At 72.9% G+C, this 46,837-nt stretch carries 42 protein-coding genes (1 of these 42 running past the window's edge); 16 read left to right on the forward strand and 26 right to left on the reverse strand.

Annotated elements, in window-relative coordinates:
* The 3 genes in view from G3A44_RS08950 to G3A44_RS08960 are tightly spaced (each overlapping or abutting the next) and all read left to right on the forward strand, a layout consistent with a single transcriptional unit that may run on beyond the window.
* Positions 1-626: the end of a cobyrinic acid a,c-diamide synthase CobB gene (locus G3A44_RS08950; protein WP_239061768.1), read on the forward strand. 808 nt of this gene lie to the left of the window's left edge; only the last 626 of its 1,434 coding nucleotides appear in the window; its start codon lies off the left edge, out of view; the stop codon is at positions 624-626.
* Positions 623-1,237 (forward strand): bifunctional adenosylcobinamide kinase/adenosylcobinamide-phosphate guanylyltransferase, encoded by a 615-nt coding sequence (gene cobU / locus G3A44_RS08955; protein ID WP_163457168.1) that lies wholly within the window; start codon positions 623-625, stop codon positions 1,235-1,237. Before G3A44_RS08950 ends, cobU begins: the two co-directional genes overlap by 4 nt.
* Positions 1,231-2,142, forward strand: a complete 912-nt coding sequence (locus G3A44_RS08960) for a cobalamin-binding protein (RefSeq protein WP_310734348.1) — start codon at positions 1,231-1,233, stop codon at positions 2,140-2,142. The genes cobU and G3A44_RS08960 overlap by 7 nt, the downstream gene beginning before the upstream one ends.
* A gap of 127 nt (positions 2,143-2,269) precedes the next feature.
* Here G3A44_RS08960 and G3A44_RS08965 read toward each other — a convergent pair whose 3' ends face one another.
* The gene (locus tag G3A44_RS08965; protein ID WP_163457169.1) at positions 2,270-3,781 is read right to left on the reverse strand and encodes a Do family serine endopeptidase; all 1,512 of its coding nucleotides are present in this window, start codon (positions 3,779-3,781) and stop codon (positions 2,270-2,272) included.
* A gap of 506 nt (positions 3,782-4,287) precedes the next feature.
* On the opposite strand from G3A44_RS08965, the gene G3A44_RS08970 reads away from it, so the two are divergent.
* The 3 genes from G3A44_RS08970 (at position 4,288) to G3A44_RS08980 (ending at position 6,847) form a co-directional block, all read left to right on the forward strand.
* The gene (locus G3A44_RS08970) at positions 4,288-4,881 is read left to right on the forward strand and encodes a hypothetical protein (protein ID WP_163457170.1); all 594 of its coding nucleotides are present in this window, start codon (positions 4,288-4,290) and stop codon (positions 4,879-4,881) included.
* Positions 4,878-5,621 (forward strand): DUF6515 family protein, encoded by a 744-nt coding sequence (locus G3A44_RS08975; RefSeq protein WP_163457171.1) that lies wholly within the window; start codon positions 4,878-4,880, stop codon positions 5,619-5,621. The genes G3A44_RS08970 and G3A44_RS08975 overlap by 4 nt, the downstream gene beginning before the upstream one ends.
* 206 nt (positions 5,622-5,827) lie before the next feature.
* Positions 5,828-6,847 carry a hypothetical protein gene (locus tag G3A44_RS08980; protein ID WP_163457172.1) on the forward strand — a complete coding sequence of 340 codons (1,020 nt, stop codon included), beginning with the start codon at positions 5,828-5,830 and terminating at the stop codon, positions 6,845-6,847.
* A gap of 178 nt (positions 6,848-7,025) precedes the next feature.
* Here G3A44_RS08980 and G3A44_RS08985 read toward each other — a convergent pair whose 3' ends face one another.
* Genes G3A44_RS08985 through hutC form a run of 5 tightly spaced genes read right to left on the reverse strand, consistent with a single transcriptional unit; the run spans position 7,026 to position 12,163 of the window.
* Positions 7,026-8,558: a formimidoylglutamate deiminase gene (locus tag G3A44_RS08985; RefSeq protein ID WP_163457173.1), complete on the reverse strand. Its 1,533-nt coding sequence runs from the start codon at positions 8,556-8,558 to the stop codon at positions 7,026-7,028.
* A 24-nt stretch (positions 8,559-8,582) separates the two neighbouring features.
* Positions 8,583-9,401, reverse strand: a complete 819-nt coding sequence (gene hutG / locus G3A44_RS08990) for an N-formylglutamate deformylase (protein ID WP_163457174.1) — start codon at positions 9,399-9,401, stop codon at positions 8,583-8,585.
* A 44-nt stretch (positions 9,402-9,445) separates the two neighbouring features.
* Positions 9,446-10,705 (reverse strand): imidazolonepropionase, encoded by a 1,260-nt coding sequence (gene hutI, locus G3A44_RS08995; RefSeq protein WP_163457175.1) that lies wholly within the window; start codon positions 10,703-10,705, stop codon positions 9,446-9,448.
* A gap of 49 nt (positions 10,706-10,754) precedes the next feature.
* The gene (locus G3A44_RS09000; protein ID WP_163457176.1) at positions 10,755-11,414 is read right to left on the reverse strand and encodes a HutD/Ves family protein; all 660 of its coding nucleotides are present in this window, start codon (positions 11,412-11,414) and stop codon (positions 10,755-10,757) included.
* On the reverse strand, positions 11,411-12,163 hold the full coding sequence (gene hutC, locus G3A44_RS09005) for a histidine utilization transcriptional repressor HutC (RefSeq protein WP_163457177.1): 753 nt from the start codon (positions 12,161-12,163) through the stop codon (positions 11,411-11,413). The genes G3A44_RS09000 and hutC overlap by 4 nt, the downstream gene beginning before the upstream one ends.
* A 113-nt stretch (positions 12,164-12,276) precedes the next feature.
* Here hutC and hutU point away from each other — a divergent pair, with 113 nt between their 5' ends.
* A complete protein-coding gene (gene hutU / locus G3A44_RS09010; protein ID WP_163457178.1) occupies positions 12,277-13,971 on the forward strand; it encodes a urocanate hydratase in 1,695 nt (564 codons plus the stop codon).
* A gap of 38 nt (positions 13,972-14,009) precedes the next feature.
* The gene (gene hutH / locus G3A44_RS09015; protein ID WP_163457179.1) at positions 14,010-15,566 is read left to right on the forward strand and encodes a histidine ammonia-lyase; all 1,557 of its coding nucleotides are present in this window, start codon (positions 14,010-14,012) and stop codon (positions 15,564-15,566) included.
* Positions 15,567-15,641: 75 nt separating this feature from the next.
* Here the strand turns inward: hutH and G3A44_RS09020 are convergent, their stop codons facing one another.
* From G3A44_RS09020 to G3A44_RS09030, 3 genes are all read right to left on the reverse strand, one after another.
* Positions 15,642-16,019: a VOC family protein gene (locus G3A44_RS09020; protein ID WP_163457180.1), complete on the reverse strand. Its 378-nt coding sequence runs from the start codon at positions 16,017-16,019 to the stop codon at positions 15,642-15,644.
* 106 nt (positions 16,020-16,125) lie between these two features.
* Positions 16,126-17,520 (reverse strand): ATP-binding protein, encoded by a 1,395-nt coding sequence (locus G3A44_RS09025; RefSeq protein WP_239061769.1) that lies wholly within the window; start codon positions 17,518-17,520, stop codon positions 16,126-16,128.
* Positions 17,517-18,227 carry a response regulator gene (locus G3A44_RS09030; protein ID WP_163457181.1) on the reverse strand — a complete coding sequence of 237 codons (711 nt, stop codon included), beginning with the start codon at positions 18,225-18,227 and terminating at the stop codon, positions 17,517-17,519. Before G3A44_RS09030 ends, G3A44_RS09025 begins: the two co-directional genes overlap by 4 nt.
* Positions 18,228-18,318: 91 nt before the next feature.
* Here G3A44_RS09030 and G3A44_RS09035 point away from each other — a divergent pair, with 91 nt between their 5' ends.
* Positions 18,319-18,627 (forward strand): hypothetical protein, encoded by a 309-nt coding sequence (locus tag G3A44_RS09035; protein WP_163457182.1) that lies wholly within the window; start codon positions 18,319-18,321, stop codon positions 18,625-18,627.
* 40 nt (positions 18,628-18,667) lie between these two features.
* Here the strand turns inward: G3A44_RS09035 and G3A44_RS09040 are convergent, their stop codons facing one another.
* Complete coding sequence (locus G3A44_RS09040; protein ID WP_163457183.1) at positions 18,668-19,099, reverse strand: Hsp20/alpha crystallin family protein; 432 nt, start codon at positions 19,097-19,099, stop codon at positions 18,668-18,670.
* A gap of 283 nt (positions 19,100-19,382) precedes the next feature.
* Between G3A44_RS09040 and G3A44_RS09045 the strand changes: the two genes are divergently transcribed.
* From G3A44_RS09045 to G3A44_RS09055, 3 genes are all read left to right on the forward strand, one after another.
* A complete protein-coding gene (locus tag G3A44_RS09045) occupies positions 19,383-20,921 on the forward strand; it encodes a cobyric acid synthase (protein ID WP_163457214.1) in 1,539 nt (512 codons plus the stop codon).
* A gap of 42 nt (positions 20,922-20,963) precedes the next feature.
* A complete protein-coding gene (gene arsC / locus G3A44_RS09050) occupies positions 20,964-21,332 on the forward strand; it encodes an arsenate reductase (glutaredoxin) (RefSeq protein WP_163457184.1) in 369 nt (122 codons plus the stop codon).
* Between the two features lie 86 nt (positions 21,333-21,418).
* Complete coding sequence (locus tag G3A44_RS09055) at positions 21,419-22,831, forward strand: leucine-rich repeat domain-containing protein (RefSeq protein ID WP_163457185.1); 1,413 nt, start codon at positions 21,419-21,421, stop codon at positions 22,829-22,831.
* 30 nt (positions 22,832-22,861) lie between these two features.
* Here G3A44_RS09055 and G3A44_RS09060 read toward each other — a convergent pair whose 3' ends face one another.
* The 5 genes from G3A44_RS09060 to G3A44_RS23930 all read right to left on the reverse strand — a co-directional run bounded on the left by G3A44_RS09060 (position 22,862) and on the right by G3A44_RS23930 (position 26,033).
* Positions 22,862-23,368 carry a tellurite resistance TerB family protein gene (locus tag G3A44_RS09060; protein WP_163457186.1) on the reverse strand — a complete coding sequence of 169 codons (507 nt, stop codon included), beginning with the start codon at positions 23,366-23,368 and terminating at the stop codon, positions 22,862-22,864.
* A gap of 144 nt (positions 23,369-23,512) precedes the next feature.
* Positions 23,513-23,968, reverse strand: coding sequence for a hypothetical protein (locus G3A44_RS09065; protein ID WP_163457187.1), 456 nt, complete (start codon positions 23,966-23,968; stop codon positions 23,513-23,515).
* A gap of 26 nt (positions 23,969-23,994) precedes the next feature.
* Positions 23,995-24,348 (reverse strand): antibiotic biosynthesis monooxygenase family protein, encoded by a 354-nt coding sequence (locus G3A44_RS09070; RefSeq protein WP_163457188.1) that lies wholly within the window; start codon positions 24,346-24,348, stop codon positions 23,995-23,997.
* Between the two features lie 29 nt (positions 24,349-24,377).
* Positions 24,378-25,136: a sulfite exporter TauE/SafE family protein gene (locus G3A44_RS09075; protein WP_310734349.1), complete on the reverse strand. Its 759-nt coding sequence runs from the start codon at positions 25,134-25,136 to the stop codon at positions 24,378-24,380.
* Between the two features lie 186 nt (positions 25,137-25,322).
* Positions 25,323-26,033, reverse strand: coding sequence for a FadR/GntR family transcriptional regulator (locus G3A44_RS23930; protein ID WP_163457189.1), 711 nt, complete (start codon positions 26,031-26,033; stop codon positions 25,323-25,325).
* 135 nt (positions 26,034-26,168) lie between these two features.
* Between G3A44_RS23930 and G3A44_RS09085 the strand changes: the two genes are divergently transcribed.
* The 4 genes from G3A44_RS09085 (at position 26,169) to G3A44_RS09100 (ending at position 31,602) form a co-directional block, all read left to right on the forward strand.
* A complete protein-coding gene (locus G3A44_RS09085; RefSeq protein ID WP_163457190.1) occupies positions 26,169-28,271 on the forward strand; it encodes a TonB-dependent receptor plug domain-containing protein in 2,103 nt (700 codons plus the stop codon).
* Positions 28,272-28,408: 137 nt separating this feature from the next.
* Complete coding sequence (locus G3A44_RS09090) at positions 28,409-29,221, forward strand: (Fe-S)-binding protein (RefSeq protein WP_163457191.1); 813 nt, start codon at positions 28,409-28,411, stop codon at positions 29,219-29,221.
* Positions 29,222-29,260: 39 nt separating this feature from the next.
* Positions 29,261-30,070, forward strand: coding sequence for a LutC/YkgG family protein (locus G3A44_RS09095; protein ID WP_163457192.1), 810 nt, complete (start codon positions 29,261-29,263; stop codon positions 30,068-30,070).
* Positions 30,067-31,602, forward strand: a complete 1,536-nt coding sequence (locus G3A44_RS09100) for a lactate utilization protein B (protein ID WP_163457193.1) — start codon at positions 30,067-30,069, stop codon at positions 31,600-31,602. Before G3A44_RS09095 ends, G3A44_RS09100 begins: the two co-directional genes overlap by 4 nt.
* Before the next feature lie 73 nt (positions 31,603-31,675).
* Here G3A44_RS09100 and G3A44_RS09105 read toward each other — a convergent pair whose 3' ends face one another.
* The 11 genes from G3A44_RS09105 to G3A44_RS09155 form a co-directional block, all read right to left on the reverse strand.
* Positions 31,676-32,575, reverse strand: coding sequence for a class I SAM-dependent methyltransferase (locus G3A44_RS09105; RefSeq protein ID WP_163457194.1), 900 nt, complete (start codon positions 32,573-32,575; stop codon positions 31,676-31,678).
* A gap of 80 nt (positions 32,576-32,655) precedes the next feature.
* On the reverse strand, positions 32,656-33,852 hold the full coding sequence (locus tag G3A44_RS09110; RefSeq protein ID WP_163457195.1) for a hypothetical protein: 1,197 nt from the start codon (positions 33,850-33,852) through the stop codon (positions 32,656-32,658).
* A gap of 50 nt (positions 33,853-33,902) precedes the next feature.
* Positions 33,903-35,117, reverse strand: coding sequence for a type VI secretion system protein TssA (tssA, locus tag G3A44_RS09115; protein ID WP_163457196.1), 1,215 nt, complete (start codon positions 35,115-35,117; stop codon positions 33,903-33,905).
* A gap of 7 nt (positions 35,118-35,124) precedes the next feature.
* Positions 35,125-39,330 (reverse strand): type VI secretion system protein, encoded by a 4,206-nt coding sequence (locus G3A44_RS09120; protein WP_163457197.1) that lies wholly within the window; start codon positions 39,328-39,330, stop codon positions 35,125-35,127.
* 16 nt (positions 39,331-39,346) lie between these two features.
* Positions 39,347-40,219 carry a DotU family type IV/VI secretion system protein gene (locus tag G3A44_RS09125; RefSeq protein WP_163457198.1) on the reverse strand — a complete coding sequence of 291 codons (873 nt, stop codon included), beginning with the start codon at positions 40,217-40,219 and terminating at the stop codon, positions 39,347-39,349.
* 13 nt (positions 40,220-40,232) lie between these two features.
* Positions 40,233-41,585 carry a type VI secretion system baseplate subunit TssK gene (gene tssK, locus G3A44_RS09130; protein WP_163457199.1) on the reverse strand — a complete coding sequence of 451 codons (1,353 nt, stop codon included), beginning with the start codon at positions 41,583-41,585 and terminating at the stop codon, positions 40,233-40,235.
* A complete protein-coding gene (locus G3A44_RS09135; protein WP_163457200.1) occupies positions 41,585-42,175 on the reverse strand; it encodes a hypothetical protein in 591 nt (196 codons plus the stop codon). The genes tssK and G3A44_RS09135 overlap by 1 nt, the downstream gene beginning before the upstream one ends.
* Positions 42,172-43,710 (reverse strand): cation:dicarboxylate symporter family transporter, encoded by a 1,539-nt coding sequence (locus G3A44_RS09140; RefSeq protein WP_163457201.1) that lies wholly within the window; start codon positions 43,708-43,710, stop codon positions 42,172-42,174. The genes G3A44_RS09135 and G3A44_RS09140 overlap by 4 nt, the downstream gene beginning before the upstream one ends.
* An 18-nt stretch (positions 43,711-43,728) precedes the next feature.
* Positions 43,729-44,463 carry a cysteate racemase gene (cuyB, locus tag G3A44_RS09145; protein WP_163457202.1) on the reverse strand — a complete coding sequence of 245 codons (735 nt, stop codon included), beginning with the start codon at positions 44,461-44,463 and terminating at the stop codon, positions 43,729-43,731.
* Between the two features lie 17 nt (positions 44,464-44,480).
* Positions 44,481-45,836, reverse strand: coding sequence for a dicarboxylate/amino acid:cation symporter (locus G3A44_RS09150; RefSeq protein WP_163457203.1), 1,356 nt, complete (start codon positions 45,834-45,836; stop codon positions 44,481-44,483).
* Positions 45,837-45,900: 64 nt separating this feature from the next.
* On the reverse strand, positions 45,901-46,837 hold a 937-nt coding region (locus G3A44_RS09155), incomplete at its 5' end, for an ABC transporter substrate-binding protein (RefSeq protein WP_239061770.1).

Raw genomic sequence — 46,837 nt, forward strand, 5'->3', positions numbered from 1 at the left:
CGGCCCTGCTGGCCGGCCGCACCGTGGCCGTGGCGCGGGATGCAGCCTTCCGCTTCCTCTACCCCGCCAACCTGGAGGCCCTGCAGGCCCTGGGCGCGCAACTGGCCTTCTTCTCACCGCTGGCCGATGAGGCCATCCCGGAGGGCGCCGATGCCCTGTGGCTGCCCGGCGGCTACCCCGAGTTGTACGCCGCCGAGCTGGCGGCGGCCGCGCGCTGGACCGCCTCAGTGCAGGCCTTCGCCCAGGCTGGATACCCCATCTGGGCCGAATGCGGCGGCATGATGGCCTTGGCCGACACCCTGGTGCCCACCGAGGGCCCGCCGCATGCCATGGCCGGCCTGCTGCCCGGCCGGGCCACCCTGCAGAACCGTGTGGCCGGTCTGGGCGTGCAAACGCTGAGCCTGCCCGGCCTGCCCGCCGACACGCCCGCGCTGCGCGGCCACACCTTCCACTACGCCACGCTGGCCAGCCCCCTGGCGCCCGAGGTGCATGCCCAGCGCCTGCGCGGCGGCGAGGGCGAAGCGGTGTGGCGGCGCGCTGGCCTGCGCTGCAGCTTCTTCCACGCCTATTTCCCCTCGTCCCCGGTCGCCACGGCGGCCCTCTTCAGCCCGGAGGTCGGCGCATGAAACAGCTCATCCTGGGCGGTGCCCGCTCCGGCAAGAGCCGCTTGGCCGAGGAACAGGCCGCGCACTGGGCTGCCCAGGCACCCGGCCGTGAGGTGGTGGTGGTGGTGACCGCCCGCAGCGGCCCTGGCGACCCCAATGCCCCCCGCGACCCGGAAATGGCCGAGCGCATCGCCCAGCACCGGGCCCGCCGCCCAGCCGACTGGCAGACCGTGGAGGCCCCGGTGGCGCTGGCCACCGCACTGCGCGCCGCCGACGGCCCGCAGCGCCTGCTGCTGGTGGACTGCCTGACCCTGTGGCTCACCAACCTGCTGCTGGCCGACCTGGCCCCCGAGGTGGACCTGGACACCGTGCGCCACCTGCCGTTGGGCGACACCTTCACCCGCGAGCGCACCGCCCTGCTGGACACCCTGCCGACGCTGCAGGCCCCCGTGCTGCTGATCGGCAACGAGGTGGGTCACGGCATCGTGCCGCTGGGCGCGCTCAACCGCCAATTCGTGGATGAATCCGGCCGCCTGCACCAGGCCCTGGCCGCGCAGTGCGAGCGGGTGGATTTCGTCATGGCCGGTTGCGTGCTGGCGCTGAAGACCGCCGCGACGGGGGCCCCGTGCTGAGCCGCCGCGCACCGCGGTGGCTGGGCTTCTGCTCAGCCCTGGCCCTGTGGGGTGCGGCCATCCTGCAGCCGGCGGCAGCCGCACCGGTCACCGCGGTGGACGACGAGGGCCGCACCGTCAGCCTGGCCCAGCCCGCCCAGCGCATCATCGGCCTGGGGCCGCACACCACCGAGCTGCTGTTTGCCGCCGGGGCCGGCGACAAGGTGGTGGCCACCGTGCGTTACGGTGACTACCCCGAGGCCGCCAAGCGGCTGCCGCAGGTGGGCGATGCCCACCTGCTGGACCTGGAGCGCATCGCCGCCCTCAAGCCCGACCTGCTGGTGGTGTGGATGCATGGCAGCGCCGCCGCGCAGATCGACCGCCTGCGCGCCCTGCGCATTCCCGTCTTCTACAGCGAGCCGCGGCGCCTGGCCGATGTGGGCAGCAGCCTGCGGCGCCTGGGCGCGCTGGCGGGCACGCCGGCCGCGGCCCAGGCCGCCGCCGACCGCTACGACGCCGAACTGGCTGCCCTGCGCCAGCGCCACGCCGGTCGGCCACCGCTGCGGGTCTTCTACCAGGTGTGGCACCAGCCCCTGCTCACCGTGAACGGCCAGCACATGATCAGTGACGTCATCGGCCTGTGCGGTGGGGTCAACGTCTTCGGCCCCCAGGCCGCCCTGGTGCCGCAGATCAGCCAGGAGGCGGTACTGACCGCGCGGCCCCAGGTGCTGGTGACCAGCACGCTGGATGGCCGGCCCGACGACAGCCTGCGTGGCTGGCAGGCGCTGAAGCACTTCGAGCCCATCGCCCGGCAACGCGTGGTGCTGCTGCCGGCCGACCACATCAGCCGCCCGACGCCCCGACTGCTGCTGGGGGCCCGCCAGCTTTGCGAAGCGCTGGAAGGCTTTCGCGTCGGCATGCCCTGAAAAAAGAACCCGTCCGGGCCGTGAGGCCGGGACGGGCAACGCGTGTGTCACGACGCGAGAGGAGTCAGGAGTCAGGAGTCAGGAGTCAGGAGTCAATAGGGTCATGGAGATCCGTGCGGGGCGGAGTTCAGCCCAGCGGGACAGGCACAAACAGGGTGTCGCCCTGACGGCGTACCAGCAGCGCCACCTGCTTGGGCTTGTTCTTGAGCACGGCGCGGATGTCCTCCACCGACTTGACCGGCTTGCCGTTGATGGCAGTCACCACATCCCCGGGCTCGATGCCGGCGCGGGCGGCGGCACCGCCCACTTCGTCGACGATCAGCCCGGACTCGCCGCCCAGGGCACGCTGTTCCTCGCGGCTCAGCGGGCGCATGGACAGGCCCAGGCGCGGACCGTCCTCGGCGCCGGCGGCGCTGGCGGTTTCAGTGCGGTTGTCGGCACCGCCCAGCGTGGCCGCCACGGTCTGCTCGGCACCATCGCGCCAGACCTGCAGGCTCACCTTCTCACCCGGCGTGGCCAGGCCGATGGTGGCCGACAGGGCGCCGGCCTGCGGCACGCGCTCGCCATTGACGGCCACGATCACGTCACCGGCCTTCAGGCCCGCCTTCTCGGCGGCGCTGCCCTTGGCCACCTTGGCAATCAGCGCACCCTCGGGCCGCTTCATGCCGAAGGACTCGGCCAGCGCCTGGTTCACGTCCTGCACCATCACGCCCAGCTGGCCGTGACGGGCCTGGCCGGTGGCCACGATCTGGTCCTTGATCTTCAGCGCCACGTTGATCGGGATGGCAAAGCTCAGGCCCTGGAAGCCGCCGCTCTGGCTGTAGATCTGCGCGTTGATGCCCACCACCGCGCCGGTGCCGTCAAACAGCGGGCCGCCGGAGTTGCCGGGGTTGACCGCAGCATCGGTCTGGATGAAGGGCACCACCGTGTCCCCCGGCAGCGAGCGGCCCTTGGCGCTCACGATGCCCTGGGTGGCGGTCTGCTCCAGGCCATAGGGCGCGCCAATGGCCAGCACGGGGTCGCCCACCTCCAGGTTGCGGGTGTCGCCCAGCCGCACGGCCGGCAGGCCCTTGGCGTCGATGCGCAGCACGGCGATGTCGGTCACCGGGTCCGCGCCCAGCACCTTGGCCGCAAACTCGCGGTGGTCCTGCAGGCGGACCGTCACCTCCTTGGCGTCGCGCACCACATGGGCATTGGTCAGGATCAGGCCGTCGCTGGCGATGATGAAGCCCGAGCCCTGGCCACGGAAGGGCACCTTGGGCGCGGCGCCGCCGCGCTGGCGCTGCTGGAAGCCGGGCATGCCGCGGAAGAACTGGTAGAAGGGGTCGTTCTCGACGTCGGCTTCGCCGCCTTCGGCCTGGCGGGTGCCGGCCACCATCACGCCCACCACGGTGGGGCCGTTCTGCTTGACGATGCTCCGGTAGTCGGGCACGGCACCCGGGGGCAGCGGCGGGACCGGCGCCGGCGTGGTGGCCTGCTGCGCGGCCTGTGCCACGGCGGTGGCGGCGGCCGGGGCCTCGTCCTGGCCCCCCAGCAGGCTGAACGCGCCTGCCGAGCCCGCAGCCACCAGGGCGGTGGTGAGCCCGGCGGTCACGGCCACGGTGGCCAGGGTGTTGGACTGCTTGCTGAAGAATTTCATGGGGCCTCCTCGCTGAGGATCGGGGGTCTGATTAGTCGCTGGGCCGGCCCGCTGCACCCTGAAGGGCTGGGAAGGGCAGGCCGTGTTGCCATGACCGTCATGGTGCGCTGCGCTGGTGAGGCGACGATGAGCGCAGCGTGAAGCCAGGATTAAGCGCCGCTGCCGCCCCCCTGAATTCATGGGGGGCGGTTTACGTTTCTTCGCAGCGCAGGCATGCAAGGCCAAGACCGCAAGCGCCCACTGAGGGCATGTCCAAGAAGCTCTCTCCTGTTGACCGGGCGCCCGGCCTTGACGCCCAGACCCATCACAAATGCAGCCCACCCACCGGTCGCTTCGCGTCAGCCCGCCCGGGGGGGATGAGGCCACTTGGGGCGGCCCGGCTTTTCCGCAGGAAGCCGGCTGCGGCCCCGGCGCTGCTCGGCCTGCTGATCCTGGCCGGTTGCGCCAGCGGACCCGGGCGTGCAGACAGCCCCCCCACGGGTGGCCGCACCCTGGCCCCCGAGTCCTTGTTGTTGTTCCAGGCCGAGCACGGGCAGGACGCGCTTCAGCAAGACCGTGACCGTTATGCCTGCTACCGCTGGGCCGTGGATCAAACGGGGGTGGACCCGGGGCTGGGCAGCGTGGTGCAGACCGCCCGCCAAGCCCAGGCGGCAGCCGACGCGGCCAGCCAAGCCGCCGACCGCAGCGCCCCGCGCGACGCCACGCCGGTGGTGGTGGGCGCCGCCGCCGGTGCGGTGGTGGGGGCCATGTCGGTCGGGGGCGGTCCCGGTGGGCCGCGCATGGGCGGGCAAGCCGGTGTCATGGGTGGCCCGACCGGTCGCAGCGGCGGCTGGCACGGCGGCGTGGAAGTGAGTGGCGGCGGCGGTGGGGCCCTGGTGGTGGGCGCCCTCATCGGCGCCGTCTTCGGCATGGTGGCCAGCGAGCAAGAGGCCCGTGCCACCGAGCGCGTGCGCCGCCGTGAGGCCGAGCAGCAGCAAGCCGCCGCCGAGGCCTCGCGCCGCCCCATCGAAGACTTCCGCCGCGCGATGACCGCCTGCATGACGGGCAGGGGCTACGCCCGAGTCACCGTGGGGGCCTCCGGCCAAGGGGGCACGCCATGACGGGGCGTACCGTGTTCCTGCTGCTGTCCTTGGCCTTGGCTGCGGCTTTGCAGGCGCATCCGGCGCGCGCGCAAGCCCGGATGGACGACCCCCGCCACGGCCCCGGGCTGGGCCAGGTGGTGCGCCATCCGCCGCCCGGCGCCTTTGTCGCACCCTGGCGCGGTGTGGACTACCGGCACTTTGACGGCATCTGGTACCGCCCCGGACCGCACGGGTGGGTGGTGGTCAGCCCGCCGGTGGGCGTGTGGGTCAGTGGTCTGCCCCCGTGGGCAGTGACCGTGGTGATCGGCGGCTTCCTGTACTGGCGGGTCGACTCGGTCTACTACCGAGCCCGCGATGGCGGGTATGAGGTGGTGACATCGCCCCCAGCCGCCGGCAGCACGGTGGTGGACAGCGGCCGGATGAGCGCCGCCAGCGGCCCCTTGCCACGGCAGTTCGTCTACCCCCGCCAAGGCCAGGACGCCAGCTTGCAAGCCAGCGACAAATACGCCTGCCACCGCTGGGCCGTGGACCAAACCCACTTGGACCCCAGCGCGGCCGCTGGCGCAGCGCTGGCGCCGGAGGCCTCTGGTGTGAAGGGTGTTGCGGGAGGGACTGCGGCCACCGGTACCACCCCCGCCTCCGGCAGCGCCGGCTTGACGCTGCGCGCTGACCTTCCCAGTGCCAAATCGGGGCCGCGCGAAGACTACCTACGGGCCCTTGCTGCCTGCCTGGAAGGTCGGGGATACACCGTTCGCTGAATGTGCGCTCTTGGCCTCGGCGTTGAGACACAAATCCACCTGCTAGAGCTCAGAAGCATCACGTCTCGGACCTGATCGCGTCGAGGTCGCCTTCCACCGCAGTTCCTGCTAGACGCAGCGAAAGACACCCACAGAATCATTTAGGATGGCTTTGTCGATGCCGTTGGTGCGTCCGACCAGAGTCGAATCTTTTCAGAGGGGTTTACATGATTTTTCCTGAGCTGGTTTTTGTGGTAGAGCCAGAACAATTGCCGGTGGCTGCAAAATCCCCATTTAATATCAATGCGGAAACCTACAAACCGAACTTTGTGATCCAGGCCTCGGCAGAGGCGCCCGATAAGATTAGCGGAAGCCTATCTTCTCAATCGGCTGTGTTGAAGGAAGTGGCGAAGTCACTCTTGAAGTCATCACTCGTCCCATGGCCCGTCGGCCTCGCTGTCGCTGGCTATGAGGCATATAGTGCAATTAACGATAATCGAAAGAACACTCAGACTGAAGTGCCGTCGACAGCTCCCGAGGAGGAGAAGATTGAGGAGCAATTGCTAATTTTTCTTTGCCGCTATGCAGTCACTGTGGAAAACCTTGCCCGTTCGAATGCTCGGTTCCAACCAGGACACCCCCGGGTTGGACAAACATATAGGTTGCACCCATTGGCAAACTTGTTGGCGCGTGGTGATAAGGGGCCACTTTACATTCCTGACAATAGCTTTGATGAGATCTTGCTCGAGGAGCGCGAGGCGGAGTTGTTACGTTTGCTTGTCAGTCTTGGTGCGCGGAAGATTACGGTCTCAGAGCGCCTAACACAGAATTCGGACATCACCACTACGGTCCAAGCTGAAGTGTCAAATGGAAAACTAGGTGAGGCTGGAATGGACTTCCGCTCGCAGGGCAAGGGCCGCAACGGAGAGTTCAAGTCCCGGGTGTTCGAACTGGAGGGGCGGCCCCTGAAGTACGGCCAACGGATCCAGCGAGAGAAATTCGCATGGCTGGAATTCGAGCCGAGTTGGTCTTCCTTAGTGTTTGCTCGCGAGGAGGGTGGCTGCCTGCGAGCAACCATCGAATTGAAGCAGGAGACTGACTACTCTAACGAAAGGCAAATCGCTGCACGTCTTAAAGCTGCAGCTTATGTCCAAGCATCGACTAAGGCCGCCAAGGCACGGCGTGAGATGGAAGATCGGTCACATTTTTTTGATGTGGAGTTCTGTCCGATGCAATCAGAGTCTTGAACAATCGACTGACCGAGGGCTCGTTTGGTTGCCTGCAATAGCTTATGAAATCAGGGTTGTAAGCTGCATGGTCGTCGTTTTCATGTTTCTTCCGGAACGGTGAACAAATGGGTTTGTAAAGTGTGGGAAATTCTGCAGTGATTTCAAATACTATTGCGTAGCGTCAGACTTAAAGAACTCAGTCCCACAATATTCGCATGGCCTGTCCAAAGGCTTGCACCCGCCTCTCAGCCTGAGCCGATTCACCGGCATACCGCCCCAAGCGCCAACAGCCGGCCACCATCACACCGGCCCAGGGGCGGGTGGGGCCGGAGAAGACCAGGCCGTCCAGCCAATGGCCGGGCGGCAGGCCGGCCAGGGTGGGGTCGTCTTCGTCCACCAGCAGCAGGTCGGCGCGGGCGCCGGCTTGCAGGCCCCAGGTGGTGTGGCCGGCGGCTTGGGCTCCGCCATGTTGCACGCGCTGGAACAGGTGGCCGGCGGTGCTGCCGGGGGCCAGGCCGGTGTCGTGGGTGGGTTGGGCGCCCGCTGATGCAGCGTCGCCCAAGGCGGGTGCGGCGTCGCCCCGGGCTGATGTGGCGCCGTTCCACGGCGGGTTGGCCCCCAGGTTGCGCTGGCGCAGGCCCAGGCGCTGGCCGTATTCGAGCCAACGCAGTTCTTCGCGCCAGTCGCGCAGCACCTGGCTGTCAGAGCCCAGGGTGAGGGGCACGCCGGCGGCGAGCCAGCCGGGCAGGTCGGTGAGGCCGTCGCCCAGGTTGGCCTCGGTGCCGGGGCAGAGGACCACGCCGGCGCCGCTGGCGGCCACGGCGGCAATCTCTGCCTGGTTCACATGGGTGGCGTGCACCAGCAGCCAGCGGGCATCCAGCAGGCCTTGGGCGGCCAGCCACTGCACGGGGCGCTGGCCGGTGGCCTGCAGGCAGTCGTCCACCTCGGCGGTTTGTTCGGCCACATGGATGTGGACCGGGCCGCTGGCCTGGGCGGCCAGTTCGCGCAGGGCGTGCAGGCTCTGCGGCGCCGCGGCGCGCAGTGAATGCACGGCCCAGCCGGCGGTGAGCAGCGGCCGGGCTTGCTGGCGGGCTTGGGCGTCGATGCGGGTCCAGGCGCGGCCCACGGCAGCGGCGTCGCGGGCAAAACCTTGCTGGTCAGGCCGCAAGCTGGGCTGAAAAAAGCCGGCGCGCTGGTAGAGCACGGGCAGCAGGGTCAGGCCGATGCCGACCTGGGCGGCGGCGTCGATCAGCGCTTGGTCCATGGCGGCGCTGGCGGCCTCGCGGGTGTCAGCGTCTGGCGGCTCGGCGCCCGGGGGCTGCGGCGGATGGGCCAGGTAGTGGAACTCGCAGACCTGGGTGTAGCCACCGGCCAGCAGTTCGGCGTAGCACTGGGCGGCCACGGTGCGCAGGGCGTCGGGGCCGAGTTGGCCGGCCACGCGGTACATGCGGTCGCGCCAGCCCCAGAAGCTGTCGCCGGGCTGGCCGCTGCGCTCGGCCAGGCCGGCAAAGGCGCGCTGGAAGGCGTGGCTGTGGGCGTTCACCAGCCCGGGCAGCACGGCGCCGGGCAGGCGCTGCGCCTGCGGCGGGCAGGCTTGGCCGGGGCGCACGTCCAGCCACTGGCCCTCGGGGCTGGCGCGCAACAGCACATCGGTGTGCCAGCCGCCGTGCGGCCAGGGGCCAGGCAGCCAGGCGCGGGGGGCCCACAGCAGGGTGTCGGGAGCGGACATGGCGAGTCTTTGTCTGGGTGGGTCTCAAGTGGCAGGACGCCACTGAGTCAGCGCGGTGAGCAAGGCGCGCAGCACGGGCTGCAGGCGGGCCACGCGGGTGGCGTCCAGCACCGGGGGCAGGGGCGCGTCTTCGTCCAAGTAGGTGGCAAAGGCCATTTCCAGCTGCACGGCGTGGCGGCCCTGGGCGGGGCGGCCGTGGTGGCGGGTGATGTGGCCGCCCTTGAAGCGGCCGTCCACCACCTGGCTGAAGTGGCTCTGCCCGGCCAGCACGGCGGCGAGTTGGGCGCGCAGGGCGGGGTCGCAACTGGCGCCGCTGGCGGTGCCCAGGTTCAGGTCGGGCAGGCGGCCGTCAAACAGCCAGGGCAGGCGCGAGCGGATGCTGTGGCCGTCAAACAGCACGGCGTGGCCGTGTTGGGCTTGCAGGCGGCTGAGTTCAGCCTCCAGCGCCTGGTGGTAGGGCCGCCAGAACTGCTCGCGGCGTTGGGCGATTTCGGCCTCATCGGGCTCGGTGCCGGGGGCGTAGAGGGGGCGGCCCTCAAAGTCTTGCAGCGGGCACAGGCCGGTGTTGTTGGCGCCGGGGTACATGGGCGCGTTGTCGGGCGGGCGGTTCAGGTCCACCACATAGCGGCTGTAGCGCGGCACCAGCAGGCCGGCGCCCAGCTCGGTGTGGGCAAAGGCGTACAGCTCGGCCAGGTGCCAGTCGGTGTCAGGCACGGCCAGGGCGTGCGGCGCCAAGCGGGCGGCCAAGGCGGGGGGCAGCGCGGTGCCGCAGTGCGGCAGGCTGACCAGCAGCGGCGTGCGGCCGGGCAGCAGGGTGAAGGTGTCGGTGGACAGGGGCGTCATGAGGGGCGAATCCCAAAAAGGCGGTGGCGGTGGTGAGGGCGGCTTCACAGCGCCACCGGCTGGCCGGCCTGCACTAGGCGGCGCAGTGGGCGGTGGCCAAAGCGGCTGGCCAGTTCGCGGGGGTGGTCCACGTCCCACAGGGCCAGGTCGGCCTGCAGGCCGGGGGCGAGTTGGCCCAGGCGCTGCTGCAGGCCCAGGGCGCGGGCGGCGTGCTGGGTGTGGCCGCGCAGCGCTTCTTCGGGCGTGAGGCCGAACAGGGTGCAGGCCATGTTCATCATCAGCAGGGGCGAGAGCGTGGGCGAGCTGCCGGGGTTGTGGTCGGTGGCCAGGGCCAGGGGCACGCCGGCGGCGCGCAGCGCGGCCACCGGGGGGCAGTGGGTGTCGCGCAGGTGGTAGTAGGCGCCGGGCAGCAGCACAGCCACGGTGCCGGCCGCCGCCATGGCCTGGATGCCGGCGGCGTCCAGGTGCTCCAGGTGGTCGGCGCTGAGGGCGCCGTGGCGGGCGGCCAGCGCGGCACCGCCTTGCAGGCTGAGTTGCTCGGCATGCAGCTTGACGGGCAGGCCCAGGGCGCGGGCGGCGGTGAACAGGCGGTTGATCTGCGCGGGGCTGAAGGCGATGGATTCGCAGAAGCCGTCCACCGCGTCCACCAGGCCTTCAGCCACCCAGGCGGGCAGCCACTGGAGGATGGCGTCGAGGTAGTCGTCGGGCCGGCCTTGGAATTCAGGCGGCACGGCGTGGGCGGCCAGGGCGGTGGTGCGCACGGTGAGCGGCAGCGCCTGGCCCAAGCCACGGGCCACACGCAAGCAGCGGGCTTCATGCTCGGCGCTCAGGCCGTAGCCGCTCTTGACTTCCAGCGTGGTCACGCCTTCGGCGATCAAGGCGCGGGCCCGGGCGGTGGCCAGGCGCAGCAGGGTGGCGTCGTCTGCCGCGCGGGTGGCGGCCACGGTGCTGCGGATGCCACCGCCGGCGCGGGCAATTTGCTCGTAGCTGGCGCCTTGCTGGCGCAGCTCGAACTCGGCGGTTCGGTCGCCGGCGTAGACGAGGTGGGTGTGCGGGTCCACCAAACCGGGGGTGAGCACGCCGCCGCCCAGGTCGGTTTCTTCGTCCACGGCCAGGCCGGCCGGCAAGTCTGCCGCCGGGCCAACCCAGGTGATGCGGGGGCCTTGCGCCAGCACGGCGCCGTGGGGCAGCCAGCCCCACGGGGTGGGGCCATCGTCCAGCGTGGCCAGGTGGGCGCCACGCCAGAGGCGGCGGGGGCCGGGGGACGGGTCAGCATGAGGGCCGGGTGGGGCGGCGTGGGGCATGGCGGCGAGCGGTGGCAAAGCGGGGTGAGCGGGCTGAGGCGACAGGCTGTCAGCCGATGGCGTGCAGCCACCAGCCGGCGGGGCTGGGGGTGGCGGCATCAGCGGGGCCGTCTTCCCACAGCGTCCAGGCGCGGGGGTCGGCGTCGGTCCACAGCAGGGTCCAGGCGGGCAGCCCTTGCGGTGGGGCGTCTGCGCCCGTGGCCACCCGCACGGCGCGGCGGTTGAGCAGGCCACGCCACACGCTGCCGCTGGGCGGCGCCCAGGGCACGCCGGGGGTGGCGGGGTGCAGGCCGCCCAAGGGGGCGGGGGCCAGCCCGTGGGCGGGGGCGCCGGCCAGCATCAGGTTCAGGTCCAGGCTGGGGGTGGTGGGGCTGCCGCCTTCCAGACTGGCCTCGGGGGGATTACCGCCATCAAAGCGGCAGGCGGGGCTGTGGGCGGCTACGCGCACGCTGTGCTGCGGCCAGTGCAGGGTCACGGCCGGGCCGTCCAGCAGGGCGAAGTGGCGCTCCACCCCGGCAAAGGCCGAGAAGGGGCCGCCCTGGTGCACCTCGGCCACGCTGACGCGCAGGCGCCAGGGCAGCGGCGCTGCACCGGGTTCAAGCAGGGGCCAGGTGAGCAGCTCGCGGGTGAGGCCGCCGCCGTTGCGCCAGGGCTGGCGCGGCACCTCGGCCAGGGCCACGTGGTGCAGGGGCCAAGCGGGGGCACTCATGGCGTGAACTGCCCTTCCAGCTGGTAGCGGCCGCCGGGGTGCAGCAGCCGGGCCACGGTGATGGCGGCTTGGCGCGACCAGGTGCGGCGCTGCACCACCAGGCAGGCGGCGCCGGGGGCGATGGCCAGGGCGTCGGCTTCGTCGGCGCTGGCGTTGGCGGCTTCAATGGCATAGGCCGCACGCCACAGCGCGGTGTGCTGAAACAGGTAGTGGGTGGGCGTGAGGCGGCTGAAGTCTTGCGCCAGGTAGCCGGGCGCCTCGGCCGGGTTCACATGGCGGTCTTCCAGTTGCAGGGGCACGCCGGCCTCCAGGTGCACCAGCCGGGTGTGGAACACCGGCGTGCCCACCGGCAGCTCCAGCGCCTGGGCCACGGCGGCGCTGGCGGGCTCTTCACGCTGCAGCAGCACGCGGGTGGTGTGGGCGTGGCCCCGGGCGGCAATCTCTTCGTGCAAATCACGCAGCGTGAGCGTGGCCGACACCTTGTGCAGTTGTGCGGCAAAGGTGCCCACGCCCTGCACACGCTCCACCAGGCCGTCGGCCTGCAGCTCTTTGAGGGCGCGGTTGACCGTCATGCGGCTCACGCCGAACTGGGCCACCAGCTCGGCCTCGGAGGGCATGAGCACGCCGGGCGGCCAGTCACCGGCGGCCAGCCGGTTTTTCAGGTGCTGCTTGACCTGGGCGTAGGGGGCGCGGGGCCCTGCCGGGGGGCTGGGCAGGGCGGCGTCGGGGCGAGGGGAGCGTGTGGCCATGGGGCCGCATGCTACTTGTCTGCACCTGTCTAGACAAGTGGATTGATTTGCGCCTACAGTGCGCACCCATCCCATGCCGCCGGACGACCGGCCCGCCCTGCCAGGAGCCCTTGATGACACCTTCCACCACCGCCACCCCCCGCCGCGTGCAGGCCCCCACCGGCAGCACCCTGCACTGCCGCAGCTGGCTGACCGAAGCCGCCTACCGCATGATCCAGAACAACCTGGACCCGGCCGTGGCCGAGAACCCCGACGCCCTGGTGGTGTACGGCGGCATTGGCAAGGCGGCGCGCAACTGGGATTGTTTTGAGCAGATCCTGGCCAGCCTGCGCACCCTGGGCGACGACGAGACCCTGCTGGTGCAAAGCGGCAAGCCGGTGGGCGTGTTCCGCACCCATGCCGACGCGCCGCGTGTGCTGATCGCCAACTCCAACCTGGTGCCGCACTGGGCCACCTGGGAGCACTTCCACGCGTTGGACCGCCAGGGCCTGATGATGTACGGCCAGATGACGGCCGGCAGCTGGATCTACATCGGCACCCAGGGCATCGTGCAGGGCACGTATGAAACCTTTGCCGAGGCGGGACGTCAGCATTACGGCGGCTCGCTGGAAGGCCGCTGGGTGCTGACCGCCGGCCTGGGCGGCATGGGCGGCGCGCAGCCGCTGGCGGCCACGTTTGCCGGTGCGTGCTCGCTGAACATCGAGTGCCAGCAGTCGCGCATCGACTTCCGCCTGAACACCCGCTACGTGGACGAGCAGGCCACCGACCTGGACGACGCGCTGGCCCGCATCACCCGCTACACCGCCGAGAAAAAGGCCATCTCCATCGCGCTGCTGGGCAACGCGGCCGAGGTGCTGCCCGAGCTGCTGCGCCGCGTGCAGGCCGGCACCGCGCCGCGCCCAGACATCGTGACCGACCAGACCTCGGCCCATGACCTGATCCACGGATACCTGCCCGCCGGCTGGACGGTGGAACGCTGGAAAGCCGCCGGAGCCGACCCCGCCCAGCACGCCGAGCTGAAGGCCGCCGCCGCCCAGGGCTGCGCCGCCCATGTGCAGGCCATGCTGGGCTTTCAAGCCCTGGGCGTGCCCACGGTGGACTACGGCAACAACATCCGCCAAGTGGCGCTGGACCAGGGCGTGCAAAACGCCTTTGACTTCCCCGGTTTTGTGCCCGCCTATGTGCGGCCGCAGTTTTGCGAGGGGCGCGGGCCCTTCCGCTGGGTGGCTTTGTCAGGCGACCCGGAAGACATCCGCAAGACCGACGCCAAGATCAAAGAACTCTTTCCCGAAGAGACGCGGGTGCACCGCTGGCTGGACATGGCGGCCGAGCGCATCGCCTTCCAAGGCTTGCCGGCACGCATCTGCTGGCTGGGCCTGGGCCAGCGCCACTTGGCCGGCTTGGCGTTCAATGAGATGGTGAAAAACGGCGAGCTGAAGGCGCCCATCGTCATTGGCCGCGACCACCTGGACTGCGGCAGCGTGGCCAGCCCCAACCGAGAAACCGAGGCCATGCAAGACGGCAGCGACGCCGTGAGCGACTGGCCGCTGCTGAACGCCTTGCTCAACACCGCCGGCGGCGCCACCTGGGTGAGCCTGCACCACGGCGGCGGCGTGGGCATGGGCTTCTCGCAGCACAGCGGCGTGGTGATCGTGGCCGATGGCACCGAGGCCGCCGCCGAGCGCCTCTCGCGCGTGCTGTGGAACGACCCGGCCACCGGCGTGATGCGCCATGCCGACGCGGGCTACGGCATCGCCCGCCAATGCGCCACCACCCAAGGCCTGAACCTGCCGATGATCACCGGCTGAGTCCGCCCGCCCCCTTCAACTTTTCGACCGCACACCCCATGACAACTCTCACCCTGGTGCCCGGCGCCCTCACCCTGGAACAACTGCAGGCGGTGCACGCCGGCGGCGTGGCCGTGCAGCTCGATCCGGCCGCGCTGCCCGGCATCCGCGCCAGCGCCGCGCTGGTGCAGGCCGCTGCCGCTGGCAACGCACCCGTCTACGGCGTGAACACCGGCTTTGGCAAGCTGGCCAACCAGCGCATTTCCACCGCCGACCTGGACACGCTGCAGCTCAACCTGATCCGCTCGCACTCGGTGGGTGTGGGCGAGCCGCTGGCGCCCGAAGTGGTGCGCCTGATGCTGCTGACCAAGGCCGCCAGCCTGGCGCGTGGCCACTCCGGCGTGCGCGAGGTGGTGATCGACACCCTGCTGGCGGTACTGAACGCCGGCTTGGTGCCCTGCGTGCCCAGCCAGGGCTCGGTGGGCGCCTCGGGTGACTTGGCGCCGCTCTCGCACATGACCCTGGCCCTGCTGGGCGAAGGCGAGTTTGTGGTGGACGGCCAGCGCCGCCCCGCCGCCGCCGTGCTGGCCCAAGCCGGCATCGCCCCGCTGCGCCTGGCCGCCAAAGAAGGTTTGGCGCTGATCAACGGCACGCAAACCTCCACCGCCCTGGCGCTGCACGGCTTTTTGGCCTTTGAGCCGGTGCTGGAATCGGCCCTGGTGGTGGGCGCCCTCACGGTGGACGCCGCCCGGGGCAGCGACGGCCCGTTTGACCCGCGCATCCACGCCCTGCGTGGCCAACCCGGTCAGATCGACGTGGCCCAGTACTACCGCGCCCTGCTGGCCGGCAGCGCCATCCGCCAATCGCACACCGAAGGCGATGACCGCGTGCAAGACCCCTACTGCCTGCGCTGCCAGCCCCAGGTGGTGGGCGCCTGCCTGGACCAACTGCGCCACGCCGCGCTGGTGCTGGTGCGGGAGGCCAACGCCGTGACCGACAACCCGCTGGTGTTTGCCGATGCGAACGGCCAGGGCGAAATGATCTCCGGCGGCAACTTCCACGCCGAGCCAGTGGCCCTGGCCGCCGACGCCTGCGCCGTGGCCATTGCCGAGGTGGGCGCCATTGCCGAGCGGCGCATCGCCATGATGATTGACGCCAGCGTCTCGCGCCTGCCGCCCTTCCTGACCAGCAATGCCGGCCTGAACAGCGGCTTCATGATCGCCCACGTCACCGCCGCCGCCTTGGCCAGCGAGAACAAGAGCCTGGCCCATCCCGCCAGCGTGGACAGCCTGCCCACCAGCGCCAACCAGGAAGACCATGTCTCCATGGCCACCTTCGCGGCACGACGCCTGCAACCCATGATCGCCAACGTGGCCCGCATCATCGGCATTGAATGGCTGGCCGCCGCCCAGGGCATCGAGTTCTTGCGCCCGCTGGCCAGCTCCGCCGTGCTGGAGCAGGCCCACGCGCTGCTGCGCCAGCACTGCGCGGCCATGCCCACTGACCGCTACCTGGCCCCGGACATCGAGGCCGCCTCGGCCCTGGTGCGCGCCGGCGCCCTCAGCCCGCTGTTCCAGGGGCTGGCGGACCTGCCGGAGCTGTGGCGGCCGGCGTGAAGGGGGCCAGGGTGGACGATCGCCGGCAGGTGGCCAGCAGTCCGCGGGCGCCAGCGCCTTCGGCCCCGTGAGGCCTCAGCCGGCCGTCGGACCCGAATGCAGGCCGATCACATTGCCCTCTGTGTCGCTGACCAGAGCGATGAAGCCGTAGGGGCCGATGGAGAACTTGCCGCGCTGCACGGTGCCGCCGGCAGCGGCGGCTCGGGCCTCCTGCACGGCGCAGTCCTCGCACGAGAAGTAGACGATGGTGCCGCCACCGCCCGAGGGGCAGCCCGGCATCTGCACGAGGGCGCCGCTGGCGCCGGTGGCCTGATCGTCCATGGGAAAGGCCCACATCTCCAGCCCATCGGCCTGCAGCGGCGTCAGGGTGACGGCGAACACGGCCTCGTAGAAGGCCTTGGCGCGGGGCATGTCCTGCACATACAGCTCGAACCATCCGACGGCATTGTTCATGGGGAACTCCTGGAGTTGAGGGGTGCGGCGTCTGGCGACCCACCGCGGCACCAGTATGGCGGCGCATGGGGGCGGCAACAAGCGGCGCGCGGGCACCGCGGTGGCCTCAGGAAGACGGCGGGAATCCCACTTCCACCCGCAGTCCCCCCAGGTGGGAGTCGTCCAGCCGCACGCTGGCGCCGTGGCGTTGGGCCACGGCCTGCACGATGGCCAGGCCCAGGCCGCTGCCCAGGGTGTCGCCGCCCAGGTCGCGGCGGTAGAAGCGGTCGAAGACACGTTCACGCTCGGCCAGCGGGATGCCGGGACCGGAGTCGTCCACCACCAGGGTGGGCCCCTGGCCGTCGGCGGCGGGCTGTACCCGCACTTGCACCTGGGCCCCGGGGGGGCTGTAGCGCACGGCGTTGTCGGCCAGGTTGCGCACCAGGGCGCGCAGGGCGCTGGGGTCGGCTTGCAGCGGGGTGGGGCCGTCACCTTCCACGGTGAGGGTGGTGCCGCGGGCCTGGGCGGCGGCCAGGGTGTCGGCCAGGGCGCTGCGGGCGATGTCGGCCAGGTCGCAGGGTTGCAGCGGGGCGCTGGCGGCCTCGGCGCCGGGCTCGCTGCGGGCCAGCGCCAGCAGTTGTTCGACCAGGCGGGCGGCGCGGTCGATGCCGCCGGCCAGCTGGGCCAGGGCTTCTGCGCGGCTGTCTTCGTCGGGGGCGCGGCGCAGCATTTGTAGCTGTAGCTTGAGCGCGGTCAGCGGCGAGCGCAGCTCATGCGCGGCGTCGGCCACAAAGGCGCGCTGGGCCTTGAGGGTCTGGTCCAGCCGGGCGAGCAGGCCATTGAGCGCGCCCACCAGGGGGCTCAGTTCCTCGGGCAGGCCGGTGGCGGGCAAGGGTTGCAGGCTGGCGGCGTCACGGCGGCGCAGGGCACCGGCCACGCGGCGCAACGGGCGCAGGCCGTCGGTGACCAGCCAGACCAGGCCCAGCGCCAGGGGCAGGGCCATCCAGGCGATGGGGGCCACGGCGCGCAGCGCGGCCTCGGTGGCCAGTTGCTGGCGGATGCGCACCGGCTGGGCCACCTGGATGACACGGCCCCGTGCCAGCACGCCGAAAGTTCGCCAGCGCTCGCCGGCCACCAGGATCTCGGCCCCGCCCAGCACGGCGCGGTCGGGCAGGGTGGCGTGGGCACGGTTGGCATACACCGTGCGCCCATCCAGGGACCAGACCTGCACCACGAAGTCCAGGTCGCCGTCGGCCAGCGCGTCCGCCTGCTCGGGTGCCACCGCGCCCTGGTCGCGCAGGGACAGGGCCATCTGCCGCAGCTGGTAGTCGAACAGGGCCTCGGTCTCGGCGCGTACCGAGCGCCAGGTGATGCCCCCCACCACGGTGGAGGTGATCACCAGGCCCACGGCCAGGGTGAGCAGCATGCGTCGGCGGATGGAGCGCAGCGGCCAGGGCAGGGCGCCGGGGCCGCCGTCTTCTCCAGTGGGCTGGGGTGCGCTGGGCGGGGGCGCGTCCCTCATGCCGCCTCCACCGGGTTGAGGTAGTAGCCCAGGCCGCGCTGGTTGCCGATGAAGTCGGCCCCCAGCTTGCGGCGCAGTTGGTGCACATAGACCGAGACGGCGTTGCTCTCGATCTCCTCGCCCCAGCCGTAGAGCCGGTCCTCCAGCTGGGCGCGGGAGAGCACCGCGCCGGGCCGCTGCATCAGGGCCTCCAGCACGGCCAGCTCCTTGGCCGAAAGCAACACCGGCTGACCCTTGAGGCTGACCTGCCGCGTGGCGGGGTTGAGGGTCACGGGACCATGGCGCAGCAGGGGCTGGGCCTGGCCGGCGTGGCGGCGCAGCACCGCGCGCATGCGCGCCAGCAACTCGTCCACCTCAAAGGGTTTGACCAAGTAGTCGTCGGCGCCGGTGTCCAGGCCGTTGACGCGGTCCCCGGGGGCGTCCCGGGCGGTCAGCAGCAGGGCGGGGGTGGCGTCGCCGCGGGCGCGCAGGCGGGCGATGAGCGTCAGCCCGTCGCCCATGGCGGGGGTGCCGGGAGGCAGGCTGCCAACCGGGCCCCCGTGAGGCAGACCCCGGTCCACCAAGAGCAGGTCGAAGCGCTCGGTGTCCAGGGCGGCCTGTGCGGCGTGCAGGTCACGCACCCAGTCCACGGCCCAGCCTTCCAGGCGCAGCACGGCGCGCAGGCTGTCGCCGATCATCTTGTCGTCTTCGACCAGCAGCAGTCGCATGGCAGAAATGGGGGCCTGGACGGGCCCCGGGGCAGTTGCACACGCCATGGTAGCCGGCACAATCGCCGGCTTTTTTCCCCGGACGCCTCCTGTGAGCCTGCCGTTGCTGCCCTCCCTGCCCGACCTGGACCTGCCCGCCCTGGCCGACCTGCCCGATCTGTGCCCGCCTGCGCAGGCTCAGGGCCCCGGCGCGGGGCAAGGGCTGGCGCCCGAGCAGGTGCCAGGATGGCGTCCCGTCCAGGTGCAGCTGCCGCTGCCCTTGCCGGTGCCGGTGCCGGTGCCGGCGGCACCTGCTGCCTGCGGCGACGTGCCGGCCCCTGCGCTTGCCTGCCTGCCAGGGGCAGACGAGTGCGCCTGGTCCGCGCTGGGTCAGGCCCTGGCCGGGCTGGAGGCGGTGTGAGCTGCGCGGCGTGGCCGCGGACCGACCGGTGGTTCGGGGATCAGTCCACCGCCACCCGGGTGGTGCGTACGGCGCTGGCCTTGGGCAGCAGCAGGGTGAGCACGCCGTTGTCCAGGCGGGCCTTGGTGCTGGCCTGATCCACTTCAGCGGGCAGCTGGAAGCTGCGCGAGAGGCTGCCGCGCGGCCGTTCGGCATGCAGCAGGCGACCGCTGTCGGCCTGTGTCTCCTGCGCCGGCACGTCAGCGCCCAGCGTCACCACCGCGCCTTCCACATGCACCTGGACGTCTTCCTTGCGCACGCCCGGCAGGTCCGCCTGCACCAGGAAGCTGGCGCCCTGGTCGGTCACGTCGATGCGGATCTGGGCTGCGGCGGGCGACGCCTCACCGGCCACGGGCCGCACAAAAACGCCGGCGGGGAAGTCCTTGAAAAAGTCGTCAAACAGCCGGGTGCGGGGGGAAAGCAGTGCGTTCATGGTCAACTCCTGTGCAGGCGCGAGGTCGTGGGGATCGGTCGGTCGGCTGCCAGGCGTTGTGCCGTGCGCCGTCATTCCCCAACTGGCGTTGCCGGGCCGGCTTTCAAGGGGCTCGGGCCGATCAGGGGCTTAAATGCCTGCGCTGTCGCCAGAAGACGTCACAAGCCGGCTGTTGTCAGCCGTTAAGGCCTTGAAAACTTCCAGATCTATCCCCATGTCGATTGATCCCCTGTACGCCGCGCCTGGCGTCAGCCCGGTGTGGCCGGGACGCCGTGGCGCCCTGATGGTGCAAGGCACCACCTCCGACGCTGGCAAGAGCACGCTGGTGGCCGGCCTGTGCCGTGTGCTGGCCCGCCAGGGCGTGAAGGTGGCGCCCTTCAAGCCGCAGAACATGGCGCTCAACAGCGCGGTCACCGCCGATGGCGGCGAGATTGGCCGTGCCCAGGCCCTGCAGGCCTTGGCCGCCCGTGTGGCGCCCACGGTGGACATGAACCCGGTGCTGCTCAAGCCCAGCAGTGACACTGGTGCCCAGGTCATCCTGCACGGCCGGGCCCGGCATGACATGGACGCGCGGGCTTACCACGCCTACAAGCCCCTGGCCTTTGAGGCCGTGCGCGAGAGTTGGCAGCGACTGCGCGCCCGGTACGACGTGGTGCTGGTGGAAGGCGCGGGCAGCCCGGCCGAGGTGAACCTGCGTGACCGCGACATCGCCAACATGGGCTTTGCCCTGCCGCACCAGGTGCCGGTGCTGCTGGTGGCCGACATCGACCGGGGCGGCGTCTTTGCCCACCTCACCGGCACGCTGGACTGCATCGCGCCCGAGGAGCAGGCCCTGGTGCGCGGCTTCGTGATCAACCGTTTCCGGGGTGACGTGGGCCTGCTCATGCCCGGCGTGGACTGGCTCACTGCACGCACCGGCAAGCCCACCTGGGGCGTGCTGCCCTATCTGCACGGCCTGCACCTGGACGCCGAGGACGCCGTCGTGGCCGAGCAGGCCGCCGCCGGCAGCGGCCCGCGCCTGAAGGTGGTGGTGCCGGTGCTGCCGCGTATCAGCAACCACACCGACTTCGACGCGCTGCGCGCCCATCCGCAAGTGGACCTGCAGTTCATCGGCCCGGGCCAGCCCAAGCCGGCCGCGGCCGATCTGGTCATCCTGCCGGGCAGCAAATCGGTGCAGGCCGACCTGCGCTGGCTGCGCGAGCAGGGCTGGGAGCTCTGGCTGCAGCGCCACCTGCGCTACGGCGGCAAGCTGCTGGGCATTTGCGGCGGGCTGCAGATGCTGGGCCGCAGCCTGCACGACCCCCTGGGCCGCGAGGGCGGCGGCAGCAGCGCCGGCCTGGGTTGGCTGGACCTGTACACCACCCTGGCGGCGGATAAGCAGTTGCGCCGCGTGCACGGCCGCCTGGACCTGGGCTGGAGGGGAGCCGGTACGGGTGGTGCCGACGGGGCCCGTCCCCCCACGGCCGCCGCGCCCACAGTGACCGGCTATGAGATCCACCTGGGCCACAGCCAGGGCCCGGACTGCGCCCGCCCCGCCCTGTGGCTGCAGGACGAGGACGGGGCGGACGGTGCCGCCGCGTCGGCCCCGCTACGCCCGGACGGCGCCGTCTCGGCCGACGGCCAGGTCATGGGCACCTATGTCCACGGCCTGTTTGACCACCCCCAAGCCCAGGCGGCCTTGCTGGCCTGGGCCGGCCTGGCCGACGCCCAGCGCCATGCTGTGGACCTGGCCGCCCTGCGCGAGGCCAGCCTGGACCGCCTGGCCGACACCCTGCAAGCGCACCTGGACCTGCCTGGCCTGTGGCGCAGCGTGCTGGGCTAAGCGCCTTTCGCCCCCTTTCCCCTGCTTTCCACCGGAGACCCCATGACCGCCGCCACCGCCCCTGTGGTGATCTATCACAACCCCCGCTGCAGCAACTCCCGTGGCGCCCTGGCCCTGATCCGCGAGGCCGGCATCGAACCCGAAGTGATCGACTACCTGAGCACCCCGCCGGACCGCGCCACGCTGCAGGCCCTGGTGGCCGCCACCGGCGGCTCGGTGCGGGCCCTGATGCGTGAGAAGGAGGCGCTGTTTGCCGAGCTGGGTCTGGACCAGCCCGGCGTGACCGACGCACAGTGGGTGGACGCGGTGCTGGCGCATCCGGTGCTGCTCAACCGCCCCATCGTCGTCACCGCCCTGGGCACGGCCCTGTGCCGCCCGCCGGAGCGCGTGCTGGCGCTGCTGCCGCGCTGAACGTGGCCGCTGCAATGGGTCGATGAACGGCGCCGCCGGCCCCAGGTCCTGCCTCCCGCTTCCGCCACCGCCCGCCACCGCCTGCCATGAGCCTGGACACCCTGAACGCCCTGCGCGCCGGCCGATTGGCCGGCGCCACCCAGGTCCGCCTGAACGGCTGCGGCCTCACCGCCCTGCCAGAGGAGCTGCGCGCCCTGGCGCCCACGCTGGAGGTGCTGGACGTGGGCCACAACCCGCTGGGCACCCTGCCGCCCTGGCTGGCCGAGCTGCCCCGGCTGCAGGTGCTGTTTGCCTCGTACACGCCGCTGACGGTGGTGCCCGAGGTGCTGGGGGCCTGCACCGCCTTGCGCCAGATCGGGCTGCGCAACTGCCAGCTGCACACCCTGCCGGCGGCCGCCCTGCCGCCCCGGCTGCGTTGGCTCACCCTCACCGCCAACGCCTTGTCCAGTGTGCCGGCGGCCCTGGGCGACTGTGCCGAGCTGGAGAAGCTCATGCTCTCCGGCAACCGGCTGGCGCAGCTGCCGGCCAGCCTGGCCGGGCTGTCGCGCCTGGCACTGCTGCGGGTGGCCGCCAACGGCCTCATCCAGTGGCCCGGCTGGGTGGGTGAACTGCCGGCCCTGGCCTGGCTGGCCGTGGCCGGCAACCCCTGGTGCGACGCAGCGCCACCCGCCACGGCGGCCCCGGCCACGGCGGCCACAGCACACCGCGACATCCCCTGGACCGAGCTGACGCTGGGCGCGGTGCTGGGCCAGGGCGCCGGGGGCACCACCTGGCAGGCACGGTGGACGCCGCCCGGCGGGCCCGGTGGATCCGGCTGTGGTGCGGCGGCCGGGCAGGACGTGGCCGTCAAGGTCTTCGGCGGCGCCATCACCAGCGACGGCACGCCCGCCACCGAGCTGGCCGCCAGCCTGTGCCCGGGCCCGCATCCCCAGCTCACCAGCGCCTTGGGGGCGGTCAGCGGCCACCCCGAGGGCGCCAGCGCCCTGGTGATGCCGCTGCTGCCCGCCCGCCTGCGCCCGCTGGCCGGCCCGCCCAGCCTGGCCAGCTGCAGCCGCGATGTCTATGACCCGGCCCTGCGTCTGTGCCCGGCCGATGCCCACGCCGTGGCCGCCCAGGCCGCAGCGGCCCTGGCGCATCTGCATGCCCATGGCGTGCTGCATGGCGATGTGTATGCCCACAACCTGCTGTGGGCGCCGGCAGATCCGTTGGCGGGCCTGCCCGCCCAGGCCGTGTTGAGCGACTTGGGTGCTGCCCTGCGCTGGCCCCACCGTCTGGCGCCGGCCTGGCCGGCGGTGCAGCGGCTGGAGGTGCTGGCCCTGGGCCATCTGCTGGATGAGCTGGCCCTGCGGCTGGACGGGCATGGACCCGGCCTGCAAGCGCAGGCCGCTGCCCTGCGCCGCCACTGGGCGCCCTGGCAGGCGGCCTGCCGTGAACCGGTGCCGGCACGGCGCCCGGCCGTGGCCGAGGTGGCGGCGGCGCTGGCGCGACCGCCGGCCTGAGGGCCGCCTCCCGGCGGCCCGTACCCAGGCTCAGACCGAGAGCTTGACCTGGTAGCCGGCCGCGTTCTTCGGGTGGTGCGTGTCGGTGAAGACGCTGCGGTCGTTCTTCAGCAGGATCACCTCGAAGAAGGGGCGGAAGCGCTCCTCGCTGATGGCAAAGGACTTCAGGAACTTGGCGATCATCTCCTGCTCTTCCGGCTCGGGCTGGCCGTCGGCCAGCGAGGAGTCGATCAGGTTGGTGAGGATGCACATCTTCTGGGCGTCGCTCAACAGCGGGGCGGCCTCGGACAGGAAGGTCTCCACCGAGTTCTTGCGGCGGTACTTGACCGCCGAGTCCAGCAGCGCCTGGTTCTGCGCGCCCACGCCGATGCTGCCGCTGCCGTTGTCCTTGCCGCCCAGCACGGAGAGCAGGTGGCCGATCTCCTCGGCGTCCATCTCGCCGTCGGCACTCATGATGTAGATCAGCGAGGTGGCGAAGGCCAGATGCGGCGTCATCTTCTCGCCGGCATCGCTCTTGAACATGTCGAACAGACCCATGCTGTCAGGCTCCTTTTGGGGTAATGGTGAACGTGGGCACAGTGCCCACGCACGCGCTTCGATGGGCGTGGGCGGGGCGAAGTTCCGTGCCCGTCGCAGGATTTTTGCCGGCCGCTCAGGCGCATCCGGTGATCCTGGCGGCCCTCAGAGCCAGCCGAAGTGCTGCCGGATGCGCTGGGCGCTGAGGTTGACCGGCTGGCTCAGCACCTCGGGCAGGCGCAGCAGCTCGCGCCCGGCCAGGGCCTTGGGCGGTGTCCATGGATGGGCGCCCAGCACCGCCACGCGCTGCAGGCGCCAGCCGGCGTCGGCCAGGTGCTGCAGGTAGGCGGTGGCGCCCGGCCAGCGCTCTGGGTCCCCGGGATGGGCCTCGGGCCACAGCGCGAAGACCGTGTGTTCGCAGCGGCTGCGCACCACCTCGGTCATGAAGTCGGCCACCTCGGTGCGGGACTCCTGCAGTGCGGCCACCCGGGCGTAGACCCGCACGGCGCCCCCCTGGGCCAGGGCGATGTCGCGCACATTGCGGTTGAAGCAGCCGGTCAGGCAGCGCAGCAGGGACGATTTGCGGGTGTGCGGGTTGCCGATCAGCACATGGGCTTGCATGGAAGAGAGCGCCTCCTGCCCTGAGGTTAGCAAGCCCCGGGCCCGCCGTGGGCCCGCTCCACGCGGGCCACGCGCAGCTCGAAGTGCGCGTACCAGTCGCGTCGGCCCAGGGCCTGGGCCTGCAGGTGTTCGGCATCTTGGCGCCAGGCGGCGATGTCGGCCTCGCGGCTCCAATACGACACGGTGATGCCGAAACCGTCGGCGTCGCGGGCGCTCTCGGCCCCCAGGAAGCCGGGCTGGCGGGAGGCCAGGGCCATCATGCGCTCGGCCATGGCGCCGTAGCCCTGGTCGCCTGCCGTGCGCCGGCTGGAGAAGATGACCGCGTAGTAGGGCGGCTCGGGCAGGCGGGCAAATCCCGGCGGGGCAGTGGATTCAGGCATGGTGGTGGTGGTGGTGGTGGTTCAGGCGGTCAGCCACGCAGGAAGAAGACCGCCGACATGACCACGCCGGTGGTGATGACCACGCCGCGCACCACCGCGGCGGGCAGGCGGCGCGCCAGCCGCGCGCCCCAGAAGCCGCCGGCCGTGGCGGCCATGGCCATGAGCACCGCTTGCGGCCAGGCCACCGCGCCGGCCACCGCGAAGGCGGCCACCGACAGCAGAGAGAGCACCAGCGAATTGAGGTTCTTCAGCGCGTTGGCGGTGTTGACCTCCGATTCGCCGGTGACCGTGTAGAGCGCCATGAGCAGGATGCCCAGACCGCCATTGAAGTAGCCGCCGTACACCGCCACCAGGGCCAGGCCCGGCAGGCGCCAGCGCTGCAGCGGGTTGGCCGCCCCGGGGGCCTGCCCGCGGCGTACCCGCGCCAGCAGGGCGGGGCCGCCGGCAAACAGCACGGTGGCGAACAGCAGCAACCAGGGCACCACGGCCGAGAACACCTTGGCCGGCGTGACCAGCAGCAGCAGGGCGCCGGCCACGCCGCCGGCGGCGCACACCACCCCCTCCTGCACCAGACGGCGGCGCGGCAGCCGCGCCAGCTCGGCCCGAAAGCCCAGGGTGCTGCCCAGGTAGCCCGGGCTCACCGCCACCGCACTGGTGGCATTGGCCGGGATGGCGGGCACCCCGGCAAAGACCAGGGCGGGAAAGGTCAGGAAGCTGCCGCCTCCCGCGATGGCATTGAGGATTCCCGCGCCCAGCGCGGCCACCACCAGCAGCATCCAGTCAAACACCCTTGTCTTGCTCCGTGCAGGCCGGGCCCAGCGGGACCGGCGGTCTTGTTCGTGGCGGAACGTCCGGCCCCTGGCGCGGCGCTCCGGTGCAAGCCGTGCATTGTGGGGGCTGGACGGACTCGTCGGGGCGACAGGCTGTCGCGTGGCGACCACTGGTTGCGCCCCTGATCTGGCGGGTGTCTGGCTTCAGTCCAGCCGTTGGCGCCAACGCTGGCGCACAAAGTGGATGTGTTCACCGGCCGCCTGCGCGGCGGCGGGGGCGTCGGCCGCCAGCACCGCCGCACACAGCGCCCCGTGCTGGCGGCACAGGGCCTGGGCTTCGTCCGAGCGGGGTGCCAGGTCGGCAATGCTCAGGTGCACATGCTGGTGCAGCAGGTCCAGCAGCGTGGCCACCAGGTAGCCGAAGACCGGGTTGTGGGTGGCGTCGGCCAGGGCGCGGTGGAAGGCCACATCGGCCTGCACCTGGGCCTGGCGGTCCGCCCCCGCGTAGGCGGCGTCCACCGCGGCCAGGCGCTCGGTCAGGCGGGCGCGGTCACTGGCATCGGCGCGTTGCGCTGCCAGCTCGGCGCAGCGGATTTCCAGCATCTCCCGGAACTCCAGCAGGTCGCCCTGCATGAGGGGTTGGCGTTGCAGCAGCTGCGCCCAGGGATCGCCCTTGCGCGCATCGGGCTGGTCGCTCACCCAGGTGCCGCTGCCGTGGCGGCGCTGCACCAGCCCGCGCTCGGCCAGCTGGCCCAGGGCCTCGCGCAAGGCGCCGCGGGAGACCCCCAGCGTCTGCGCCCACTCGCGTTCGGCGGGCAGGCGCTCGCCCGGTTTCCAGCGGCCCTCGCGCACGATCTCGCGTTCCAGACGGGTGGCCAGGCCGTCGCTCACGCGGGCGTGCAGATGGTGCTTCATGGCGGTGAGCTTAAACCCTGCCGCCCGGCCGGTGGCCGGGCGCCGCCTGCCCATCCCGCGGTGTGGGGGTGTTGAACGGTGCAACAGACTTTCGGGCCGACCCAAGGCCACACCAACTACACAACAGGGATTCCCGTGAGCTCCGATACCGATCCGCTGGCCCCACGCGCCGCCCGCCGTGGCCGGCGACCAACCCCCGTGCGCCGGACCGTCTGGCGCGCCCTGGCCCTGGCCGCCTGCCCCCTGGGCGCCGCGGCCCAAACCTTGCCCATGCCAACCGGGCCGCAGGACCCCCCCGTGGCCGAGCCAGTCACGCAACAGGTGCGGGTGCAGGCACGGCGGGTGCCGGCGCAGGGCAGCCTGCGCAGCCTGACCGGGCAGGAGGCCGCCAGCGTGCCGGGCGCGGGCAACGACCCCCTCAAAGCCGTGCAGACCCTGCCCGGCGTGGTCACGCCCCACGACGGCAGCGGCGAGCCCGCGGTGCGTGGCTCCCGCCCCAGCGACAACGCCTACCTGGTGGATGGCGCGCCGGTGGGCTACCTGTTCCACGCCGGCGGCTTGATGAGCGTGGTGCCGGGGCCGCTGGTGCGCCAGTTCGACCTGCACAGCGCCGCTTTCGGCCCGCAGTTCCCCGACGTGACCGGCGCGGTGCTGGCCGTGGGCCTGCGCGATCCGGGCGCCGACCGTCTGCAGGGTGAGGTGGACGCCAGCTTTCTGGCGGCCGGGGTGGTGGCCGAAGGACCGCTGGCCGCCGACCACCGCCTGCTGGTGGGCGCCCGCCTCAGCTACCTGGACGCGCTGATCGGCGAGCAGCAGGACGAGCACAGCGGGGTCATCACCCAGCTGCCGCGCTACCGCGACCACCAGCTCAAGTACCTCTGGACGCCCGAGGGCGGCCAGCGCGTCAGCCTGAGCTGGCTGGGCGCCCAGGACCGCCTGCGCTACCGCGTGCCCGCGGAATCCACCGCCGGCGCGCAGGACCCGATCTTTGTGGGTGAGGGCCATGAGCGGGGGGGCTTTGACAGCCTGTCCCTGGTCTGGACGCAGGACGGCCTGGGCGGCGACCCCCGCGCCCACCAGCGCCTGAGCCTGAGCCAGCTGGACCAGCGCATCGATTCCCGCACCGGCCAGGCGCTGAGCGTGCGGGCCCTGCTGCGCGAGCAGCGCCTGCGCTATGCGCTGGAGCTGCCCGTGGGCACCCAGCATGTGGTGACGCTGGGCGGTGGCCTCACCCACACCCGGGCCGACCTGAACCTGGACATGGCCAACCCGCTGTGCACCGAGTTCGAGCCCGAATGCGACTTCAACACCGCCCCGCGCGAGCGCCTGCAGCGCGACCTGAGTCTGCGGGAGCGCGACCTGCACCTGAGCGACCGCTGGCGCCTGCACGCCGACTGGACGCTCACCAGCGGCCTGCGCTGGAGCCATGACGCCTACCTGGGCCAGTCCCATCTGGAGCCCCGCCTGGGACTGGAATGGGCCTGGTCGGCCCAGACCACTTGGCTGGCGGGCTGGGGCCGCCACCACCAGCAGCCCGCGGCCGTGCAGTTGCTGCCCGAGCTGGGCAACCCCGGCCTGCGTCACCTGCGGGCCGAGCACCGGTTGCTGGGCGTGGCCCAAAAGCTGGACGCCGGCTGGCAATGGCGCCTGGAGCTCTACGACAAGACCCTGGACCAACTGGTGCTGGCCGACCCGCTGACCCAGTACCGCAACGGCGGCCACGGCCATGCCTGGGGCGCCGAGCTGCTGCTGCGTCGCGATGCGCCCGGCGGCACGCACTGGCGCGACCAGCTCTCTGGCTGGCTGTCGGTGAGCTGGGCCCGCTCGGTGCGCGTCAACGAGGACACTGGGGAGACCTTTCGCTTCCAGTTCGACCAGCCGCTCGTGATGAACCTGGTGGGTCAGTGGGCGCCGCCGGGCCGCTGGCGCTACGGCCTGCGCCTGGGCGTGCACTCGGGCTCCCTCATCACCCCCATCGTCGGCGGCCAGGCCGACGAGACGGGCCGCATCCGCCCGGTCTACGGCCCGATCAACAGCGAGCGCCTGCCGACCTATGCCCGGCTGGACCTGCGCCTGGACCACCAGTTCAACCCGCGGCTGACCGGCTATGCCGAGTGGATCAACGCCACCGGCCACCGCAACTTGGTGGGCTACGCCTACAACGCCGACTACAGCGAACGCACCGCCGAAACCCAGCTGCCCACGCTGGTCTCGCTGGGCGTGCAATGGAAGTTCTGAGCCGCCACCGGGCCTTGGCCCGGCAAGTGGTCCAACCACTTCAGGGCAGGAGGTCCGGCGCGGCACCATGCGCGCCATGACGCCGTCCGGTGCGCGGGCGGCGGCTCCCCCGTGTCCGACCTCCACCGCCCGCCGCCATGACCGCTGCCTCCCCCCCCCGTCCCGCACGGGTCTATGTCTTCGCCACCTGTGTGGTGGACCTGATGGCCCCCCAGGCCGGCCTGGATGTGGTGGGCCTCATCCGCCGCGCCGGCATTGCCGTGGACTTTCCGGCCGGGCAGAGCTGCTGCGGCCAGCCGGCCTACACCAGCGGCTTCAACGACGAGGCCCGCCGGGTGGCCGCCGCCCAGCTGGACCTGTTTGTGGCCGACCAGCCCATCGTCGTGCCCTCGGGCTCCTGCGCCGGGATGATGGTGCACCACTGGCCGCGGCTGTTTGCCGATGACGCCCCCCGTCGGGCCCAGGCCGAGCGCATTGCCGCCCAGGTGGTGGAGTTCAGCCATTTCGCCCGCGATGTGCTGGGCCTGGCCGACGCCCAGGGCCTGGGGCAGGCCCCCGTGACCCGGCCGGTGAAGGTGGCCCTGCACACCTCCTGCTCGGCCCGGCGCGAGATGGGGGTGCATGCCCCCAGCCGGGCGCTGCTGGCCGCACTGCCCGGGGTGGAGATCGTGCAGCAGGCCCGGGAGACCGAATGCTGCGGCTTTGGCGGCACCTTCTCGGCCCGGCATCCGTCCATCTCCGGGGCCATGGTGGCCGACAAGCTCGCCGCTGTGCGCGAGGCCGGGGCCGAGGTGCTGGTCAGCGCCGACTGTGGCTGCCTGCTCAACCTGCACCATGCTGCGCAGGCCCAGGGCGGCGTGGCCACCGGCCAGCCGCGCTGCCAGCACCTTGGCAGCTTCCTGGCCGAGCGCATCGGCCTGGCCGGCGGCGCCTGGCAGGTGACCGACTGAACCCGGCCGCCCGGCTTTCCACTTCCTCCCGACCCGCCCATGAACACCACGCCTTCCTCCACCCTGGTGCCGGCCTGGCCGGACTCCACCGGCGCCCGGCGCGCCATCCTGGGCGCGCTGCGCCAGGCCGCGCCGTCCCAGGGCCTGCCCGTGCCCACGCTTGCGCCCTACCATGCCGGCCCCTTCGGCCGCGGCACCCTGGCCGACCCGCTGGACAGCACGGCCCTGCAGGCCCAGTTCACCGCCGCCGCCCAGGGTTGGCGGGCCGAGGTGCTGCACGCCACCCCGCAGACCTGGCCGCAGGCGGTGCGGGCTGCCCTGGACCGCCACGGGGCCCGTTGTGTGGCCTTTGGCGCCGCCAGTCCCAACGACCCCGGCTTCAGCGGTGTGCTCAAGGCCGAGGCCGCCGCCGGTGGCGCCCTGGACGGTCTCACCTTGCGACCTTTCGAACGTCCCCTGCAGGACTGGAAGGAGGAGCTCTTCGAGGGCGTGGACGCCGGCATCACCGCCGCCGCCGCCGGGGCCAGCGACACCGGCAGCCTGGTGCTGTGCACCGGCCCGGGCGAGCCGCGCACCCTGTCCCTGGTGCCACCGCTGCATGTGGCCGTGCTGCGGGCCAGCCGGCTGCGGCCCAGCCTGCCGCAGGCCTTTGCCGCCGTGGGGGTGGTGGGCGACGGACGCCAGCCCGCCGGCCCGCCGGACCTGCCCACCAACCTGCTGCTGGTCACCGGCCCCAGCAAGACCGCCGACATCCAGCAGGTGCTGGCCTTTGGCGCCCACGGCCCCAAGGCCCTGGTCATCGTGCTGGTCAACGACCTGGGCGACGCCCAGCCGGAGCACACCGCATGAACACCGCCGCCTCTGCCACCGCCCCGCGTCCGCCGGCCTCGACGAGCCATGAGGCGCCGCTGACCTTTGTGGACCCGCGCCGCTTCAAGGCCAACACCGCCGAGGCGGTGGACGACGCCCACCTGCGCGCCAGCTTCCGCAGCGCGATGGACTTCCTGCAGACCAAGCGCGCCGCGCATTTCGGCACCGCGAACATCGAGGGCTCGGGCCGTGACACGCCAGCCAACGGCCAGGCGGTGGACGCCTTCGAGGCGCTGCGTGGGGTGGGCGAAGCCATCCGCCAGTACAGCCTCTCGCACCTGCCGGCCCTGCTGGAACAGCTGGAGCAGCGCCTGACCGAGCGTGGTGTGCGGGTCCACTGGGCCCAGACGCCCGAGGAGGCCAACGCCATCTTCCTGGCCATTGCCCGGCGCCATCAGGCCGGCGGCATGGTCAAGGGCAAGAGCATGGTCAGCGAGGAGATCGAGCTCAACCACCGCATGGCCGAGCACGGCGTGCACTGCCTAGAAAGCGACATGGGCGAGTACATCGTCCAGCTCGCCGGGGAGCGGCCCAGCCACATCATCATGCCGGCGATCCACAAGACCAAGCAGCAGATCGCCCAGCTGTTTGCCGAGCAGATCCCCGACACGCCCTACACCGAGGACGTGGACGCGCTGATTGCCATCGGCCGGCGGGTGCTGCGCCACGAGTTCCGCGACGCCAAGATCGGCGTGTCCGGCGTGAACTTCCTGGTGGCCGAGACCGGCACCCTGGCCCTGGTGGAGAACGAAGGCAACGGCCGCATGTGCACCACCGTGCCGGATGTGCACATCGCCATCACGGGCATCGAGAAGGTGGTGGAGCGCCTGGAGCATGTGCTGCCGCTCTACGCGCTGCTCACCCGCTCGGCCACCGGCCAGGCGGTGACCACCTACCTCAACCTCATCAGCGGCCCGCGCCGGCCGGGTGAGCTGGACGGCCCGCAGGAGATGCACCTCATCCTGCTGGACAACGGCCGCAGCCAGGCCTATCGCGACGCCGATTTCCGCCCGACCTTGCAGTGCATCCGCTGCGGCGCCTGCATGAACCACTGCCCGGTGTACGCCCGCATCGGCGGCCTGGCCTACGGCACCACCTACCCCGGCCCCATCGGCAGCATCATCTCGCCGCACCTGCTGGGGCTGGAGCCCACGCAGGACCTGCCCACCGCCAGCAGCCTGTGCGGCGCCTGCGGTGAGGTCTGCCCGGTGGGCATCCCCATCCCCGAGCTGCTGATGCAGCTGCGCCATGCCGCCAAGCACGCCGCCCCGCCCGGGCAGACGCCGCTGGCCGGGCAGGCTGCCGCCACCGACTGGAAGGAAGCCGCCGCCTGGAAGGCCTGGGCCGGGGTCTACGCCAACCCCACCCTCTACCGCGGCTTCCTGGGCATGGCGCGCCGCCTGCGCGCCCTCACCCCGCCCTGGCAGGCCGGTTGGACCGAACATCGCACCCCACTCAAACCAGCCGCGCAAAGCCTGCGGGCGCGGCTCAAGGGGATGGATCTGGGGTGAGCGCCGGACGGCCGAACTGGCGGCCGAGGCCGACTGCCGGACAGACCGCCGGGTGCGCGTCCCCGGGCCGGGTTCAAGGCTCGATGCCCTGGCCAACCCCCTCGTCCCCGCCCTGGCGGCTGCGCATCACCGCCCAGGGCGTGGGGCCGGCGCGCCACTCCCAGGTGCACAGCAGCTGGTCCATGTGGGAGAGCGTGCGGGTCCAGGGTGGCAGGGTCCGGGGGGCCTGCAGGTCGGGCCAGAGCCAGGTGATGTCGTGGCTGGGGGCGAAGCGGGTTTGCAGCCGGTCCGCCAGGCCGGGGCGGAAGCACTCGTGCACCTCGACGATCAGGTCCACGGCCTGCAAGGCCGGCCAGGCCTGCGGGTTCAGCAGGCTTTCCTCGGCGCCCTCAATGTCGCAGAAGACCAGGGTGCGGCCCTGGGTCAGCGTGGCGAAGTCCTCGCCGCGCACTTCGCCACCCACGCGCACCCGGTCGCTCACGCCGTTGAGTTCGGCCAGGTGGGTGCAGGCCCGGCGGGCCGCGGGGTTGATGTCATGCGCCAGCACCGTGGCATGGGGCAGCAGGCGGGCCAGGCCCACGGCGTAGTAGCCCTCGGCGCAGCCGATGTCGATCACCGTCTGGTATCCCACCAGGGGCAGCGTGCGCAAGGTGGGATGCAGCTCGGCTTCGTAGCAGCCCAGGCAGCGCGGCAGGGTGGCGCCTTCGGCCGCCTGGGTGTAGCGCAGGCCGGCCAGCGGGCCGCCCCAGACCGTGTCGCCATGGTGCTGGCGGTGGGTGTTGACGAGCAGCTGCTGGCGCCAGCGGTTGAGCTGGCGCTGGGCACGTTCAAGCTGGCGCAGGGCCGGCTGCCCGGGCGCGTCCAGCAGTTGCTGCACCTGCTGGCGGGTGCCCAGGCTCAGGGGCGAGTCCTTTGCCGCCGGCGGCGGCGGGACGGGGGCGGGCGGCGTGAGGGTGGGGTCGGCGGCGTGCATCGCCCGATTGCACCCGCGCCGCCGGTCAGGCAGCCGCTGAAGTGGCGGGACAAACCGGCGCTTTTCAGTGCCTGGCGGGCTCAGGCCGGCAGGAAGCGTTTGGCCAGCACCTTGCCGGCATGCGCGCCCACCGCTTCACCCACCCGCTCGCTCACCTCGTCCTTGAGGTTGAAGTCGAAGTACACCCCCATCATGCCGGCGTTGGTCAGCTCCAGCGGGTGCGCGGCCACCAGGCGCATGGCCTTCAGGCGGAAGGGGCTGAGCTGGCGGGCCTTGGATTCGTATTCGGCCATCCACCCGGCGTCGGTGAAGGTCATCTTCACCGCCAGCGAGTCGAGGAAGCCGGTGTTGGCGATCAGGCTGCTCTGGGTGGCGGTGGCGATGTAGTGCGCGCCCAGGATGGGGGCCGTGGCGAAGAGTGCGGCCGGGTTGACATCGCGCCGGGGGTCGGCGCCCATGCGGGCGAGCAGGGCGTTGCCGGCGCGCATCTCCTTGAGGGTGTCCAGGATCCCGGCGACCTTGACGCAGAGCTTGGCCACCGCCACGGCGATGCTGGCCACCATGCTGCCCACGTTGCCGGTGAAGATCAGGCCGGTGACCGAGGCGGCGGCGTTGCCGGTGTCCAGCACCGCCTCCACGCCGGCGTCGGTGAGCTCACCGGTCAGGATCTGGTCCATGGCGCTGCGCGCGGCGGTGGTGAAGCGGTTGCTGGGGTCCAGCGCGGCGCCGGCGCGGCCCAGCTGGTAGCGCTGCACGGCGGCGCCCACCACCCCGCAGACCGACACCAGCATGTCGCCGCAGGCCTTGATCTGGCCGATGAAGGGCAGCACGGCGGCCACCAGGCCCTTGACGAATTCGACAAAGACGTTGGGCAGCAGGTCGATCAGCAGGTTGATCAGGGCCTCCAGCGCCAGGCCCAGGCCGGCCAGGATGGGCCCGAAGGCGGTGGCCAGGGCATCGCGCAGGGCGTCAAACACCTCCAGCAGGTGGTGGAAGGCCTGTCGCAGGCCTTGCAGCAGCATCTCGCCGCCGGCCTGGATGAGCCGGCCCAGGGCCAGCACGGCCTGGCCCACGCCAGACTCCGCCATCAGCTCGCCGACCGGCTCCAGGGTTTCGGCGATCTCCTCGCCCTGGTCCATCAGCTCGCTGGTGGCCTCCTTGATGGCGGTGTATTTGAAGGCGAGCTGCTTGCCCTGGAAGATGGCCGCGTAGTCGCCGCCGTGGCGGGCGGCCTTCATGGCGTTGATGGCGGTCTGGACGGCGTCGTTGCGGGCCATGGGGTGCTCCTCGGGGGTGGGATGGGGTGTGGGTGTGGGGGCGGGCGGTGTCAGGACGGCTCCGGGCCGCCCAGCAGGCGCATGAGGCGGCCGACATCGCCCTCCTCGCGCAACAGTTCCTGCATCAGCTCGGGCAGGGGCAGACGGCCCCAGCGCACAGCGCGCCGGATCAGGTAGGGCGTGGGGCTGTGGGGTTCGTGGTGCTGCAGGAAGTCGGCCACCTTCTCCAGCGCCGCGTAGGCGTCCTGGCGGTGGCGCAGGGGCAGCAGGTTGGGCGGCAGGCCGGGCGCGGGGGCGCCCGTGGGCGCCGGCGTGTCAGGGGACGGGGCGACGGGGCTCATCGGCGGGTTCTCCAGGGCGTTCTGGGCTGCCCGCAGCCAGGCCGCCGGCGGGGGGCCGGCCTCGGGCTGGGGTTCCGGCTCGGGTTCGGCGGGCGGTGCGGGCGGCGGCAGCCGGGGGGTGATGAGGGCGTCCAGCGCACGGCCCAGCTGCTCCAGTGTTTCGGCCACGCGGGCCAGGCTGGGGCCTTGCCGGCCCAGGCGGGCGTCCACCTGCAGGTCCAGGCGGGCCCATTCGCCGCTGAGCTGGCGCACCTGTTCGCGCCGGGCCTGCAGGGCGGCCAGGGGCTCGGCCAGCGGGGCGCGCAGCAATTCCTCGCGCGGGGGCAGGCGGTGGCGGTCGTCGGGCGGCGGGGTCTTGGGGCGGCGGGGGTTGCCGGGCTGGTCCTCCACCTTGAGGCTGCGGTCCCAGTCCTCCAGCACGATGCGTGGCGGTTTGCGCTCGGGCCAGCGCAGCAGCGTCACCTCCAGCCGCAGGCTCAGGGCCAGGGCCTCGTTGAGCCAGAACAGGGGCGCGGCGCGGGCTTCGGCATCGCCGTCGGCGTCCACCCGGGGGTGCAGGCCGTCCCAGTGCTGCGCCACCAGGCCGTTGAGGATGGTCAGGCCGGCGGCCAGGCCGTCCAGGCCGTAGAGGTGCACCCAGGCGTCGGTGAGCCAGGCGGCCACCTGCAGGTCCTTGCTGCGCTCGCGCAGCACGTGGGTGCACAGCAGCACCACACCCGGCCAGTCGGCCTTCTTGAGCGGGCGCTCCCACTCGCCCTGCGGCAGGCTGGGGTCGTCGGCTTCGCGGGCCAGTCGGATCTCGCCCATGACCCGGTCGTAGCGCAGGTCGGGTCCGGCCGGGTCGGGGCCGGCCAGCGGGGCCAGCAGGGCGTCAGGCTCGAAGAGCATGGGCGTCAGCGCGGGGGCAGCGGGTTCGGGACGCACGGTGGCCTCAGGTGGGGGACAGGGGCAGGCCTTCGGGCGCGCGCTGCGGGAAGGCCCCCGGCCACACCAGCGGCTGGCGCTTGCCCGGCGGGCTGACGGTCAGGCGGAAGAACACACGGGCCCGGCCCGGGCCGTCGGCGGGGGCTGCCGTGGCCCCCTCCACCAGCGCCAGTGGAATCTCCACCTTGAGCAGCAGGCTGCGGGCATCGCCCTTGCCGCTGGGCTCGGGCTCGCGGTGGCGCTGGATCCAGCTCAGCAGCGCCCAGGGATCGGCATAGCGCTGGATGACGGTGCGGCCCTCCACGCTTTGCGGGGGCTGGCCCGGTGTGCCCGGCCCCTGTGCCCCCCCCGCGGTGGGCTGTGGCCGCAGCGGGCCGTCCTTGGCCAGGCGCAGCACCAGGGCGATGGGCATGCCGGGGCTCCAGCGCAGGGCACGGGGCGGCTCGCGCCAACCCAGGCGCTGGGGCCCCACTTCCAGGGCCCAGTCGATCACATGGCTGCCGGCCAGCTCGCCGGCCACATGGGCCCGGAATTCCACCGCCAGGTCCAGGGCGGCCGGCGTGGTCTCGTCCGCCGGCAGCAGCGGTGCCAGCCAGGCCCGGGTCCGGTCCATCTGCTCGGCAAAGCGGCGCAGGGCCAGGGCCTGCGGCTGACGCGGGTCCTGCCCGGCCTCGCGCCAGGCGCGGGCGGCCTGGTCCCAGGCGGGCAGCAGGGCGGCCAGTTCGTCCAGCTCCATGGCCGGTGCCTCCGGGCCCCAGCCCGGGGCGGCAAAGGGCGGCCGGCCGGCGGCCTGCTGGTTGAACAGCGTGCCAAAGCGGGCCAGCGCCTCACGCTGGGCCACGGCGCGCAGTTCGCCACAGCGCTGGGCCAGGGCGCTGGCCAGCTGCAGCTGGCGCTCGGCGGCCAGGTCGTGGCCGCGCGACAGGCTGGCCGGTCGCAGGGCAGTGCGCTGGGTGCAGTTGTCCACGTCCACCTCGGCCAGGCCCAGCAGCCAGTTCTCCAGCTGCAGCAGGCTGCTGTTGGGGTTCTTCAGGCGGTAGCGCTCCAGGTCCTGGTGCAGGGCGCCCCAGCGTTCGGCCAGGCTGTTGCTGCGGCTGCCCAGGGCCTGCAGCAGCGGGGCGGCGGCCTGGTCCAGGGCCTCCAGCCGGGCGCGCTGCTGGCCCAGGTAGGCGGCCAGGGCGCCGGCGTCAGCCTGGCCGAAGGCGGCGTAGGCGGGGCCCTTGTCACCGGTCCAGGCGCTGAAACCGCGGCCGGCAGGGGTGAACAGTTCGGCACGCTGCAGCGCCTCGTCCAGGCGGCGCAGGCGGCTGCTGGCGTCGCTGGCCATCAGGCCCTGCAGGGTGTCGGCCTGCGCGGCGGCGCCCAGCTCCGTCAGCAGGGCCTGCAGGCGCACCAGGCGCTGGCGCTCGGCCTCGGTGGGGCCCTCGCCGCCCGGGCGTCCGCCCGGCACCCGGGCCAGGGCCAGGTGGTCCAGCACCTGCACGGCCACCTGCTGGTCGATCAGGCCGGCCAGGGCTTCGCGCAGCTCGGCCGGCGCCTTGGGCACCAGCTCGGTCTGCAGGCGCTTGCGCAGGTCGGCCCCTGCCAGCGCCAGGTCCAGCCGGGCGGTGTCCCAGGCCAGCAGGCCGCTGGGGCCTTCGGACAGCTCGCGCGGCGCGCCGCTGGCCATGAGGGGTAGGGCATAGAGCTGGGCCAGGGCGTCGCGCAGGCCGGCCAGCGAGGGCTCCAGCACCCAGCGGGCCTGGGTGGCGTCCCACACCACGCCGCCGGCCAGGGGCTGGGCCTCCAGCGCGGCCAGCTGGGCCTGCAGCTGGCGCAGGCCGGTGTCGCCCTGTTCGCGCAGCTGCTGGGCGGCGGCGGGCCCCAGCAGGCCCTGGGCGGCGGTGCGGGCCAGCAGCTGCTCCCAGGCGGCGCCGGGGCGCAGCCCATCCTGCAGCAGCCACTGGCCGCCACCGCGCTGCAGCAGCAGGTCGGCTGTGCGCAGGGTTTCCAGCAGGGTGCGCCAGGCGTCCACGCGGTCGGCCGCTTGTTCGTCGTCGGCGGGCTCCAGACGCTGGGCCAGCTGTTCGCCCAGCCGCGTGCGCAGGGCCAGCAGGTCGTTCCGGACCAGGCCGCGCTGCCACAGCTCGGCGGCGCGGCGCTGCACGCCGCAGTGCAGGGCCAGCTGCAGCCCGTTCAGGGTGAAGCCGGCGCTGCGCACCCGTTGGCTGCGGAACAGGGCGGCGGCATGGTCGGGCTGGCCCGGCAGGTCCACGCCCAGCGTGGTGCGCACCAGCAGCCGCAGGTCCTGGCCGTCGGCGGCGGCGGCGGGGTCCAGCAGGCGCTGCATGGCGGCGGCGGCCTGGTCGATCTGGCCGGAGGCGCCAATCTGGTCCATCAGGCGGGCAAATTCGGGCAGGTCCTCCAGGCCCAGGGTGGGGCGGGTCGCGGCCAGGTCGGTGGGGCGCGGGGGCTCACAGGGGGCGCCGGCGATCAGCTCGCCGGTGGCCGGGTCCTGCGGCACGCCGGTGAGCTGGGCGGCCTGGTCGTAGAGGGCGCTGCGCAGCGTGACCACCGCCAGGTCGGCGAAGGCGCTCTCCAGCCGCTGGCGCACCCGGGCCGGCAGGCCCTCCACCACCGGCCAGGAGCCGGGCATGAAGACCGACCACAGGCGCCGCTGGTCCATCTGCTCCATCAGCTGCAGCAGGGCCAGCGTGCGCTGGCGCTGCCAGTCCGGCGGCAGGGGCTGGCCCTGGCGGCTGGCGCGGGCCTGGGTGTCCAGGTCGGCCTGCAGCTGGGTCAGTACCCCCTGCAGCACGCCGGTCTGCTGGTGCAGCACCACACTGCCCAGGCCCAGCCCCAGGGCCCAGGCGCCGGTCAGGCCCCAGGCGCCCCAGCGCAGTCCGCGGTGCATCAGGGGCCGGGTGAGCTGCTGGGTGCCGGAGGGTCGGGTCAGGCCCAGCTCCTGGAAGATCTTCTGCTCGAACAGGTCACGCAGGAACACCGGCTGGCGCAGCGGTGCGTCGTCCAGGTCGGCGTCCAGGGCCGGCGGGGCCGGTGGCGCGGCCAGGCGGGGCGGTGGGGCGGCGCCTTCGGTGGCCTCGGCGTCGTCGCGGTCCCAGCCGGTCCGCACGCTGGGGTCTGCCAGGGCGGCCGCAGGCGGGGTCTGGTCCCAGGCCTGCGCCTCCAGGGCCGCGGCAGCGGCCAGACCGGCGTCTGCGGTGAGGTAGAGACCGCGCAGGATGAAGGGCTCGTGGTAGGCGCTGGGCCGCATCAGCTCGTCCAGGTAGAGCTGCAGGGCCGGCTGCAGACCGGCCAGGCGGGAGGGCAGCAGCACCAGCGGGGTGGCGTCCTCGGGGGGCAGGGGGGGGCCGGGTTGGGCAAAGCGTTCGGCGCAGCTGTCGGCCACGGTGCGGCGCACATGGCCCAGGGCCTCGGCCACCCACTCGGGGCGGTAGCCGGTGGCCAGGTCGTAGGGGCTGGACCAGCCCAGCATGCAGCGGCGCAGCATGTCGGGCAGGGCGCGCGCATAGGCGCCAAAGCCGGGCACCCGTTCAGTGCCGGAGACCACCACATACAGCGCGAAGCGCATGGCAAAGCGGTTCTGCGCCAGCCACAGGCGGCGGTGGGCCCGCCGGGCCATGCGCACCAGCGCCTGGCGGGCCTCGGGGTGGGGGTCGAGCAGCAGCGCCGCCGGCACGGTGACCACCAGCGCGTCAAAGGGACGTTCGGGCCGGTAGTCGCGGCACAGGCCCAGGAAATCGTCCCAGGTGCGGTCGGCCTGGGCCTCGCCGGCGGCGCCAGGGCGGTCGGGCTCGCCCAGGGCGGCGCCTTGCACGTCGACCACCAGGCCCTTGTCGAAGAAGTGCCAGGCCAGGCCCGGGGTGGCCACGCGGGCGGCGGCGTCGCTGCCCAGGGCGCAGGCCACGCCGGCCTCGGCCAGCGGCAGCACCTGGCCGCCCTCGCTGCCGTCGTCGCCTTCATCAAGCACCAACACCCAGGGCAGCTGGTAGCGCTGGGCGCGCGGGGCCAGGCTGGACTCCACCAACTCCACCGCCTGCCGGAAGGATTGGCGCAGCCCTTCAGCCTGCAGCCGCGGGGCGGCCCGCCGGCCGGCGGGCGCACGGGCGTCCTGCGACCGGGTGGCCGCCCGCAACACCAGGGCCAGCACCGCCAGCACCAGCAAGATCAGCAGGCCCAGGCTGGCCAGGACAAGGTGGTCGGAGAGGAACATGGGGGCTCCGGGGCGCTCAGCGCGGGGCGGTGGCCCGGGGGCCGGGGGCGGTGGCCGCGGGGCCGCCGGGCAGTTCGCCCAGGGCCTGGCGCAGGCCCCAGGTGGGCCAGAGCCACAGCAGTTCGGAGCACAGCAGCAGGGCCAGCAGGCTGGCCCCCCACACCAGCGACCAGCGGCTGAGGCCACGGCGCCGGCGCGCGGCCAGGTGCGACAGGGTGCTGGCGTAGGCCTGCGGGTCCAGCGGGCGGTCGCGCTCGCCCAGGCCGGGCGGGCGTTGCCAGGCGAACTGGAACAGCTCTTGGCGCAGGCCGGCCAGGCGGCCGTCGTCGGGCTGGCCGCGCAACCGGCCCTGGAAGCCCAGCGCCAGCGCGGTGAGGTAAAGCCGGGCCAGGGGGCGCAGGGCCGGTTCGCGGTCGGCCAGCAACTGCTCGATGTCGTCCAGCACCCGGTCGCCCGCGATGCTGCTGCGGAACAGCGCTGCCTCCAGCAGGTGCTGCGGCCACAGCGCGCGGCCGGGCCAGTCGCGGCTGAGCAGCCATTCGTCGGCCAGGGCGGCCTTGAGGTAACGCACCTGGGTGGCGATCTGGGCGGCGGCCTGGCCGGCGGGGCCGGCGCGGCGCTGGCCCAGGGCCTGCACGCCAATGAGGTTGCGCAGGTGGCGGTGCAGGCCTCGCACGGCCTGCTCCAGGGCGCTGGCGTCCTGGGGGTCCAGGGGCTGGTGCAGGGCCAGCTCCAGCTCCTCGATGAATTCGCGCAGACCGGCCTCCAAGCCCTCCTCGGGATCGGCCGGGGGCAGGCCCGCGGCCGGGCGCGCTGCCCGCGGGGCGGGACGGGGGCCGGTGGCGGCGGGGGCGGTGGCGGGCCTCATGGGGACGGCGGTGTCGGTCATGGCGCGGCCTCCTTCAGCCCTTGACAAAGAGCACCGCCTCCAGCGGGCGGCGCTGGGGGTCGGTCTCGCTGGGGTTGCCGATGCGCAGGCGCTCGCCCGGCCGCAGCCCGGTGCCGGCGGTGTCGATCTCGAACAGGGTGTAGGGCCCGCCGGCGCGCAGGCCCAGCTCGGGCACCTGCTCCACGGGCTGGCGGGCGGCGCCCAGCACGCGGCGTTCGCGCAGCGAGGGCCACAGCGCCGCCCCGCCGATGGCCGCCCCGGCCATCCAGGCCTGCAGCGCGGCCTGCCCCTCGCCCCGCAGGCCCAGCACCAGGCGCGGCGCCAGCCACGGGCCGGCCATCTCCAGGCTGAAGTGGTCCTCCTGCCAGTGCAGCGGCTGCAGCCGGTGCTCCTGGCTCACCTGGTCCAGTGCCTGGGCCACGGCGTCCAGCAGGGGCTCGAAGCAGGCTTGCGGCCGGGCGTGGTCGTAGGCCGGCGGCAGCGGCGGCAGGCCACCGGCCTGCAGGCCGGCCAGCGGACCCAGGGCCTGGGCCAGCGTGACGTACAGGGCCCAGGGGTGCAGGCCATCGGTCTGCAGCACCGCCTCCAGCGCGGCCAGGGGGGCGCCCAGGGCCTGCAGCCGGGCGCGCTGCTCCAGCTGCACCACCCGGTCTTCCAGGCGGGAGCTGGCCGGCAGGCTTTGACGCGCCACGTAGGCGGCCTTGCTGCGCCACAGGGCGGCCAGCTGCCAGGCCCGCTGCCACAGCGGGTGCTGGCGCTCCAGCCGGCGCATCGGCGCCCAGGGGCCGGCCAGGCGCAGCAGGGCGTTGTCCTGGGCCAGGTGGCACAGCGGCAGGGCCTGCCACAGGCCGGGGGGCTGGGGGCCGGCGGCCAGGCCCAGGGCGGGCAGCAGGCGCGGCAGGTCGGCGGGCTCGGCCTCGGAGACCTCGTCGGCCACCGGCTCGCCCACCACACCCCGAAACCGCGCCGGGGTCTGGCTCAGGCGCATGGAGCGCTCGCGCGGCAGGGTCAGCCAGATCGCCAGGCGGCCCTCGGCCTCCAGGGCGGTGCGGTGCGGCGCCAGGTCCAGCTCCAGGGGGGCGTGGGCGCCGTCCAGGGCGTCGTGGCGCACGGCGGTGCCATCGGGCAGCACCGCGTCCAGGGCCAGCACGCGCAGCCGGCCGGCGCTGAGCAGGGCGGTGTCGATGTCCAGCCGGCCCAGGCCCCAGGCCAGGGGGGCGGCGGCCAGCAGGGTCCAGGCGGCCAGGGCGTCGGTGCGGGCCTGCAGCTGCTGGAAGTGCTGGGGGGCCAGCAGCATGCCTTCATGCCACTGCAGGCGCTCGGGGGGCCAGGCGGGGACGGCGGCGGAGGCAGGGAGGTCGCTCATCATGGGGTGTTCGTCCTCAAGGGGGCCAGCGTGAAGCCGCGCGGACCCAGCCGCACAGTCGCGCCCGTGAAATCTTCCGGTAGTCGTGCCCGGTGTTCGCCCGGGCTGAGGTAGTCGGCAAAGATCAGCACGCCGCTCACGCGGGGCGAGCCCAGCAGTGCCTCGCTCAGGCGCAGGCTCTGACCGGGCACCAGCTCCACGCTGTGCACCCGCAGGCCATCGGGCCAGGTGCGTTGCAGCTCCTCGCGGGTGGTGAACCATTTGGCCGCGGGCAGCGCCTGCAGGGTCTGCAGCAGTTCGGCGTCCCGCACAAACAGCACGTCCACGGCCACGGCGGTGGACTGGTTGGCGTCGGGGCTGGCCTGCAGCAGCAGGCCTTCCCAGCTCAGCCACTGCGGCACCGGCGGGCCGCCGAAGGTGTTGGCCGTGGCCGAGCCGATGGCCTTGGCCACCTGGCCCACGCCGGCACAGCCTCCCAGGCCCAGGCCGGCCGCCAGCAGGGCCAGTGCGGTCAGGCGGCGCCGGGCAGCACGGTGGGGCCGCGGGGGCCGCGACGGGCCCGGCATGGGCCGTGAAGGCGGGCGGCTCATCGGGCGCGCTCCTGCAAGGTGGGGAGGGCCGGGCCCACCGGGCCGGGCCCGGCCGCCGTGGGCTGTGCGGGCCCGCCGGCGGCGGTCCGGGTCTGGCCCGCCTGCCAGCCGCGCTGCCAGCCCAGGCCCAGGCCCAGTGCCAGGCTCAACAAGGCGGCCAGCAGCAAGGCGGCGGCGGCGGTGGCCAGGGCGGAGCCGGCCAGCTCCAGGCGCAGGGCCGGGGGCGGTGCGCGCAGTGGGGCGTCGGCCTGACGTTCTGAAGGCAGGCCACGGCTGACCGCTCCCACCAGCACCGCCACGGCCAGCAGGGTCAGCAGGTTGCGGGCCGGGTCGGCCAGCCGGTCCAGCAGCAGCAGGGTGGGCAGCACGGCCTCGCCCGGCAGGTGCCACCATTGCATCAGCAGGGCCGCGGCCCCCAGTCCGCCCCAGGGGCCGGCGGCCGGGGCCAGCAGGGCGGCGGCCGCGGCCGCCGCCCCCAGGGCCAGCGCATCGTGCAGGCCCGGCGCCAGCCCATAGAGCTGGGCGACGAAGACCGCCACGCCGGCGGCCTGCAGCGCGTGGCCCACCCGCAGCGCCACCGCGCCCAAGGGCAGCAGCAGGTCCACCGCACCACGGCTGAAACCCAGCCGGTCGCACAGCGCCTGCACGGCCGGCGGCACCGCGGCCACCGCGTTGGGCGAGCAGGCGGCCACCAGCAGCGGTGCCTGCAGGCTGGCCAGCACCTGGGCCGGGCCGCACTGGGCCTGGCGGCACAGGGCCACCACCGCCAGGGCTGCCAGGCCCAGGCAGCCCGCCAGCAGGGTGCCCAGCAGCGCGGCCAGCGCCCACAGCGGGCGTCCCTCGGTGTGGCTGGCCAGCTCGGCCGCCAGGCCGGCCACCAGCAAGGGCAGGCCGCGGTTGGCCAGGGCGATGAGGTGCTCGAGCGCGCGGTAGACCGCGTCCAGCTGACTGGCCAGCGCCGCCTGCCGCGCAGCCGGCCGGCGGGCCAGGGCCAGGCCAAAGAGCAGGGCGCAGCCCAGCACCACGGGCAGGGCCTCCTGCACCAGGGCGGCAAAGGGGTTGTCCGGCAGGATCGCCGGGGGCGCGATGGGGCGGGCCGGGGTGGCCACCACCGCGCCGTAGCGCTGCAGCTCGGTGCCACCGGCCTCGCCGCCCTGGGCCTGCAGCACCCGGCCCAGGGTGGCCTGGTCGGTCCAGGACAGGTCCTGGCCGGGCTGGACGGCCAGGGCCAGCAGGCCACCGCTGAGGCCGCCCAGCAGCAGCAGGCCCAGGCCCAGCGCTGTGGCCATCAGGCCGCGGCGGCCGGGGTGGGGCAGGGCCAGCAGCTTGCGCACGCCGGCGGCGGTGGCCACGCCCAGCAGCGGCAGCGCGGCCATCTGCAGCAGGTTGACCAGCAGGCCGCCGGCCAGGGCCAGCGCCGCCTGCAGGGCCGGCACCAGGGCGCCGGCCAAGGCCCCCAGCAGCGCGGCGGCCAGCAGCACCGGCGGGCGGCCATGCCAGCCTGATGCGGCGGCGGCGTTGGTGAGGGCGGACATCGTGGCGTGGCGGTCGGGTCAGGCCGCCCGGGGCAGGGGAGTGGCCGACCCGGCGGCGCCTCGGTTCCAGCCCTGGGCCAGGCCGTGCTGCACGCAGGCGCGGGCCAGCTCCAGCGAGCTGTCCACCAGCGCCAGGCCGTCGGCATGGGCGTAGAGCATGGCCAGCGGGATTTCGGTGCAGCCCATGATGACGGTGGCTGCGCCGCGCTGGCGGGCGCGGCGCAGCACCTCATCCAGGGCCCGGCCGCTGGCCGCCATGTCGCCGGCTTTGACGGCGCGGATGCAGTCGTCCACCCAGGGTTGCTCGGCCTCGGGGTCAGGCACGTCGGCGGTGATCTGGCGCTCGGCCAGGGCGCGCTGGTAGAAGCCGCTGGCCAGGGCGCCGCGCGTGGCCAGCACGCAGGCGCTGCCGCCGGCAGGCAGGGCCTGCACACAGGTGCGGGCGATGTGCAGGATGGGCGCGCCGCTGGCCGCGGCCATGGCCTCGTACCAGTGGTGCGAGGAGTTGCAGGGGATGGCGATGAGCCCGGCGCCGGCGGCGTTGAGCAGGGCGATGCCGCGCAACAGGGCGGGCAGCGGGTCGGGGCCCTGGCCCAGGATGGCGCGGCTGCGGTCGGGCACCTGCGGCAGGTGGCTGACGACCACCGGCAGGTGCTCCTGGTCACAGCGGGCGGGTGTCAGGGCCACCAGCTTGCCCAGGAAGTCCACCGTGGCGGCCGGGCCCATGCCGCCGAGGATGCCGATGCAGCTCATGGTCCTGCTCCCGGGGTTCAGAGCTTGAGGGGCCGGGGGCACACCAGCGCCACCGCCGCGGAGTTGCCGATGACGATGACCAGGGTGCGCAGCATGTCGCACAGCGGGTCCACCGCCACGAAAAGGATGAAGGCCGCCTCGAAGGGCAGGCCCAGGTAGCCGCAGGCCATGCCGGTGAGCGACACCGTGACCAGCCCGCTCATGCCGGCCGAGGCAAAACCCGCCAGCACCGAGGCTGCCAGCACCAGCATCACCTCGCCGCCGCTGAGGCTGCGGCCATAGAGCTGGGCGATGAACAGCGTGGCGCTGACGTAATACAGCACCGGCCCCAGCCGCAGCAGCGACACCGACAGCGGCACCAGCAGCTCCACCCGGGTGCGGGCAAAGCCCAGGCGCTCGACCAGCGACTCGATCATCACCGGCATGCACGAGGCGCTGGAGCGTGTGGCCAGTGCCAGGGCGAAGGGGCCGCGCAGCGCGTCCAGCACTGCGCCCAGCGGCTGGCCGGCACGGCGCCACAGCAGCGCCACCGCCCCGGCCAGCAGCAGGGCGGCCGCCAGCCCGAAGGCGGCGACAAACTGCAGCATCGCCACCAGAGGCTCCAGCCCGGTGCGCGCCAGCTGCGCCGCGCTCATGCACAGCAGCACCACCGGCAGCGGGTAGTTGAGCCAGCGGGTCAGGGTCTGGCAGCTCTGGTAGACCGTCTCCAGCGAGCGGGTGAGGCCCTCGGACACCCGCTGCGGCACCTGGCCCACCGCAAAGCCGAACAGCAGGGCGAAGACCAGGGCCTTGAGGGTGTCACCCCCGGCCAGCGCCGCGAAGATGTTGGCCGGCACCAGGCTGGCCAGCACCTGCACCACGCCCACGGTCTTGGCCGGCGCGTCCTCGCCATGCAGCTCCAGGGCGGTGTCGCTGGCGCCCAGGTCGCTGCCGACGATGCGGCCGAAGGTCTCCAGCGTCTCGCGCGGCAGCTGGGCCCCCGGTTGCCACAGCAGCAGCACCACGGCGCCGGCCAGGGCGGTCAGCGCGGCCGCGCCGGCAAACACCAGCGTCACCCGGCCCAGGATGCGGGCGGTGCCACCTTCATGGAACAGGCGCTGCAGGCTGAAGATGACCGCTGAGACCATGAAGGGCAGCACGATCATCTTCATGAGGTCCACATACAGGTCGCCCACGAAGGCCAGGCGCAGCGCGGTGTCCGGTGCCGCGGCGCCCAGGGCGAAACCGCCGGCCAGGCAGCCCAGGATCACCCAGGGGTTGAGCGCCCAGGCGTAGAGCCGGGCGGCCCAGCCTGACGGCGGGGCGGGCGGCGGGGCGGGCACGGCAGGCGGTCCGGCGTCCAGGGGGGCGGTGGCGTCTTGAGGGGGGGGCATGGCGGACTCTCTGCAGCGCGTGGGGGCGGCGGATGGGGGCGGTGGGCAGGCGGGGCGGCGGGGCTCAGACGCCCACGGCGCGCAGCACCTTGTCCACGTCCAGCTTGTCGTTGCGCTGGGCCAGGAACAGGTCCACGAACTGATGCAGCAGCGGCGCGTCGGCGCCCACGGCAATGCCCAGCGTGTCCTCCAGGTCCTTCAGGGTGATCGTGCGCAGGGTGAGCGAGGCGGTGGGGTCGCTGCGCAGCAGGCGCTTGACCTCGAACTCGTCGCGGTAGGCGCCCACCACCTCACCGCTGCGCACGGCGGCCACCACCTGCTCCCAGCCCGGGTAGGGCCGCAGCTGGGCCTGCGGGAAGTGGCGCTTGGCGTAGTCGGCGAAGCTGGAGTTGGCGATCACGCCGATGGTGCCGTTGAACTGCCGCACCACCTCGCCCACCGCCTTGTCACGGGCCAGCCGGGCGAAGGCCAGGCGGTTGAGCACCAGCGCATGGTTCAGGCGCAGGTAGGGGGCCGAGAAGCGGATCACCTGCGCCCGGGCCAGGGTGCGGGAGAGCTTGCTGATGCCCACGTCGGCCTCGCCCCGGGCCACCAGGTCCACCACGCCGTTGAAGTTCCTGGCCTCGCGCACGAAGCGCACCGGCACCTTCAGCTCCCGGGCCAGGTCCTTGGCCATGTCCACCTCCAGCCCCACCAGCTCATGCTGGCTGAGGTGGAAGAAGGGCGGCGTGTCCACCGCCAGCATGGCCACCCGCAGCTCGCCCCGCATCACCAGTGCGGCCACGTCGGGCGCCAGCAGGCGGCCGTCGGGCATGCGCACCAGCGGGCCGGGCACGGGCGGGCTGGCGGCAGGGGCGGGCGCCGGGCCCGTGGCCGGCGTGGCGGGGGCGGCCCGCACCCCCAGCGTCGGCAGCAGGCCCAGGGAGACGGCGGCCCAGCCCAGGGCACGGCGCCGGCGGGGTTGGAGCGGGGTGGGGGAAGCGGCGATGGGCATGGCGGTG

This window comes from Ideonella livida, assembly GCF_010499455.1.
GTDB classification, from domain to species: domain Bacteria; phylum Pseudomonadota; class Gammaproteobacteria; order Burkholderiales; family Burkholderiaceae_C; genus Ideonella; species Ideonella livida.

What these genes read in the sequence shown, in the direction of transcription:
- cobU (WP_163457168.1), top strand. Translation starts at nt 623, where the DNA reads ATGAAACAGCTCATCCTGGGCGGTGCCCGCTCCGGCAAGAGCCGCTTG.
- G3A44_RS08965 (WP_163457169.1), bottom strand. Translation starts at nt 3,781, where the DNA reads ATGAAATTCTTCAGCAAGCAGTCCAACACCCTGGCCACCGTGGCCGTG.
- G3A44_RS08975 (WP_163457171.1), top strand. Translation starts at nt 4,878, where the DNA reads ATGACGGGGCGTACCGTGTTCCTGCTGCTGTCCTTGGCCTTGGCTGCG.
- G3A44_RS08980 (WP_163457172.1), top strand. Translation starts at nt 5,828, where the DNA reads ATGATTTTTCCTGAGCTGGTTTTTGTGGTAGAGCCAGAACAATTGCCG.
- G3A44_RS08985 (WP_163457173.1), bottom strand. Translation starts at nt 8,558, where the DNA reads ATGTCCGCTCCCGACACCCTGCTGTGGGCCCCCCGCGCCTGGCTGCCT.
- hutG (WP_163457174.1), bottom strand. Translation starts at nt 9,401, where the DNA reads ATGACGCCCCTGTCCACCGACACCTTCACCCTGCTGCCCGGCCGCACG.
- hutI (WP_163457175.1), bottom strand. Translation starts at nt 10,705, where the DNA reads ATGCCCCACGCCGCCCCACCCGGCCCTCATGCTGACCCGTCCCCCGGC.
- G3A44_RS09000 (WP_163457176.1), bottom strand. Translation starts at nt 11,414, where the DNA reads ATGAGTGCCCCCGCTTGGCCCCTGCACCACGTGGCCCTGGCCGAGGTG.
- hutC (WP_163457177.1), bottom strand. Translation starts at nt 12,163, where the DNA reads ATGGCCACACGCTCCCCTCGCCCCGACGCCGCCCTGCCCAGCCCCCCG.
- hutU (WP_163457178.1), top strand. Translation starts at nt 12,277, where the DNA reads ATGACACCTTCCACCACCGCCACCCCCCGCCGCGTGCAGGCCCCCACC.
- hutH (WP_163457179.1), top strand. Translation starts at nt 14,010, where the DNA reads ATGACAACTCTCACCCTGGTGCCCGGCGCCCTCACCCTGGAACAACTG.
- G3A44_RS09020 (WP_163457180.1), bottom strand. Translation starts at nt 16,019, where the DNA reads ATGAACAATGCCGTCGGATGGTTCGAGCTGTATGTGCAGGACATGCCC.
- G3A44_RS09025 (WP_239061769.1), bottom strand. Translation starts at nt 17,520, where the DNA reads ATGAGGGACGCGCCCCCGCCCAGCGCACCCCAGCCCACTGGAGAAGAC.
- G3A44_RS09030 (WP_163457181.1), bottom strand. Translation starts at nt 18,227, where the DNA reads ATGCGACTGCTGCTGGTCGAAGACGACAAGATGATCGGCGACAGCCTG.
- G3A44_RS09040 (WP_163457183.1), bottom strand. Translation starts at nt 19,099, where the DNA reads ATGAACGCACTGCTTTCCCCCCGCACCCGGCTGTTTGACGACTTTTTC.
- G3A44_RS09045 (WP_163457214.1), top strand. Translation starts at nt 19,383, where the DNA reads ATGGTGCAAGGCACCACCTCCGACGCTGGCAAGAGCACGCTGGTGGCC.
- arsC (WP_163457184.1), top strand. Translation starts at nt 20,964, where the DNA reads ATGACCGCCGCCACCGCCCCTGTGGTGATCTATCACAACCCCCGCTGC.
- G3A44_RS09055 (WP_163457185.1), top strand. Translation starts at nt 21,419, where the DNA reads ATGAGCCTGGACACCCTGAACGCCCTGCGCGCCGGCCGATTGGCCGGC.
- G3A44_RS09060 (WP_163457186.1), bottom strand. Translation starts at nt 23,368, where the DNA reads ATGGGTCTGTTCGACATGTTCAAGAGCGATGCCGGCGAGAAGATGACG.
- G3A44_RS09065 (WP_163457187.1), bottom strand. Translation starts at nt 23,968, where the DNA reads ATGCAAGCCCATGTGCTGATCGGCAACCCGCACACCCGCAAATCGTCC.
- G3A44_RS09070 (WP_163457188.1), bottom strand. Translation starts at nt 24,348, where the DNA reads ATGCCTGAATCCACTGCCCCGCCGGGATTTGCCCGCCTGCCCGAGCCG.
- G3A44_RS23930 (WP_163457189.1), bottom strand. Translation starts at nt 26,033, where the DNA reads ATGAAGCACCATCTGCACGCCCGCGTGAGCGACGGCCTGGCCACCCGT.
- G3A44_RS09090 (WP_163457191.1), top strand. Translation starts at nt 28,409, where the DNA reads ATGACCGCTGCCTCCCCCCCCCGTCCCGCACGGGTCTATGTCTTCGCC.
- G3A44_RS09095 (WP_163457192.1), top strand. Translation starts at nt 29,261, where the DNA reads ATGAACACCACGCCTTCCTCCACCCTGGTGCCGGCCTGGCCGGACTCC.
- G3A44_RS09100 (WP_163457193.1), top strand. Translation starts at nt 30,067, where the DNA reads ATGAACACCGCCGCCTCTGCCACCGCCCCGCGTCCGCCGGCCTCGACG.
- G3A44_RS09105 (WP_163457194.1), bottom strand. Translation starts at nt 32,575, where the DNA reads ATGCACGCCGCCGACCCCACCCTCACGCCGCCCGCCCCCGTCCCGCCG.
- G3A44_RS09110 (WP_163457195.1), bottom strand. Translation starts at nt 33,852, where the DNA reads ATGGCCCGCAACGACGCCGTCCAGACCGCCATCAACGCCATGAAGGCC.
- G3A44_RS09120 (WP_163457197.1), bottom strand. Translation starts at nt 39,330, where the DNA reads ATGTTCCTCTCCGACCACCTTGTCCTGGCCAGCCTGGGCCTGCTGATC.
- G3A44_RS09125 (WP_163457198.1), bottom strand. Translation starts at nt 40,219, where the DNA reads ATGACCGACACCGCCGTCCCCATGAGGCCCGCCACCGCCCCCGCCGCC.
- tssK (WP_163457199.1), bottom strand. Translation starts at nt 41,585, where the DNA reads ATGAGCGACCTCCCTGCCTCCGCCGCCGTCCCCGCCTGGCCCCCCGAG.
- G3A44_RS09135 (WP_163457200.1), bottom strand. Translation starts at nt 42,175, where the DNA reads ATGAGCCGCCCGCCTTCACGGCCCATGCCGGGCCCGTCGCGGCCCCCG.
- G3A44_RS09140 (WP_163457201.1), bottom strand. Translation starts at nt 43,710, where the DNA reads ATGTCCGCCCTCACCAACGCCGCCGCCGCATCAGGCTGGCATGGCCGC.
- cuyB (WP_163457202.1), bottom strand. Translation starts at nt 44,463, where the DNA reads ATGAGCTGCATCGGCATCCTCGGCGGCATGGGCCCGGCCGCCACGGTG.
- G3A44_RS09150 (WP_163457203.1), bottom strand. Translation starts at nt 45,836, where the DNA reads ATGCCCCCCCCTCAAGACGCCACCGCCCCCCTGGACGCCGGACCGCCT.